Annotated in this window: 57 protein-coding genes and 3 pseudogenes (2 of these 60 only partly in view); 36 read left to right on the top strand and 24 right to left on the bottom strand. The window is 43.8% G+C overall.

What is annotated here, in order from left to right; all coding sequences use genetic code 11:
- A protein-coding gene (locus tag RAM70_RS15040) for an energy transducer TonB (protein ID WP_045357082.1) crosses the window boundary here: on the bottom strand, positions 1-603 show its beginning. 912 nt of this gene lie to the left of the window's left edge; the window shows 603 of its 1515 coding nt (coding positions 1-603); it begins with the start codon at positions 601-603; the stop codon falls past the left edge of the window.
- A 171-nt stretch (positions 604-774) separates the two neighbouring features.
- Positions 775-1458, bottom strand: a complete 684-nt coding sequence (locus RAM70_RS15035) for a hypothetical protein (RefSeq protein ID WP_312674411.1) — start codon at positions 1456-1458, stop codon at positions 775-777.
- Between the two features lie 714 nt (positions 1459-2172).
- Between RAM70_RS15035 and RAM70_RS15030 the strand changes: the two genes are divergently transcribed.
- On the top strand, positions 2173-2385 hold the full coding sequence (locus RAM70_RS15030; RefSeq protein ID WP_002756687.1) for a CAB/ELIP/HLIP family chlorophyll-binding protein: 213 nt from the start codon (positions 2173-2175) through the stop codon (positions 2383-2385).
- Positions 2386-2443: 58 nt separating this feature from the next.
- Here RAM70_RS15030 and dapF read toward each other — a convergent pair whose 3' ends face one another.
- A complete protein-coding gene (gene dapF, locus RAM70_RS15025) occupies positions 2444-3289 on the bottom strand; it encodes a diaminopimelate epimerase (RefSeq protein ID WP_312674408.1) in 846 nt (281 codons plus the stop codon).
- Positions 3290-3350: 61 nt separating this feature from the next.
- Between dapF and RAM70_RS15020 the strand changes: the two genes are divergently transcribed.
- From RAM70_RS15020 to RAM70_RS14995, 7 genes and pseudogenes are all read left to right on the top strand, one after another.
- Positions 3351-3563, top strand: coding sequence for an Hfq-related RNA-binding protein (locus RAM70_RS15020; RefSeq protein WP_045357091.1), 213 nt, complete (start codon positions 3351-3353; stop codon positions 3561-3563).
- Positions 3564-3900: 337 nt separating this feature from the next.
- Positions 3901-4137 (top strand): annotated as a pseudogene (locus RAM70_RS15015) (glycosyltransferase); the annotation flags it as partial.
- A gap of 124 nt (positions 4138-4261) precedes the next feature.
- A complete protein-coding gene (locus tag RAM70_RS15010; protein ID WP_312674407.1) occupies positions 4262-5902 on the top strand; it encodes a hypothetical protein in 1641 nt (546 codons plus the stop codon).
- Positions 5903-6635: 733 nt separating this feature from the next.
- Positions 6636-7808 carry a glycosyltransferase family 2 protein gene (locus tag RAM70_RS15005; protein ID WP_312674405.1) on the top strand — a complete coding sequence of 391 codons (1173 nt, stop codon included), beginning with the start codon at positions 6636-6638 and terminating at the stop codon, positions 7806-7808.
- A gap of 131 nt (positions 7809-7939) precedes the next feature.
- The gene (locus RAM70_RS15000) at positions 7940-8863 is read left to right on the top strand and encodes a class I SAM-dependent methyltransferase (protein ID WP_149976011.1); all 924 of its coding nucleotides are present in this window, start codon (positions 7940-7942) and stop codon (positions 8861-8863) included.
- A 22-nt stretch (positions 8864-8885) separates the two neighbouring features.
- On the top strand, positions 8886-9290 hold the full coding sequence (locus tag RAM70_RS22995) for a GtrA family protein (protein WP_044034741.1): 405 nt from the start codon (positions 8886-8888) through the stop codon (positions 9288-9290).
- Between the two features lie 5 nt (positions 9291-9295).
- Positions 9296-10468, top strand: coding sequence for a glycosyltransferase family 4 protein (locus RAM70_RS14995; RefSeq protein WP_312674400.1), 1173 nt, complete (start codon positions 9296-9298; stop codon positions 10466-10468).
- Between the two features lie 55 nt (positions 10469-10523).
- Here the strand turns inward: RAM70_RS14995 and RAM70_RS14990 are convergent, their stop codons facing one another.
- Together RAM70_RS14990 and RAM70_RS14985 are read right to left on the bottom strand one after the other, a co-directional pair.
- Positions 10524-10805, bottom strand: a complete 282-nt coding sequence (locus tag RAM70_RS14990) for a hypothetical protein (RefSeq protein ID WP_312674399.1) — start codon at positions 10803-10805, stop codon at positions 10524-10526.
- 77 nt (positions 10806-10882) lie between these two features.
- On the bottom strand, positions 10883-13348 hold the full coding sequence (locus RAM70_RS14985; protein ID WP_002732350.1) for an ATP-dependent Clp protease ATP-binding subunit: 2466 nt from the start codon (positions 13346-13348) through the stop codon (positions 10883-10885).
- Between the two features lie 599 nt (positions 13349-13947).
- Between RAM70_RS14985 and RAM70_RS14980 the strand changes: the two genes are divergently transcribed.
- The 6 genes from RAM70_RS14980 to RAM70_RS14955 all read left to right on the top strand — a co-directional run bounded on the left by RAM70_RS14980 (position 13948) and on the right by RAM70_RS14955 (position 17488).
- Entirely contained in the window at positions 13948-14616 is a 669-nt protein-coding gene (locus RAM70_RS14980; protein WP_242017305.1) for a class I SAM-dependent methyltransferase, read from the top strand.
- Positions 14617-14942: 326 nt separating this feature from the next.
- Positions 14943-15167 (top strand): type II toxin-antitoxin system MazE family antitoxin, encoded by a 225-nt coding sequence (gene mazE / locus RAM70_RS14975; RefSeq protein ID WP_004158853.1) that lies wholly within the window; start codon positions 14943-14945, stop codon positions 15165-15167.
- Complete coding sequence (locus RAM70_RS14970) at positions 15160-15534, top strand: type II toxin-antitoxin system PemK/MazF family toxin (RefSeq protein WP_016515140.1); 375 nt, start codon at positions 15160-15162, stop codon at positions 15532-15534. The genes mazE and RAM70_RS14970 overlap by 8 nt, the downstream gene beginning before the upstream one ends.
- A gap of 437 nt (positions 15535-15971) precedes the next feature.
- Positions 15972-16634: a hypothetical protein gene (locus tag RAM70_RS14965; RefSeq protein WP_045357062.1), complete on the top strand. Its 663-nt coding sequence runs from the start codon at positions 15972-15974 to the stop codon at positions 16632-16634.
- A 424-nt stretch (positions 16635-17058) separates the two neighbouring features.
- Positions 17059-17268, top strand: a complete 210-nt coding sequence (locus RAM70_RS14960) for a type II toxin-antitoxin system HicB family antitoxin (protein WP_002734849.1) — start codon at positions 17059-17061, stop codon at positions 17266-17268.
- Entirely contained in the window at positions 17261-17488 is a 228-nt protein-coding gene (locus tag RAM70_RS14955) for a type II toxin-antitoxin system HicA family toxin (protein WP_016514648.1), read from the top strand. Before RAM70_RS14960 ends, RAM70_RS14955 begins: the two co-directional genes overlap by 8 nt.
- Positions 17489-17635: 147 nt before the next feature.
- Here RAM70_RS14955 and RAM70_RS14950 read toward each other — a convergent pair whose 3' ends face one another.
- The 4 genes from RAM70_RS14950 to RAM70_RS14935 form a co-directional block, all read right to left on the bottom strand.
- Complete coding sequence (locus tag RAM70_RS14950) at positions 17636-18583, bottom strand: PRC-barrel domain-containing protein (RefSeq protein ID WP_045357055.1); 948 nt, start codon at positions 18581-18583, stop codon at positions 17636-17638.
- A gap of 264 nt (positions 18584-18847) precedes the next feature.
- Positions 18848-20107, bottom strand: coding sequence for a dihydrolipoamide acetyltransferase family protein (locus RAM70_RS14945; RefSeq protein ID WP_312674397.1), 1260 nt, complete (start codon positions 20105-20107; stop codon positions 18848-18850).
- Between the two features lie 341 nt (positions 20108-20448).
- On the bottom strand, positions 20449-21192 hold the full coding sequence (locus tag RAM70_RS14940) for a DUF561 domain-containing protein (protein WP_045357051.1): 744 nt from the start codon (positions 21190-21192) through the stop codon (positions 20449-20451).
- 92 nt (positions 21193-21284) lie between these two features.
- Positions 21285-21452: a hypothetical protein gene (locus tag RAM70_RS14935; RefSeq protein WP_002756735.1), complete on the bottom strand. Its 168-nt coding sequence runs from the start codon at positions 21450-21452 to the stop codon at positions 21285-21287.
- 191 nt (positions 21453-21643) lie between these two features.
- Here RAM70_RS14935 and glmU point away from each other — a divergent pair, with 191 nt between their 5' ends.
- The gene (gene glmU / locus RAM70_RS14930; protein WP_312675942.1) at positions 21644-22996 is read left to right on the top strand and encodes a bifunctional UDP-N-acetylglucosamine diphosphorylase/glucosamine-1-phosphate N-acetyltransferase GlmU; all 1353 of its coding nucleotides are present in this window, start codon (positions 21644-21646) and stop codon (positions 22994-22996) included.
- A 302-nt stretch (positions 22997-23298) separates the two neighbouring features.
- Here the strand turns inward: glmU and RAM70_RS14925 are convergent, their stop codons facing one another.
- Together RAM70_RS14925 and RAM70_RS14920 are read right to left on the bottom strand one after the other, a co-directional pair.
- Entirely contained in the window at positions 23299-24744 is a 1446-nt protein-coding gene (locus RAM70_RS14925) for a DUF3370 domain-containing protein (RefSeq protein ID WP_045357038.1), read from the bottom strand.
- A gap of 148 nt (positions 24745-24892) precedes the next feature.
- Complete coding sequence (locus tag RAM70_RS14920; protein ID WP_376750920.1) at positions 24893-25102, bottom strand: ISAs1 family transposase; 210 nt, start codon at positions 25100-25102, stop codon at positions 24893-24895.
- Between the two features lie 157 nt (positions 25103-25259).
- Between RAM70_RS14920 and RAM70_RS14915 the strand changes: the two genes are divergently transcribed.
- Positions 25260-25841 carry a thioredoxin family protein gene (locus RAM70_RS14915; protein WP_312674394.1) on the top strand — a complete coding sequence of 194 codons (582 nt, stop codon included), beginning with the start codon at positions 25260-25262 and terminating at the stop codon, positions 25839-25841.
- A gap of 139 nt (positions 25842-25980) precedes the next feature.
- Here the strand turns inward: RAM70_RS14915 and RAM70_RS14910 are convergent, their stop codons facing one another.
- Positions 25981-27231: an FGGY-family carbohydrate kinase gene (locus RAM70_RS14910; protein ID WP_312675940.1), complete on the bottom strand. Its 1251-nt coding sequence runs from the start codon at positions 27229-27231 to the stop codon at positions 25981-25983.
- Positions 27232-27233: 2 nt separating this feature from the next.
- Here RAM70_RS14910 and RAM70_RS14905 point away from each other — a divergent pair, with 2 nt between their 5' ends.
- Positions 27234-28292 (top strand): tocopherol cyclase family protein, encoded by a 1059-nt coding sequence (locus RAM70_RS14905; RefSeq protein ID WP_312674392.1) that lies wholly within the window; start codon positions 27234-27236, stop codon positions 28290-28292.
- Between the two features lie 179 nt (positions 28293-28471).
- Here the strand turns inward: RAM70_RS14905 and RAM70_RS14900 are convergent, their stop codons facing one another.
- Both RAM70_RS14900 and crtH read right to left on the bottom strand, forming a co-directional pair.
- Positions 28472-30151 carry an ABC1 kinase family protein gene (locus RAM70_RS14900; protein ID WP_312674390.1) on the bottom strand — a complete coding sequence of 560 codons (1680 nt, stop codon included), beginning with the start codon at positions 30149-30151 and terminating at the stop codon, positions 28472-28474.
- A 280-nt stretch (positions 30152-30431) separates the two neighbouring features.
- Positions 30432-31943, bottom strand: coding sequence for a carotenoid isomerase (crtH, locus tag RAM70_RS14895; RefSeq protein WP_045357023.1), 1512 nt, complete (start codon positions 31941-31943; stop codon positions 30432-30434).
- A gap of 224 nt (positions 31944-32167) precedes the next feature.
- Between crtH and RAM70_RS14890 the strand changes: the two genes are divergently transcribed.
- Genes RAM70_RS14890 through RAM70_RS14880 form a run of 4 tightly spaced genes read left to right on the top strand, consistent with a single transcriptional unit; the run spans position 32168 to position 33753 of the window.
- Positions 32168-32539, top strand: a complete 372-nt coding sequence (locus tag RAM70_RS14890) for a nucleotidyltransferase family protein (protein WP_045357019.1) — start codon at positions 32168-32170, stop codon at positions 32537-32539.
- Entirely contained in the window at positions 32517-32897 is a 381-nt protein-coding gene (locus RAM70_RS14885; protein WP_312674387.1) for a ribonuclease toxin HepT-like protein, read from the top strand. Before RAM70_RS14890 ends, RAM70_RS14885 begins: the two co-directional genes overlap by 23 nt.
- A 1-nt stretch (position 32898) precedes the next feature.
- Positions 32899-33018 carry a hypothetical protein gene (locus tag RAM70_RS22990; protein WP_341853586.1) on the top strand — a complete coding sequence of 40 codons (120 nt, stop codon included), beginning with the start codon at positions 32899-32901 and terminating at the stop codon, positions 33016-33018.
- Between the two features lie 6 nt (positions 33019-33024).
- Positions 33025-33753, top strand: a complete 729-nt coding sequence (locus RAM70_RS14880; protein ID WP_312674385.1) for a glycosyltransferase — start codon at positions 33025-33027, stop codon at positions 33751-33753.
- Here RAM70_RS14880 and RAM70_RS14875 read toward each other — a convergent pair whose 3' ends face one another.
- The 3 genes and pseudogenes from RAM70_RS14875 to RAM70_RS14865 form a co-directional block, all read right to left on the bottom strand.
- Positions 33754-33972 (bottom strand): transposase, encoded by a 219-nt coding sequence (locus RAM70_RS14875; protein WP_376750919.1) that lies wholly within the window; start codon positions 33970-33972, stop codon positions 33754-33756.
- Between the two features lie 44 nt (positions 33973-34016).
- Positions 34017-34502, bottom strand: a pseudogene (locus RAM70_RS14870) (IS630 family transposase); the annotation flags it as partial.
- On the bottom strand, positions 34448-34888 hold the full coding sequence (locus RAM70_RS14865; RefSeq protein WP_312673834.1) for a helix-turn-helix domain-containing protein: 441 nt from the start codon (positions 34886-34888) through the stop codon (positions 34448-34450). The gene RAM70_RS14865 and the pseudogene RAM70_RS14870, both read right to left, overlap by 55 nt.
- Between RAM70_RS14865 and RAM70_RS14860 the strand changes: the two genes are divergently transcribed.
- Complete coding sequence (locus RAM70_RS14860; RefSeq protein ID WP_312675939.1) at positions 34865-35422, top strand: glycosyltransferase family 4 protein; 558 nt, start codon at positions 34865-34867, stop codon at positions 35420-35422. The genes RAM70_RS14865 and RAM70_RS14860 overlap by 24 nt on opposite strands.
- Positions 35423-35760: 338 nt before the next feature.
- On the opposite strand, the gene plsY is transcribed toward RAM70_RS14860, so the two are convergent.
- The 4 genes from plsY to RAM70_RS14840 form a co-directional block, all read right to left on the bottom strand.
- On the bottom strand, positions 35761-36417 hold the full coding sequence (gene plsY, locus RAM70_RS14855) for a glycerol-3-phosphate 1-O-acyltransferase PlsY (protein ID WP_045357015.1): 657 nt from the start codon (positions 36415-36417) through the stop codon (positions 35761-35763).
- A gap of 69 nt (positions 36418-36486) precedes the next feature.
- Positions 36487-37182 carry a 3-oxoacyl-ACP reductase FabG gene (fabG, locus tag RAM70_RS14850; protein ID WP_002798601.1) on the bottom strand — a complete coding sequence of 232 codons (696 nt, stop codon included), beginning with the start codon at positions 37180-37182 and terminating at the stop codon, positions 36487-36489.
- Positions 37183-37264: 82 nt separating this feature from the next.
- Positions 37265-38290: an ABC transporter ATP-binding protein gene (locus RAM70_RS14845; protein ID WP_312674382.1), complete on the bottom strand. Its 1026-nt coding sequence runs from the start codon at positions 38288-38290 to the stop codon at positions 37265-37267.
- A 385-nt stretch (positions 38291-38675) separates the two neighbouring features.
- Positions 38676-38855: a hypothetical protein gene (locus RAM70_RS14840; protein ID WP_002798263.1), complete on the bottom strand. Its 180-nt coding sequence runs from the start codon at positions 38853-38855 to the stop codon at positions 38676-38678.
- Positions 38856-39148: 293 nt separating this feature from the next.
- Here RAM70_RS14840 and RAM70_RS14835 point away from each other — a divergent pair, with 293 nt between their 5' ends.
- The 4 genes from RAM70_RS14835 to RAM70_RS14820 all read left to right on the top strand — a co-directional run bounded on the left by RAM70_RS14835 (position 39149) and on the right by RAM70_RS14820 (position 46662).
- Complete coding sequence (locus RAM70_RS14835) at positions 39149-40282, top strand: glycosyltransferase (protein ID WP_287999234.1); 1134 nt, start codon at positions 39149-39151, stop codon at positions 40280-40282.
- A gap of 248 nt (positions 40283-40530) precedes the next feature.
- Positions 40531-41730, top strand: a complete 1200-nt coding sequence (locus RAM70_RS14830; protein ID WP_045357006.1) for a membrane protein — start codon at positions 40531-40533, stop codon at positions 41728-41730.
- A 6-nt stretch (positions 41731-41736) separates the two neighbouring features.
- Positions 41737-45039 (top strand): efflux RND transporter permease subunit, encoded by a 3303-nt coding sequence (locus RAM70_RS14825; protein ID WP_312674377.1) that lies wholly within the window; start codon positions 41737-41739, stop codon positions 45037-45039.
- Positions 45040-45096: 57 nt separating this feature from the next.
- Positions 45097-46662, top strand: a complete 1566-nt coding sequence (locus tag RAM70_RS14820; RefSeq protein WP_312674375.1) for a cation:proton antiporter — start codon at positions 45097-45099, stop codon at positions 46660-46662.
- An 18-nt stretch (positions 46663-46680) separates the two neighbouring features.
- Here RAM70_RS14820 and RAM70_RS14815 read toward each other — a convergent pair whose 3' ends face one another.
- The gene (locus tag RAM70_RS14815) at positions 46681-47430 is read right to left on the bottom strand and encodes an amino acid ABC transporter ATP-binding protein (RefSeq protein WP_190381608.1); all 750 of its coding nucleotides are present in this window, start codon (positions 47428-47430) and stop codon (positions 46681-46683) included.
- 12 nt (positions 47431-47442) lie between these two features.
- Entirely contained in the window at positions 47443-47892 is a 450-nt protein-coding gene (locus tag RAM70_RS14810; RefSeq protein WP_045356997.1) for a DUF29 domain-containing protein, read from the bottom strand.
- Positions 47893-48096: 204 nt separating this feature from the next.
- Between RAM70_RS14810 and RAM70_RS14805 the strand changes: the two genes are divergently transcribed.
- The 10 genes and pseudogenes from RAM70_RS14805 to RAM70_RS14760 all read left to right on the top strand — a co-directional run bounded on the left by RAM70_RS14805 (position 48097) and on the right by RAM70_RS14760 (position 57058).
- A complete protein-coding gene (locus RAM70_RS14805; RefSeq protein WP_045356994.1) occupies positions 48097-49221 on the top strand; it encodes a type I restriction endonuclease in 1125 nt (374 codons plus the stop codon).
- 43 nt (positions 49222-49264) lie between these two features.
- Positions 49265-49474, top strand: a complete 210-nt coding sequence (locus tag RAM70_RS14800; protein ID WP_072024758.1) for a hypothetical protein — start codon at positions 49265-49267, stop codon at positions 49472-49474.
- Between the two features lie 531 nt (positions 49475-50005).
- Positions 50006-50986, top strand: coding sequence for a cysteine synthase A (gene cysK / locus RAM70_RS14795; protein WP_045356962.1), 981 nt, complete (start codon positions 50006-50008; stop codon positions 50984-50986).
- Complete coding sequence (gene epsC / locus RAM70_RS14790; protein ID WP_045356959.1) at positions 50983-51942, top strand: serine O-acetyltransferase EpsC; 960 nt, start codon at positions 50983-50985, stop codon at positions 51940-51942. Before cysK ends, epsC begins: the two co-directional genes overlap by 4 nt.
- 359 nt (positions 51943-52301) lie before the next feature.
- Positions 52302-53000: a hypothetical protein gene (locus RAM70_RS14785; RefSeq protein WP_312674368.1), complete on the top strand. Its 699-nt coding sequence runs from the start codon at positions 52302-52304 to the stop codon at positions 52998-53000.
- Positions 52993-53526, top strand: a pseudogene (locus tag RAM70_RS14780) (cysteine desulfurase); the annotation flags it as partial. The gene RAM70_RS14785 and the pseudogene RAM70_RS14780, both read left to right, overlap by 8 nt.
- Before the next feature lie 513 nt (positions 53527-54039).
- Complete coding sequence (locus tag RAM70_RS14775; RefSeq protein WP_287999807.1) at positions 54040-54540, top strand: L,D-transpeptidase; 501 nt, start codon at positions 54040-54042, stop codon at positions 54538-54540.
- A gap of 125 nt (positions 54541-54665) precedes the next feature.
- Positions 54666-54920 (top strand): SemiSWEET transporter, encoded by a 255-nt coding sequence (locus RAM70_RS14770; RefSeq protein ID WP_002743903.1) that lies wholly within the window; start codon positions 54666-54668, stop codon positions 54918-54920.
- Between the two features lie 153 nt (positions 54921-55073).
- Complete coding sequence (locus RAM70_RS14765; RefSeq protein ID WP_312674363.1) at positions 55074-56327, top strand: FIST signal transduction protein; 1254 nt, start codon at positions 55074-55076, stop codon at positions 56325-56327.
- Between the two features lie 38 nt (positions 56328-56365).
- Entirely contained in the window at positions 56366-57058 is a 693-nt protein-coding gene (locus tag RAM70_RS14760; protein WP_312674362.1) for a Uma2 family endonuclease, read from the top strand.
- Here RAM70_RS14760 and RAM70_RS14755 read toward each other — a convergent pair.
- Positions 57055-57317, bottom strand: the final stretch of a protein-coding gene (locus RAM70_RS14755; RefSeq protein WP_045356950.1) for a DUF1350 family protein. Its footprint extends 517 nt past the window's final position; only the last 263 of its 780 coding nucleotides appear in the window; the start codon falls outside the window, past its right edge; it ends in the stop codon at positions 57055-57057. The two genes, RAM70_RS14760 and RAM70_RS14755, sit on opposite strands and share 4 nt — an antisense overlap.

Here is a 57317-nt window from a genome sequence, read left to right as displayed (position 1 = left end):
TCTATCTAAAGTTAGATTATCTTGGTAGGGATCGAAGTCAGGCGGTATCCGGTTGTTATTAGTCTCCCTAGGCAGATTATTATTGTCCAGCAGCGTGGGAACAGAAGGAGGACTAGGTAAACTGGGGGTAGAAGTGGGAAAATTGCGAGGAATCGGTAATCTACCCAGAGAGGGAATAGATGCCACGGGAGGAGAATAGATATTGACGGAGGGTAAAGAGGAGAGGGGAGGTAAAGCAGGTAAGGAAGGTAAGGGGGGAAGGGAAGAAACCGAGGGTAAAGGAGGTAAGGTGCTGTTATGGATGCCATCCATGGGGGGGAGAGGAGGCAAAGAGGAAGAAGACAAATTGGGGTTAGGCAGTTCCGGTAAGCTGGACAGGGAGGAGTCAAGACTGGGAAGACGTGACTGCTCTAGAGGGTTCAATTCAATCAGATTGACGTTGCGTAAATCCTTTTTTGACTCCTGCACTGGATTATTGAGGAAATTAGGTAAGATAATCGCCAAAAGCAGGCCATGAATACCAAGAGAAGCGGCGAACGAGAGATTATTAGAGTTAATTAGTTTATTTTCTTCGGTTTCTAGACCAAAATAGGAGGATGTCATAATCTAGTTAATTGAGCAGAGCCTGGAGGGGGAAAGTTAACTCTATTCTAATCGTCAGGGCGATTTTTTTTCTTGAGGGCGGGGAATTAATTGGTGTCAGTACCCCACCACCCCACACCCCACACCCCACACCCCACACCCTGCCCCTAGGAAAAACTTTTTCAGCCAACCCTACTTATACTGCGATCGAGCCACAGCTTTTAATTTGGGATATAATTCCGAAGGGTCTAACAAAGGGGTAAACTCATCGATTGCCGGTTTAAAATTAGCTGGAAAATTCTCCCCAGTTCCAGTACCCTTAGGCGATTTAGGCACTGATTCTAATTCAGGGAATTTGGGCGTTTCCGTGGTTAACTGTGACAATAATTGCTCCACATTACTCATCCCTTTACGAGGATCATCAAAAAGAGAAGTTTCTAAGTTTAGTAAAGAGTCTTTACTCGTGGCTACTGTGCCATTACTATCGGTTTTTCCCGCTGCTGGCTCTGGATAAGGCTGCTCAAGGGTGGTAGAAAGTATATTGACCTTTTCCTGTTTAGGGATAACTACCGTTTTTTTGCCATTTAACTGGGAATCTAGCAAGTTTTTACAAACCAAGCGCTCGAATTCCCCCGTAAAATGAAAGGTAGGATGGCCGCGACGGTGCCAAATTTTGAGGATTTCCTCCACCGAAATGACTTTGTAACGTCCCTGATAGAGTGCCTCTAAAATCGCCATGCGAATCCAATTTAGCGAATAGGTGGGCAACCAGCACTCGATTAATTCTTGCGCTTTATATCCTCTCATTTCAAATCGATATTGGTTGAGTATAGTCGCTATCTGCATGAGGTTGATCTCTGGGCTAATCTCTGCCATAGAATTTACAAAAACAGTGAGCGCAATCGTTACGGCTACTAGGCACTCTATATATTAAGATTCTATTCAGGTTTTTCCTAGTGGTTTTTCCCTATTCTCCCCACACTTAACCCATTCGGCACATCTTCGCTCAAGGTCAGTTGACTCCCTAGAGTCGGGTTCGCTTTTGGCGGCAATTTATCCCCCGCTAACTCCTGTACGGTTTAACGGGACTCCTCTGGCGACCTTAAGATAGGGTTTGCGGCAAAAAGTTTTTCGTGGGGGCAGGGTGTGGGGTGTGGGGTGTAGGGTTTTACCGATTTTGAGGTAGTCAGTTACCTAATTTTCAGGGAAAAAGTCCAGGAATTTTACCCCCGATCACTCCAATGGTCAGCACTTTTTGAGGGAAAAAAAGTCTAAAAGCCTTATCTAACAAGGTTTTTAGATTTGTTCAGCAAACCTTAAGATAGTTTTTGTCTTTTCCTTGATCGGGTGATCAAGTTTACACTTCTTTACTACCACAACCCGAGTAATTTGTCAAGAAAAAAGCAAAATTTCCTCAATAAACCCAGAGGAGATAGAACTACAGCACTACCCTGACAGTTTAGAGCCTTGCCGTTGAGTGACCACCCGATCGAGTTTTTCTGAGTCTCCAGAAATTTTTTGTTAAAATTTGCAATATAACTTAACAATGTGTTACACTTCTTAACATAAGCATACAAAAGGAGCCTCCCCATGACTGCCCGCGGCTACACCACCGAAGAACAAGGAAGACTGAATAATTTTGCTGTTGAACCAAAAATGTACGTTGATAGTTCTAGCAGTCTCGGTTTTACCAAAAACGCTGAAAAATTGAATGGCAGACTAGCCATGATTGGCTTTGTCTCTCTTTTAGCCATTGAATTGTTAACCGGTAAAGGAATTATTGCTTGGATTACCAGTCTCTAAGAATCAACAATCCCGTCGCACTGTTCGGGGAGTTCAGTCCCCGTCCTAGCGGGTTGGTTTAGACCAAGTAAATGCCCTCAAAAACAGCTTTAGCAGGACCTGTCATGTAAACCCGGTTATCGGTGTCCGACCAGTGAATCTGAAGACAACCACCGGGGAGTTCCACGGTACAACGGCGATCGCATTTGCCCGTCAACAGGGCCGCCACCACCACAGCACAAGCACCGGTACCGCAAGCGAGAGTAATTCCCGCGCCTCTTTCCCAGACACGCATCTTCATATAATCCGGCGCGACTACTTCCACAAACTCCACATTAGTCCGTTGGGGAAAAACCGGGTGATGCTCAAATTTTGGCCCGATAGTTTCTAGGGGAATAGAGGCCAGATCATCCACAAAAGTGACACAGTGGGGATTACCCATACTAACGCAAGTAACTAACCAATCTTTGCCCTCCACCTCTAGGGGAACCGCGAGGACTTTTTCTGACCCCTTGACTAAAGTGGTGGGGATTTCACTGCCTAAAAGTTGCGGCGGTCCCATATCAACCGTTACCTGTTCATTGGCTTCTAAACGGGGAATGATCGTTCCTGCTAGAGTATGAATGCGATAGGTGCGGCCAATGGTGTTGTTAGCCTCTAAACGGGCGATAAATTGGGCTAGACAGCGAATACCGTTACCACACATTTCCGGTTCCGAACCATCAGAGTTGAAAATTCTCATGGTATAGTCGGTTGCTGCTTGGCCGGGAAGCGCAAAAATCACGCCATCGGCGCCGATGCCAAAATGTCGATCGCACATAGCCACGGCCATTTCCGCTGTGATCAGGGGTTCGGGACTGTGACGGTTATCTATCAAAATAAAATCATTGCCCAGGCCTTGATATTTGGTAAAGGGGATTTTCATGGTCAATAAAAGCTGCTCAACAGGAATAATAGAGGATGAACACCTCATCGATAAACTCATTATGTCTCAATTTGATCCTGGTCTGCCGAGTGTTAAACAAGTACAGAGCTATATTCAAGAGAAACGGGAAGTAGAAATTAAGTTAAGCACCGATGATCTGCTCGTTGGTCGCATCCTTTGGCAAGATGTTAACTGTCTATACCTGGTTGATCACTACGATAAACCCACTTTAATTTGGCAACAGTCTCTAGTTTATTTAAGACCTAAAGCCTAGGGGGAAATCGGCAATATTTGGCCGTGGGATGCGTCCTGGACGCATCAAAAATTCAGTGCCAAGCAGATAGCTTTTGAGTAAATGTAACTTCAGTTCGGGTTAAGGAGATTTGGCCATGACTTCTAGGAAATAATCAGGTGGGATGGCGAGGATAGCATCAGAATTTCAGTTGCTCGAAAATTTGGGTTAAATTGCCCAATCAAGAAAGTCAGAGAGTCCAGCAGAGCGATCGCCATCTAATTTCAGATATGGATTGCCGCTTGTCTGCTAACAATTCAGGCCACTGCTGTACATAACCTGTTATACTCTTGGGCAAAACGAATCCACCGCCATTGTTATGCTGGAAAATCAGGTCGGGGCAGATGCCGTCGCCAATGAGCAGATACCTACTCTAGAATTATCGATCATCATGCCCTGTCTCAACGAGGCGGAAACCCTGGCCACCTGTATCGGCAAAGCACGAGATTATCTGGAAAGACAGCAAATTGCGGGAGAGGTGCTAATCGCCGATAATGGCAGTAGCGATGGTTCCCAAGAAATTGCCACTAATTCAGGGGCGCGGGTGGTTCCTGTCCTATAAAGGGGACTATTATCATGAGGGATTTAAATGTATGAGGACAGTTTATCTCTATTCGATATAGTAGTTACTATCCTGTACCCCCATTTATTGGCAAAGCAATCTAAATTCGGTAAATCTTATGCTAAAAAAACAATTATTAATGAGAATATTTTGCGAAGATATAAACAAATTATTCTTTGCTTGTGGAATTTTATCAATTATCGTTGTCAAGTTTTTTTTAATCAGAAACAGTGAAGTTGTTGGCCATCCAAGAGATTCCTTGCTCTATACGTTAATGGCGGATCAGAATATTTGGTTTCCTACTAATAAAGCTAAGGCAATAATCGATTATATGCCAGGATATCCGATATTTATAATGGTTTCTAATTTTCTGAATTTTTCTCTAAGAATTAGTCATGAGATTTTTTACACTATCTCTAATATTTTATTAGTTTTTAGTTTTAGATTACTAAAAATACCTCGATATATCTGCTTAGTTATTTTTGCAATTTTAACTTTTCATATAACAACTTTTATGTTTTTCAATACCATTTTAACTGAAACAATAGCCATTAGCTTATATCATATTCTTTTGGCTTTAATCATCATAACTGTTATGTCAGAAAATTTAGCGAAGAAACTAATATTTTCTGTCCTTGGTGGATTGTGCTTAGGAATAATATTCATTACCCGTCCAGAGCAGATAGTGTTCTTGCTGAGTTACCTGGTTGTTTTCGTTATTCTTGTATTAAGAAATAGAATGAATATAGCAAGAGCTATTCGAGAAGCTTTACCGATTTGTATTATTCCCATTGCTATAAGTTTATTAGTTACTACAGTTTTTACTTTATTAAATGCTTTTTTTCTAGAATTACCAGCATTATCCATTAGTAACTCATCGGCTTTCAAAGAAACTTTTTCCCAGATTCAGAGTATAGATGATGGTCAAAATATAGATAATTTTGAGTTTGTCAGTATAAATCGCAAACAATTAAAAATGGCTTATCAAGTGAGTCCAACATTGAATCAATTCAACCCTCTAATCGAAGAAGAATTAGCTAGGAGAATTACTAGACTCGGTGGAAAAGATACTAATATAGAAGTAGGAATTGATTGGGTGCACTGGTCAACAATAGAAGCAATTAGAAGAAGCAATTTAACAGAAGACAGGAGTATGTATCAAGTTTTTACTGAAATTAGTTCTGAACTGCAAGAGGCATTCAATGATAAAAGAATTAACCAGAAAAACTTCTCTTTTAATGATATAGATATAAGATTTTGGCTAAACAAATTTCCTCATTCATTAACTAAAATAAGTGGATATTTATTCTTGCCACGAGTCAGTAATAGATTCTTACAAAATACGGATGATCCTCGAGTAAACCCTGAAATGAGATCAACATTTAATCGAGTGGCACATCGTCGAACTTATCTAGTTAATCAACGAGATTTAAATAAAGACCTTATTTTCTATTTAAACCGGATCAGTCCTTTAATTCAGATCATCAATATTATTGGAATTATATCTTTTGTAATATTATTTGTCTATTACTTGGTTAAACCTATTCACTCCCAACTTCTTAATCAATACATATTGATTATTTCTTTTGCATTATCTATAATTTTACTGCGCTTATTTTTGTATGTTGCAGTCGATATGGCATTTTTCCCTGCACCTTCACGTTATTTATTTCCCAGTAATCCATTGCTATCGGCACTGTCAATTCTAAACTTATATGTTACAACTAAACTTTTAAGGTCATTTCGATTTTCAGCTTGATATAGCTAAGGTTTATTGATCTGAAACCAAGATACGGCGGATTTAGGCTCAGTCTGGTAGATATTCTGAGTGGAAGGGCTTATCCAATGAGGATTTGTCTGTGCCAGATGGATAAATGAACGAATCCGCGTCAGTCCCCACCCTCAGCAACGCGGGGTGGGGAAGGAAAGCGCGGCAATTGAGGTGAGGGGTTCGATGCCCCGAAAATTGCCAAACTATCCTATACTAATTAGTGCGAGGCATAACATAAAGTACCCGCTTTGCCGTGGAGACGACTACCCGTAGCATCGAAGCACCTGGGCAACTGGGCGGCAATAGTCCACCCTCGATAGATACAGCTAACGGCAGTATCCTGATACCAGAATCAGCGTCTAACAGTAGGTTTTGTCCCCTTAGATATTTCTGGCTAAAACTAAATATTTAGCCACGGCGTTAGGAACTAGCGTCGTTAGATGCAGATGGTAGAACCGCTACCTAGTAGAGCCGTCAGGACTCGAATGGCAAGTTTACCGCGAGAAGCGTCAGAAGCGCAAAATCTGTGAGATTAGTCTTGGAAACGCTAATCGAGCGCGAAGCGGATTAGCGTAGTTCATCAGCCCAATCATTATAGGTTATTGGGGACAAAGACAAGCCAATCAATTAAGGCAGCACTATTGAGCAATCAAAAATCTGTTGTCACAAATTTCAATAATCCTGTTATACTCTTGAGCAAAACGAATCCACCGCCATTGTTATGCTGGAAAATCAGGTCATGGCAGATGCTGCCTCTAAGGAGCAGATACCTACTCTAGAATTATCGATCATCATGCCCTGTCTCAACGAGGCGGAAACCCTGGCCACCTGTATCGGCAAAGCACGAGATTATCTGGAACGACACAAAATTGCGGGAGAGGTGCTAATCGCCGATAATGGCAGTAGCGATGGTTCCCAAGAAATTGCCACTAATTCAGGGGCGCGGGTGGTTCCTATCCCGGAAAGGGGTTATGGTAGCGCCCTGCGGGGAGGTATCGCCGCCGCCAAAGGTCAATACATTATCATGGGGGATGCCGATGATAGCTATGACTTTACCAATCTCTCCCCTTTCCTAGAAAAATTGCGACAGGGTTACGATTTGGTGATGGGCAATCGTTTTCAGGGGGGAATTAAACCAGGGGCGATGCCGGTATTGCATAAGTATCTGGGCAATCCTGTCTTGACTTGGTTAGGACGGTTATTTTTTGGCAGCCCCTGTGGTGATTTTCACTGTGGATTGCGCGGGTTTAGTAAACAGGCGATCGAACAATTGAACCTACGCACCACTGGCATGGAATTCGCCAGCGAGATGGTGGTGAAAGCATCCCTCTACGGTCTGAAAATTACCGAAGTACCAACCACTTTATCCCCTGACGGTCGTAGTCGTCCCCCCCACCTAAAAACTTGGCGCGATGGCTGGCGACATCTCCGATTTCTCTTAATGTATAGTCCTCGCTGGTTGTTTCTCTACCCCGGACTGGCTTTAATGTTTCTGGGATTTGTGGCGACCATTTGGTTTATGACCCAACCCAGAGTTCATACCCTTCTCTATTCAGCCACAGCTTTGATTATTGGCTTTCAAATCGTCAGTTTTGCCATCTTTACAAAAGCTTTTGCTATCAGCGAAGGTTTATTACCAGAAGACCGAAAATTAAGACGATTTTTACGTTATATTAATCTGGAGGTGGGATTGATCATTGGCGTAATTTTATTTTTAGTAGGTATAGGCGGTTCGGTGTATGCTTTATATACTTGGAATGCACAACTTTATGGGGCTTTAGATCCAGCCGTGACCATGCGGATTGTCATTCCTTCCGTAACCGCTCTAGGGTTGGGAGTACAGGTGGTTTTTTCCAGTTTCTTTTTAAGTGTTTTGGGACTGAAACGAAGATGAAACAACCCATTAATAATATTGAGTTTGTAATCGACAATATTTTTCCCATTGATTAATTGCTAATTTGTATCGCCCAAACCTTTTAGTTCTCAAGAATTTGACTCCCTATATGAGCTTTTAAAATATCTAAGATGAACAATAAACTCAACGAATCTATTCATTGTCCCCTTTGTCGTAACTCAAGCATCAAGCCAGCTTTTGGTAAATTTAATTACTCTTTTTTAGAATGTCAATCCTGCAGCTCCTTATTTGTTTATCCAATTCCCTCTTCATCGGAACTGGAAGCATTTTACACATCGCCCGATGTGCAGAAACTTTCTCAAGTCTGTTGGAATGAGACAGCAGAATCTCATCGCCATGTCTGGGGAGTTTGGCAAGAAGCCCTCAATTTAATTGAGAAACTAGCTGGAAAAGGAGTTCTTTTAGATGTGGGCTGTGGAACGGGTCAATTTCTGCAATTTGCTCGTAGAAAAGGTTGGCAGAGATTAGAAGGCATTGAGTTAGTTCCAGAAATAGCTGAACGAGCGAGAAGTTTGTCTGATGCCAAGATTTATACCTCCACACTACTGAAAGCCGATTTACCAAGTCATTATTATTCTGGAATTGTGCTTTGGGATATAGTAGAACACCTCAATGATGTAGAATCAATTCTCCAAGAAGTTTATAGACTGCTTAAACCGGGTGGTATTTTGTTAATTGGAACTGTTAATCGACATGGATTATCTTTGCGTTATCTGGGAGTTAATGCCCTAACAGTCAACCCACCTGAACATATTTTGTTTTTTTCGGCAAGAGGGATGAAATCTATTCTAGAATTGACAGGATTTAGAGTTTATAAACTCTCGTCTTTTTCTATTTACCTACTGGAATGGATAACTATTTTGTCGGAAATTTTACCCAAACAGAAAAAAGAAAAATCTCCAGCTAAAGTAAATAAAGCCAGTTTGACTGATTCTTCAGTTTTTTTGATAATCATGAAAATTGCTAACGCAATATTAAGTCTGACAAATTTGGGAGATGAATTAGTCGCTATTGCCCAAAAGCCTGAGAATTAAAATAGTTTAGTTAATCTGAGTTATGAGAAAGTTGAAGTCAATAATGGTTATTGTTTATGAAAAACAGTTTTCCAAGTTTTTTAGTGTGGGTTTAGTATGTACTGTTTTCAACTATGTTGGACTATATCTTCTCACCAGCATCTTAGGTATTTATTATTTAGTATCCTTTTGTATAGTTTGGTTATTGGGCAATTTGTTAGGTTATTGGCTCAACAAGAAATACACCTTTAAAAGTCCTAAGAGTATAGTTGGTGAAATACATAAGTATTATCTAGTGATGTTAAGCAGTCTATTGATCAATTTGATGATTATCTATATTTTAGTCAAGTATTTTCAGGTTTGGTATCTAATTGCTAGTGTTTTAACGACAATACTAGGGATTTTCTATAATTTCATCTTACATAAGAAATGGAGTTTTAAAGGTTAAAGCCTATGAAAAATAAGCAATTGAAAATTTTAATTTTGTATGATTGTATCTATCCAAAATCTTTAGGTGGTGTAGAACATCGCAATTACTGTGTTGCTAAAGCTCTAGCAGAAAAAGGTCACAAAATTACCTTGGCGGGTTGGTGTGAGAAAACCAATTTTCCCTTTCCCAATGTCCGAGTTATTCCTCTCCCTTTCCAAACATCCCTTTATAACCAGTCGGGCAAAAGAAACGTCCTGACATCAATTAAATTTGCCCTTGCTACCCTAAGCTTAAGGCTGAAAGACTACGACATCATAGAAACAGCAAGTATTCCTTATATTCATTTATTTCCTTTAGCTATTCGCTGTCTTTTAGCCAGAAAACCTTTAGTAATTACTTGGATCGAATACTGGGGAGATTACTGGCGAGATTATGTAGGTAAATGGCAAGCCCCTTTATTCAAAACTATTGAGTGGATTAGCGCCCAATTAGGAGATAAAGCCCATGCAATCAGTCAGTTAACAGCCGAGCGGGTGCAAGAAAACCAATTGCAAAAACGCAAAATACCAGTAATTCCCTGCGGTGTTTACTTAGAACAAATTGAATTGGCTAGTCGAGGAACTCAGCCTGATGCCCCCCCTCTTGTCTATGCGGGGAGATTGATGAAAGAAAAGCAAGTTGATTTGTTATTAGAGGCTATCTCTTTTCTTGATTTATCGCCTGAACAGGTTATTTTAACTATTATTGGTGACGGTCCAGATCGTTCTCGTTTGGAAAGTTTAGCCCTAGAGTTAGGAATCCAGAATCAAGTTAAATTTTTGGGTCGTTTGCCAACAATTGAAGATGTATGGAGAGAGGTGTCCAAAGCTAAAATTGCTGTGCAACCTTCCTCAAGGGAAGGATTCGGTTTATTTCCTTTAGAATCTATGGCCTTAGGATTACCAGTTGTTTACTGTCAATCCTCGGAAAGTGCCGTGTCTTTTCTAGTTCGTGATCAAATAGAAGGGTTATCTGCAAAAGCAGAATCTGTGTCTTTAGCTAATGCTATTGAAAATTTATTAACTGATAATGAACTAACCAAAAAAATGAGTGAGAATGCTCTTGCTAGAGCCAGGTTATACGATTGGTCGAATATAGCTGAACAATTAGAAAACCTATTTTATTTAACGATTAATAAACAATCAAACCAACAATAATTAATAACTATAGCGATCCCACTTAGGTTGTCAACTTACCGGTGGGGATAGGCGCTCATGCAAAAGGCTTTTTACTATCCTCCGATGCTGCCGCTTCTAGGCTGGTAATTGCGGTTTCTGCCGTCAAAATAGGAGGAACATCACTTAAACTAGCAGTTTGATAAACCTGTTCATTTCTAGCAAATAAATTGCTCATATCTTGAGAATAATTAGAAGCGATCGATAGCAAAGCTCCGGCAAAAATATAGAGAGGTAACGGTAAAATAAACCCCTTCGCCCACTGATAAAATTCCACCAACAAAAATAACAAAACACAACCCACAATCCAGACTTTCATCGCACTTTTTCCCCCTATTTTTACGAGAAAAGGTGAGCAAAAAGCCCACCTTTTATTTAACTAATTCCAGTGAGAATTTATTCGATCACGGGAGCGATTAACTCGCGTCTTTCCCCCGAAATAACTTTCACCTTACCTTCCTCATCGATATCGACCATGGCCGTATCCCCATCGGAAACCCGTCCGGAGAGAATTTCCTCAGCCAGAACATCTTCCAACAGACGCATAATCGCACGACGTAAGGGACGAGCGCCGTAGGCCGGATTATAACCTTCCTCGATCAAGCGTTCTTTAAACTTATCGGTGACAGACAAAGTAATATTTTGTTCTGTCAGACGTTTAAACACATCCTTGAGCAGGATTTCGGCGATTTCCTTCACTTCTTCCTTATTGAGTTGACGGAAGACAATAATCTCATCGAGACGGTTGAGGAATTCCGGGCGGAAATATTGTTTTAATTCCTCATTAACCAGCGATCGAATGCGATTATACTGGGCCTCGGCCTGATTATCGGCAAACTCGAAACCTAAACCACCGCCACCCTTCTCGATCACTTTAGAACCGATGTTCGAGGTCATGATCAACAGGGTATTTTTAAAGTCCACCGTGCGACCTTTGGCATCGGTCAAACGTCCATCTTCAAGGATTTGCAGAAGCATATTGAAGACATCGGGGTGAGCTTTTTCGATTTCGTCGAATAGCACCACCGTATAAGGACGACGACGCACCGCTTCCGTTAATTGTCCCCCTTCGTTGTAACCAACATAACCCGGAGGTGAACCGATTAACTTAGAAACCGTGTGCCGTTCCATGTATTCCGACATATCGAGACGGATCATCGCATCTTCCGAACCAAAGAAATAAGCGGCCAGAGCTTTAGTTAACTCGGTTTTACCTACCCCCGTTGGACCGGAGAAGATAAAGGAAGCAATGGGACGGTTGGGATTTTTCAGACCGACGCGAGCGCGACGAATGGCGCGGGACACCGCTTTAACCGCGTCCTCTTGACCGATGAGACGCTGATGTAGGGTATCTTCCATGTGCAGCAGTTTCTCGGATTCGGTTTCGGTCAGTTTATTGACGGGAACCCCAGTCCAAGAAGCGACGATGTGAGCGATTTCCTCGGCATCCACAAAGGGTTCATCGTTGCCATCTTCGCCTTTTTTGGTAGAAGCGAGATTCCGGATCTGGGTTTTGATTTCCATTTCCCGATCGCGCAATTCCCCGGCTTTCTCGAAGTCTTGACCGCGCACCGCGTCATCTTTTTGTTTGAGAATTTGCCGCAGTTCCTTGTCTAATTCCTTGGCTGCCGGTGGCAATTGGGAATTAATCAAGCGCACTCTCGAACCAGCCTCATCGATTAAATCGATCGCCTTGTCCGGTAAGAAGCGATCGCTAATGTAGCGATCGGACAATTTCGCCGCCGCTTCCAGGGCCTCATCTAAGATTTTTAATTTATGGTGCTGTTCGTAGCGTTCCCGGAGACCGTAGAGAATTTCGATCGTTTCTTCTACGGAGGGTTCACCGACCATAACCGGTTGAAAACGTCTTTCTAGAGCCGCATCCCGTTCGATATGTTTGCGATACTCATCCAAGGTCGTCGCCCCGATACATTGCAGTTCTCCCCGGGCTAAAGCTGGTTTGAGAATATTGGCTGCATCGATCGCCCCTTCGGCTGCCCCGGCACCGATGAGAGTATGAACTTCATCGATAACAAGGACGACGTTACCCGCTTGGCGAATTTCGTCCATGATTTTTTTGAGGCGTTCCTCAAATTCGCCGCGATATTTGGTTCCCGCCACTAACAAGCCGATATCGAGGGTGACAACCCGTTTTTCTTCGAGAATGTCGGGAATATCCTTGTTAGCGATGCGTTGGGCCAATCCTTCTGCGATCGCTGTCTTACCTACCCCCGGTTCCCCGATTAGGACTGGGTTATTTTTGGTACGACGACCGAGAATTTGGATAACGCGCTCGATTTCTTTTTGTCGGCCGACTACGGGATCGAGTTTACCCTCGCTGGCCATTTGGGTGAGATTGGAACCAAATTCATCAAGAGTGGGGGTTTTAGTGCGACCTTGGGAAGATGAACCAGCGGCCACTTCGGCGGTTTCCCCTAACATTCTGATCACTTGGGTGCGAACTTTCGAGAGATCCACGCCGAGATTTTCCAGAACCCTAGCGGCCACACCTTCCCCTTCGCGAATTAGTCCTAAAAGGAGGTGTTCTGTGCCAATATAGTTATGGCCCAGTTGACGGGCTTCTTCGAGGGAGAGTTCTAAAACTCGTTTGGCTCTGGGGGTGAAGGGAATTTCCACGGCTACGAATCCGGAACCGCGACCGATGATTTTCTCCACCTCCACGCGCGCATCTTTGAGATTGACACCCATGGACTTGAGGACTTTGGCGGCAACTCCCGTTCCCTCTCCAATTAGTCCTAGTAAAATCTGCTCTGTTCCCACGAAGTTATGGCCAAGGCGGCGGGCTTCTTCTTGGGCGAGCATGATTACTTTAATGGCTTTTTCCGTAAATCTTTCAAACATAGCCTATCCATCACCTACACAAGCGACCCTAGATATGCTGATTTTAGCACGGCTTTTTAGTTTAGCCCTCTTTCAGTGATCAGTTATTGGGGAGCGGCTATTAGTTATAGTGGTTGTAGCTCTGAAGATTTTTTCTGGGGTCAATCGGTCTTAGCTGACTTGCGGAAATGCCCGGAATCTCCCGGATTATGGTTTTGTCCCCCCGGAAACCTGCGGATAAGTTGTTCACCGTTGCATAATCCCCCAGGCTCGTGGTCATCCCCATCTCTCGATCGCTTGACTATCGATCGCCCATTTTCAGGTCAAAACTCGAAGTATAAGCAGATTAAATATTACTACCTATTGACAAATGAGTATATATGTTGTAATAAGGGGTGATATACAGGAAGTTGACCCATATCGTTACTCTGGAGAGTGTTGTGCCGAAAGTTGACCTATATCGTTGCTCTGGAGAGTGTTATGCAGAAAGTTTCCGTCTAATAATATAGAGTAGTTAGGCGCTTAAACGGCTTGCCTTTTTCTTCGATTGGGAAAGGTGGCGTGTTTCAAAGTAGCCTTGGCTGCTTAAATTTAAGGTTAACTTATCAAGAGTCACCGTGATGAGCCTAATCAAGGAAATTCCCAAAGCCCTACTCAAGCATTTTGGCTACGAAGCCTGCCGTTTAAGCGACGCGGAACGCCGATGGCAAGCGCGGCATGGGCTGGAGTTCGACTATAAATGTTACCAGAGCGTCCGCGCCTTGGCGGCCACCAGCCAGTTAAGCCTGTCCGAGTCAAAATTTTTGGCCGAACTGGTGCAGGCCAGCGATCCTTCCAGGCCCATAATCGAAATTGGCACGCTGTACGGCTGGTCAACCTTGGTCATCACCTTGTTCAAGCACCCCGGGCAGAAATTGATTACCGTGGACAATTATTCGTGGAATTCCTTAGGCATTGCGCCGGAAGCCCACTATACGGCCACCCGGCTGCGCTTGGCGGAGGCGGTTGAAAAATTCAACGTCCAGCAAGTCAAAATGGACAAAGACGAGTTTTACCGCCAATATCAAGGCACCAGGCCAAGCTTGTTTTTTTGTGACGCAGACCATGGCTATGAAGCCACGAAGGCGGACTTGGAATGGGCCAATAAAATCGGCGCCGATATTATTTGCGGCGATGATTACTCGGCGGAAAAATTTCCAGGCGTCGTGCGTGCCGTCGAAGAAATGGGCGGGGCTGCGAAAGTCGTAGACGGGCTGTTCTTGCTGCGCAGCCCTGCATCGGCTCAATAGTGCGATGCCAAAGGCACTGCGTAGCAGAGCGCATCGCCTCGTGGGTTGGGTTGAGCGAAACAAGACTGGGGCGAAAATAGCTCAATTCGCTTGAAAAAGCGCAACCCAACCACCCCAAAGGTTACTCTTTGTTGGGTTTCCTTGAGTCAACCCAACCTAAAATAATTGCTAAACTACTGCTATCATCCAAAGTTAGTGACGGCGGGTGAGTTCAACCGTTAGACATTCAATCTACTTACAGATCAGAGGCAGGCATTGACAATTAATGTAGGATTAGTTAGTATGATGCTCTAATCCTACTGGGCTGTCGTGGGCAGTTTAGGGCAATGAGTAAGAAAGTTAGCATAACCTTAGACGACGAAGTTTTGGACTTTGTAGATCGACTAGCAAGCAATCGTAGCCGCTTTATCAATGATGTTCTCTGGCAAGAGAAGAAAAGGGTTTTTATGAAAGAGCTAGAAGATGCTTATAAAGATCAGGCCAATGATCCAGAGATGCAAGCAGAAATTTCTGTCTGGGATATTGCAGTGGGCGATGGTCTAAATGCCTAATGGAAGACTAACCTATAAGCGAGGAGAGATATGGTGGGTCGATCTGAAACCCGTTGTTGGTTATGAAACCGATAAAGAACGCCCTTGCCTGATTTTACAAAACGATATTGGCAATCAAAATGGAACAACGACAATAGTTGCTCCATTGTTGCCTGGGAAAAGGACTTATCCTTTTGTTGTCAATATTACCCCGACAGTGCAGAATGGACTAGACGGAGATCGACACATCAACTTAAGTCAAATGAGGGCTGTAGATTCTCAAAGAATTAAGAATAAACAGGGTGTTTTAGAAGACGTTTATTGGCAAGAAATAGAGAAAGCAGTCTGTATTCAACTCGGTTTCAGTTTAGCTTTTAAGCCTTCATAGTGCGATGCCGAAGGCACTGCGTAGCAGTACGCATCGCCTCGTGGGTTGGGTTGGGCGAAACAATACTGGGGCGAAAATAGCTCAATTCGCTTGAAAAAGCGCAACCCAACCACCCCAAAGGTTACTCTTTGTTGGGTTTACTTGGGTCAACCCAACTACAATAATTGCTGCTCTATTGATCGCCCATTTTCAGGTCAAAACTCGAAGTATAAGCAGATTAAATATTGCTAACTATTGACAAATGAGTATATATGTTGTAAGAAGGGGTAATATGCCGAAAGTTGACCCATATCGTTACTCTGGAGAGTATTGTGCAGAAAGTTGACCTATAATATGTAGTTAGGCAGCAACATCATCTGAGAACAACGATAGTTTTATTATTGTTCTAGTAATATATGTATGTAAGTACCATCCATGTAAGCTGAGACTTGATTGCTATGTCATTATTTGAGCTATTTCAAAGATTCACTTCCAATACCCATAATCCTCAATTAGATGAGTCTCGTCGAAAGCACGATCAGTTGCCTAAGACAGAGTATGGAAAGGGGGAAAGACTTACAAAAAGTGAAATTGACAGAGACAAAAAGACAACTTTTCAAAGAGGTAAAGAATTAGGGCAACTATTCCGGGCAGCAATTGAAGAACATTATTCTCCATCAGAACAAGAAAGAGTAAAAGATAGCCTGTTAAAGGCGATTAACTATCTTGCAATCAAGGCTAGAATATTTCCTGATATGGATCATGAAAATATCTGGTATACAGATTATTATGATCTTATTGAGCTAGCAAAAGATATGAGTTTTGGAGATGATACCTTACCCCACTGGCCTGAAGAGCCAAATCACTCCAATCGTTATCTGGAGCTTACTGCTTCTGATCTGATTCAAATTTTTCTTGGCTTCTCAGAAGAAGCTTTATTAGATGAGTATCAGTTTGGAGCAGATGTAGATAAGTGGGTTAAGTATCTATTGAGGGAAACCTTAAAGTCTAGGCAACGTTTCGCGCGAGAACGCCAAAAACAGAACGATGCTCTACGCTTTTCACCTGACATTTATAAAGTAATCGAGCGAGAGAAAAATCAACAAAATATTGATCAGTGAAATTCAACCTAACCAACCTAACAAGCGGCTGCACTCGGAACGGATCGTTACTCTGTTGTTATTGATACAAACATTACTACCGTCCGGTGATCCGCATGCCGTTAGACAGAATTTTCGGACAAATTGAGGATAAAAGATGTTAATTAGACCATCAAAGTTAAAGTTCAAGATAGAAAAACTTTATTTTGCTTTAATATTTTCCATTCTCTATATCGACTCTACGCCTGTTTTTGCACAATCTTCTCACTCAATTCTAGGAAGGTGGGACAATATTAGATTAAGTACTAATAACTTAATATCTTATAGAGTTTTTCAAAAAGCTTGAGTTGGGTCAATGATCGGGAAACATAACTATTTTCTAACCAAACGATTAGGAAACAGTTATGTTATGATTTTCAGAGTAAGCCTGAGATGATAAAACACCATGAAAAATCGCATCTTTACTGTTATTTTGTACAAAGAAGATAATATGTACATTGCTGAATGTCCAGAAGTTGGCACAGTAGATCAAGGAGAAACAATTGAGCAGGCGATTGCTGGATTGAAAGAAGCCACACGGCTTTACCTAGAGGAATTTACCTTACCAGAAACATCCCCTAGATTTGTGACCAGTATTGAGGTTAGTTATGCCTAAGCTGCCACGAATCTCTAGTGGGGAGGCAATTAGATCTCTTGAACGCTTAGGCTTCGAGCAAGTTCGTCAAACAGGTAGCCATGTTGTGATGAAGAAAGAAACCGAAGAGGGCAAAATTGGTTGTGTTGTCCCTTTACATCGGGAATTGAAGGTTGGTACATTAAGTGGAATTCTGAAACAAGCCCAAGTCACAGTTGAAGAGTTCATTGAAAATCTGTAAAGTCTGACAAATCACTGCACTCGACGTGATCCCCAAAATATTTAGTCCCCCCAGAGAACCCCCTTTGTCCACATAGCACACTTTTCTTTTTTTGTCAAATTTTATGTTAAGAAAGATGTAACTAATGGATAGGGGGACTGTCAAAGATTAACCGTCTTCGTATTCGGGGATTCTCTCTTTTTTCTTCTCGGTGATATTGATGCGGGGGGGATTGTAATCTGGTTCCACGTCATCATCCCACATATCATCCTCGGCCTTATCTTCGTAATCGTCGTACTGAGGACGAGAAAAGCTTTCTGTGCGTTCTGAGCGAGCTTCTCCCCAATTATCTTCTTCTTCCTCGTATTCTTCCTCATAATAACGAGCTTCGGCCCGTTTTTGCGGTGGGGGAGTGGCGCGCAGGGGTTCTTTTTCCCATTCGTCTTCACTCCAGCGTTCTTCAACGGGTTTAGCGGCCTCCACGGGGGTGCGGAGGGGAATACCCGTACCTAACTGATTTTCTGGACGAGCAGCGGGAGTATAATAAGCTTCTTCCTCTTCTCTTTCCCAGGGGGGACGACCAATACCCAAACGTTCCAACACTCCCACACTAACTTGGGTGAGACGTTCTTCAGCCCCTTCAAAGACAATTAAGCGATTGGGACCGCTGCTAACCACTTCTTCAATGGAAATTTCGTAGGTACTGATCAATTGTTCGGGGATAAGAGGCAATCCCAGGGAAGCGATGATAATGGAATGTAATTGACCACTAAGGGGATTAAATTGATAATCGCGGACTTTGCCTAAAGGTTCGCCGGTTTCCGTGATCACTTCACTACCGATTAAGGGAGTATAAGCATCGATATCGACGGATTCCAAGACGTTATCATCTTCAACGAGAACCACGTCTCCCGTCTGACTGATGCTCGATAAATACATATATTGAGGCATTCCCGACAGGGAGAGGATATTATCGCGGAGTCCCAGGGCAACCACTTCTCGTTGATCGATATCTACTAGGATATCTTTAACAACGCCGAGTTTTTTGCCTGTATTGCGAGTGATAACCTGTGTATTTAAAAATTCTGAACGTAAGCGACTATTCTCTGTGATCATTTTTTCCTATGGGTAGGCGTTAGGTCGTGGGAATACGAATTAGTGTAGGCTTAATATATAGGGCGAGATTGAGGGTTAATTTACCGATATTAGCTTATATCTTAAAGTTCCCTGAGATTAACACTTTTTTTGGCCTTGTTTGGGCGATAGTTTCGGGTGATAGATAAGGTTAAACCCATTTTAGCTAATTCTTTACATTTTTTTAGTAACAACAAAGCAGGAGCTAGAGAGAAACTCCCTTGGCTCCTGCTGTCTAGATTCTGATTACATAGTTAAGGACTGCACCTCAGTTTCGATCAGTTTAGCCAAGTCTTGCAGAAAGGAGGCAGCATCGGCCCCGTAGATGACTCGGTGGTCACTGGTGAGATTAACCGTCATCTGTTTTTGCACTCCGAATAAACCATCTTTATTGACGACGATTTGGGGACGGGAAGCACCCACGGCCAGGATTGCGCCTTGGTTGGGGGGTAAGATAGCGGTAAAGCGATCGACTCCGAACATTCCCAGATTAGAAATGGTAAAAGTACCGCTATTATATTCTTCCGGTTGCAGTTGTTTACTGCGGGCGCGATCGACTAAATCTTTCCAACTGCGGGAGAGGGAATAGATATCCATCTGGTTAGCAGAGCGCAAAACCGGCGTAATTAAGCCACCATCGGGCATAGCTACGGCTACGGCCACGTTAATCGCCCCGTGGTATTGAATTCCTGCATCGCTATAGCTGGCATTAACGATCGGATGTTTAGCGAGGGTATTAGCTACCGCTTTTGCTAACAGGGCCGTCATGGTGACACCCTTAGATTTTAGCTGTTGATAGAGTTGATCCAGTGGGTCGGTGGTGATAGTGTAGCCCACTTGGAAGGTGGGAACCTGTAGGCTAACCGACATATTCTGGGCGACGGCTTTTTGCAGAGTGGTGAGGGGAACAGTCCGTCCGACTGGGGCGCTGGTTGGAATCGGGGCTTTAGGAGCCGCTACAGGCACGCTGACGGGTTGCGGGGGAGTAATGACGGGAGCGGGGGCGGTGCTGACTTTTCCTGTCGCTTTTTCTACGTCTTCGGCGGTAATTCGTCCGTGGGGGCCGCTACCCACTAGGGTTTTCAGATCTACCTTTAATTCTTTAGCCAGTTTTTTGGCCCTGGGAGAGGCGACTAAACGGCCATTCTCTTTAACGGCGGCAACGGGGATCGAAACGGGAGGCGGAGCGATTTCTGGGGTCTCTACGGGCTTGCTAGGGGCAGCTGCGGCGGTTTTTCCCTGAGCTTTGGCCAGTTCAATTTCCGCTTCAGTTTCGGCGATATAGGCGATCGCTTCCCCCACGGGTGCTTCCTGGCCAGCTTCGACTAAAATTACAGCGAGATAGCCATCATAAAACGATTCCACGTCCATGTCGGCTTTGTCGGATTCGACCACTAACACCGTTTCCCCTTTGCTGACTTTTTCCCCGGGGGACTTCACCCAAGAAACTATTTTTCCTTCGGTCATGGTGGAACTGAGCGCGGGCATGAAGATATCTCGAATCATGGTGGAGTGCTTCTATCTCTAATGTTTTGAGCCATAGGGCATTTTACCACAGTTGATGGGGATGGGGGAGTGGGGAAGTGGGAAGTGGGAAGTGGGGTGTGGGGTGTGGGGAAGTGGGGAAGTGGGGTGTGGGGAAGTGGGAAGAATAAATAAAATAATCTACTGAATCCTGAATCCTGCCTCCTGACTCCTGAATCCTGCCTCCTGCCTCCTGACGACCGCCTCCTGCCTCCTGACGACCGACTCCTGACGACCGACTCCTGACTCCTGATAACTGATAACAGAGGGAAAAAGAGAAGGGAAAACAGCCCCTTCTCCGTCGTATCTAGACAAAAATTGTTCTAGTTGCCAATATGGATTGGTTGTGCTTGCAGAGATTCGACTAAACCGCGCACGGCTGCCACCATAGCCACTTCATTATCCAATTGATTGATCGCCGAACCCACACCGATGCCGGCCGCTCCAGCAGCGATCGCCATCGGTGCGGTAACGCTGGATAAACCGGAAGCGCAGAGGACGGGAACTTTAACCGCATGGGAAATAGCGTGGGCTGCCGCTAAAGTCGGGGCAGCTTTTTCAATCAGTCCCAAAATACCGGCGTGACGGGGTTGACTGCTAGTGCCGCCTTCGGTTTGAATAATGTCGGCACCCTGACTAACTAAAGCTTCCGCTAGTCTCACCTGTTCATCGAGGGGCAGCCGATGGGGAACTGTCACAGACAGGGTAATTTCGGGCAGTAGGTCGCGAGTTTGACGGGTGAGGGCTAAAACTTCCGCCGCCTCAAAAATGCGTCCTTGGGCATAAAAACTATCGAAATTACCGATCTCAATTAAATCGGCCCCGGCCGCCACTGCCATCACCAACAATTCTGGATCGACGGCCGATACACATACGGGCAAATTTGTCAAGGCTTTTACCGCCCGAATTAGGTCAGCATTGGCGGCAATATCGACAAAAGTTGCTCCTCCGGCTGTAGCGGCTTTAACTACTGAGAGAACCTGCGAGCGATCAAAATTATTTAACCCACTAATCACTTTCAGGGCATGACGACGGGCGAAGGCTTGCTGTAAGGCAAAATTGATCATTAATCTACACCTATCTGGAATTCTCAAAAAACATTTTCCCACCTTCTCGCTGATCAGAGGGTGGGATTTGAGAATTCTTAGGGAAATTTTCTTTAATTTAGGTGTTGATTCTCTTGGTTTTTGCGCTTGAGGTTTTGCAGTTGTTGCAGCAGTACCTCGATTTCCGCTTCTAAATGGAGATATTTAACCTGTTGGTCAGCTTGGTAGGTGGTGCGAATCTGTTTCATGGCGGAGGATTCCTTAGTTAGTACAGTTGTCATAGCGGTATCTATAGAGTGCTGATTATGTTTAATTGTTTCAATTTGTGTATAGTACCTTAACAATGTCTTAAAGAAAACCTTTTTATGGTAGTTTCTCAACTGGCACAGGCTCAAAGAGGGGAAAAATTCTTGCACCCAAAGGGATCGGAGTGCGATATACTCGGTCGCGAACGATATTGGCAAGCATGACCATGGTAGCGGTAGCAATTTTAGCGGCGGGTAAGGGAACCCGAATGAAGTCCAGCCTTCCGAAAGTTTTACATCCCCTCGGCAGTCGATCGCTAGTGGAACGGGTCCTTAATGTCAGCGAATCCTTACATCCCCGGCGAAAACTGGTGATTATCGGTTATCAGGGAGAACAGGTGCGAAATACTCTACAGCATCTTGAGGATATCGAATTTGTCGAACAAAAGGAACAGTTAGGCACTGGCCATGCTATTCAGCAGTTAATCCCCCATTTAGAGGACTTTCAGGGGGATTTGTTGGTCTTAAATGGCGATGTTCCCCTGTTGCGTCCCGAAACCTTGCAAAATCTTCTCCAGATTCATCAAGACCATGGTAACGCTGCCACCCTGTTAACTGCTAACCTTCCTAACCCGAAAGGTTACGGTCGAGTTTTTTGTGATGGCAATAATCTCGTTAAGGAGATTGTGGAAGAAAGAGACTGTACCGATGGCCAACGACAAAACCACCGGATTAATGGGGGTATATACTGCTTTAATTGGTCAAAATTAGCGGCGATACTGCCTAATTTAACGCCCAATAACGATCAGGGTGAATATTACCTCACGGATGTGGTCAATTTTCTCGATCCTGTCATGGCTGTGGATGTGGAGGATTGTTTAGAAATTAGCGGCATCAATGATCGCAAACAATTGGCCGCCGCCTATGATATCCTGCAAACTAGAGTCAAAGATGATTGGATGGCCGCTGGAGTCACCATAATTGACCCCGATAGTGTCACCATTGAGGATACTGTCACCCTCAGTGCCGATGTGATTATTGAACCCCAAACCCATCTGCGCGGTGAGACGATAATCGCTTCTGGTTGTCGTCTCGGTCCGGGGAGTTTAATCGAAAATAGTCGCATAGGCAGCGATGTAACGGTCTTATTTTCGGTTATTTCTGATAGTCAGGTGGATTCCGGTTGTCGTATCGGTCCCTACGCTCATTTGCGCGGAGAAGCGAAAATTGGGGCTAATTGTCGAGTCGGTAATTTTGTTGAAATTAAAAAAAGTGACATCGGCAATAAAACCAATATTGCCCATTTATCCTATCTGGGAGATGCCACTTTAGGGGAAAAAGTTAACGTTGGTGCGGGAACAATTACTGCTAATTACGATGGCGTGAAAAAACACCAAACGATGATCGGCAGTGGTACAAAAACTGGGGCAAATAGTGTTTTAGTGGCTCCTCTAGAGTTAGGAAAAAATGTCACCGTGGCTGCGGGTTCAACTATTACTAAAAATGTCCCCGATAACGCTTTAGTTATTGCTCGCGAAAGTCAGCGTGTGATCGAAAATTGGGCAGTTCAGTTTCAGTAGGTTAATTCCGGGATTTAAGCTAAGAAAACTGTTCCTAAATTCCGAGATTAGAGTCAAGATAAACGGGGAGGGAAAGAAAGAGGGGTTGAGTACCATTCAACCGGCGTTGCTGATTTGAGATATGAATTTTCTTTTGTGGGATTTTTAAAACCTAGACCCAAACTAACTTTTGGATGGGTGCAAGATTGTCATTCATACCTTGATTCAGCAACGCCCTTTTTTTTGCTTACTCTCAGATTAACTCCTGTCAGTTCGCCGTAACAGACAAGGCAGTCAGTGATTTTTGTCTGTTGCAATTTATTTTAATTTTCCAAAGTCTTAATTGTAACCACCTGCGGCGGTGTAGAATCAGGTGGATAAATAACATCTAATTGTACTTTTATTTGAGTTCCTGGTTTTAAATCTAGTTTTAATAAAGGATCTAAAACCTGCCCTGTTCTATGCCATAAATGTACATAACGGGTTTGTTGTTTACCTTGATCATCGCTATATTTTAAACGCACTGTACCACGGAAAAAGGGAAAGTCTAATGATGGTTTTCTAAATTTAATTCCTTTTTCAGATAGTCTATCTTCTTTTAATGGAGTTTCTAAAGTGATGCTAACTGTCTGATTTTTATTAGTGTTATTAGTTAAAGGTATGTTGAGTTGATATTCTACCCCATAGTTACCATGTGCTTCGTAAGCAGTATCAGGATACCGCACTAGCATTTTTGCGGTTTGGCTTTGTTCTGTTCCTAACCTTCCACCCCGTAAGTTGGCTATGGGATAAGAAATAATTTTACCTGGTTCGGGAATAGTCAGGGTTTGGGTTTTGGTGTTGTCTGTGAGGTTTGCTTTCCATGTTGCACCTTCGGATATACCTGCGACTCTGCTGTAAATTAATTGACCTCCTTTTGCATCTGGGGGTGTGGGGGTTTTATCTCTTGGTCCTGCAAAGTTACCGTTATTTAATAAGTCTTGCCATTCTTTTAATGTGGGTGCGCGCTCGCTACCATCAGCATTTTTTTTCGCAAACATGGCTAAACTCGCTGCATAAATTTTACCACTGCTATTTAATCGGAAAAAACTGGATCTGCCATTGACAGGTTTTTCTAAATTTCTGACTGGGATAGGATGGTTTAATAACATTTGACTTCCCCCAGCAGGAATGACTATTCTTGCTGGAAATTCTTTTTGACGTACTCCCCGCAAAACATCCGCTACTGCTCTTGCACCTGGTCCAGAAAATGCTTTACCATCGTTATTTTCTATGTAGGGTTGCAAGGTGACAAACGGTGCTTCTGTCATTAAATAACTCGCACCTTGTAAAATGTTAATAGTGATAGGTTTTTTACTGGGATTATGTAAAATTACTCCTATATATAAGGTTTGTAAATCCTTGGGAGTGTGGGTATAATGATGAGCAAATAAATCAAATCTGCCTTGAATGGGAAAGTTTAAATGTGCGGCTGGAACTTTTTTGTTATTAGGTGTAAAAGTAGAAAGTAGAATACCTTCATTTTTGATCCATTCTGGACTGTTGCTATTAAAAACAGGTATTTTATCTAAACTACCAGGTAAAGGGCGCACTTCTCCAGTTTGTACAATTTCTTGGGGTGCTGGTTTTGCAGGTGTTTGGGCGTTTACTTGATTTTTCTGATGATAGCTATTGAAAGTTGTACAGCCGATAGTTTGAGTAATCGCTAATCCTGATATGATGATGAATACAGGTTTGAGGATGTGGTTTTTTGCTTGCAAAGTTCCCATAATTTGATTTTTCCAGTAAGTTTGCCATTTGCCAGTTTGCCGTTTGCCCGGAGCATCTCATTTATGCAAGTGAGTAATTATACTTGTCCCTAAAACTGGTTTCTAGCAAGGCTTTCAAAATAGCTTGACATAAAACCTAATTTAGGGGTTACAAAGGTGTTTCCGCTCCATACCCCAGAGGAATCCCACTGGCATCTTCATTAAATGTAACATCGAGTACCCAATGGAGACTATTTTCAATACTCAAATGTCTGCGAATCACCTCGGCGTGTTTTTGGGCATCTGCTGCTAAACTACTGATGAAGAAGCGAATTTCTGTAGTAGTTTTATTCCATAATTGGCGGACACTGCGAACTATGACTACTGCAGCTCTAACCAGTAATTTAGATAGGTTAATGGCTTATCAGTTTACTGTTTACTGATTACTGATACTGATTAAGGCGTTAAATTTGCGCGATGAAGCATGAAATGCTATAAAAATCTCAGTCCTCCCTATAGAAAAGAGTAGAAACTTTATGGCACGCACCGAGTCCACAATGTTAGATTTGGGGACAAAAGCTCCCAGTTTTGCCTTACCCGATGTGGTTTCGGGTGAAACTATCTCTCTGGACAGCTTTGCGGCTAAAACCGCTCTGTTAGTCATCTTCCTCTGTGAACATTGTCCCTTTGTTAAACACATTCAAGAAGAACTTACCCGTCTAGGTCGCGATTATGCTAACACCAATCTGGGCATCCTCGCCATTAGTTCTAATGATGTGGAGAAATATCCCGATGATTCGCCAGAAAATTTGAAAAAAATGGCGATAACTCTTGACTTTAAATTCAATTTATGCTATGACGAAAGCCAAGAAGTGGCGAAAGCTTACACGGCAGCCTGTACTCCCGATTTTTTCCTCTTTGATAGTCAGCGCCTTCTAGTCTATCGCGGTCAATTGGATGATAGTCGTCCTAGTAATGGAATACCGGTGACAGGCAAAGATCTCCGCACCGCTATTGACAAGGTTTTAGCCGGTCAACCGGTGCCGACGGAGCAAAAACCGAGTTTAGGCTGTAATATCAAATGGAAACCGGGTAATGAGCCACCCTATTACGGTTAATTAACGAAGGGTGTAGGGTGTGGGGTGTGGGGTGTGGGGAGAATAAATAAAATAATCTCCTAACTCCTATCTCCTGACGACCGACTCCTAACTCCTAACCCCACCAACAAACTTTTTGCCGCAAACCCTACTTATGAGACTATTTCAATAGCGTAACCGATTGCTGTGCTAATAGGGCAGTACCATAGGCCGCTTGCTCCTGTTTAGATAAAAGCACGGGAACCCCTAAATGACGCTGACGAATTATTCTCCAAGTCGAATTTTTTGCCCCACCACCCGCACTATAAACTCGCTGTAATTTATTGGCTCCCAATTCCTGTAAACGCTGATAACCTAAAGCTTCAATGCGGGCAATACTTTCTAGTAAACCATGCAAAAATTCTCGAGGATTATCGGGGCGGGGAGTCAGTTTTGCGGGTAAAAAAGGATCATTAATGGGAAAACGCTCGCCCGCTTTTAGTAGAGGATAATAATCTAAATTACTTTCTTTTTGTCCATCTATTGCTAAACTATAATTTCTCAATTCTTGATTAGAAAAAAACTTCTTTAACACTGCTCCCCCCGTATTAGATGCCCCACCAGTTAACCACAAATTTCCTAAACGATGACTATAGATGCCATAGTTACTATCATCAACTTTCTGGCTACTTAATAATTTTAAAACTAAAGTTGAACCTAAAGATGTCACTGCAGCCCCTAAAGAATTAGCACCACTGGCTAAAAATGCCGCTATACTGTCGGTGGTTCCCGTATAAATTAAACAATCTTTCGGGATAGCAAAACGAGTCACTAAATCCGGTTTAATAGTATCGATCGCTGTACCCGGGGTAAAAATTTCCGGCAGTAAATTAAACATCGGTAAATTCTCTAACCAATGGGGATAACAGAGATTTTCGAGATCATAACCTAACTTTAAGGCATTGTGATAATCACTAATTCCCAGCTTACCGTGCAGCAGAAATGCTAACCAATCAGCTTGCGAGAGAAAATAATGCGCTTGGGAAAAAATTTCTTGCTGACTCCACCAAAATAATTTAGCTAAACTGGAGGTAGCACTAATCACGGGATGGTGAGGAGGTGCTATAGCTTTAATTGCTTCTAAAAAGGCAATTCCTCGCCCATCATTGTATAATATGGCCTCAGAAAGAGGATTACCCCAATTATCACATAATAACACCGTCGAGGAAGTACCGTTAATCGCGATCGATTTAAGTTCTGAACGCACCGAATCCCCTAGATTATCCAATAAATAAAATAGGGCCTTTTGCCAATCCTGAAAATTGGCATTAGTGAAGGGATAATGAACCTCAGCGACGATATTTTTGCTAGAATCAATAGCAATCGCTCGCGCTCCCGATGTGCCAAAATCAATACCTAAAGATAAACCCATAGATGTCTTCACAACCCCCTCATTCTGGCTACCATTGGGATGGTATCACTCCTCGATTCTTTGAAGGTTGGTACTTCCGAGTCATGATTCCGCAATTAGCCGACGGATTCGCCTTTATGTATTCTATTCAAGACCCAAGCGGCGGTCAAGTCAATAGCGGCGGAGCAGTGCAAATTTTAGCCATAGAATCTAATTATCTTTGTCGCACTTTTCCCGATACGGATAAATTTTGGGCAAGTCGTCAGGAATTAGCCATTATCCATTGGGGAAAAACTAACTTAAAAATCCGTCCCTGTCTTCTTTCCCCGTCAGCTTTTTTTGAGTCTATTCAAGAGGGTTATCAAGCAACGGCAAACCAGCAGCAAGGACGAATTTATGATCCTGTCACTGGAGAAATCTGTCAATGGGATTATCGCGTTGAAACTAGGTACAGTTGGGGAGATAACAAGCGTCCACCCCAAGCAACAGCAGGAATATTATCTTATTTACCGATTTTTGACCCAGGTTGGCAGATTTTAACTGCTCATGGTTTAGCAACGGGAATGATTACCTATGGGGGAAAAAATTATCAATTTGAGAATGTACCTTTTTATAGCGAGAAAAATTGGGGTTATTCTTTCCCCGAAAAGTGGTTTTGGATTAATTGTAATGCTTTCCCTGAAAATCCCGATTTAACCTTAACCGCAGTGGGTTCTACCCGAAAAGTTCTCAACTGGACGGAATCGGTGGGAATTATCGGTATTCACTGGCAAAATCGCTTTTATAAGTTTGATATCTGGAATTCTCAACTAACTTGGACAGTGCAACCCTGGGGATATTGGGAAATGAGGGCAACTAACGAGAATTATACCATTGTCTTAATCGGGATCAGTGATCATCCTCCCGATCGCGTGCGTGTACCCACGGAAAAAGGTCTCTGTTTTGCTTGTCAAGATACCCTCAAAGGTAAATTATCGATAAAATTGGCTGATAGTCGTGGTAAAACCATTATAAATGCCTCTAGTCGTCTAGCTGGTCTCGAAATTGGCGGTATTTGGCTATCAGCTTGGATTAAACAGTGATTTAAATCACCATATTGAGATGCAGTCTCTAGATTCTCTAGAAAATGCTAGATTTACCAGCTAATTACTTTAACCGTTTCCTTAAATAAATTTGCTTCTAGGGAATCGGGGGAACTTGTCACCACACCAGCAATTAGATATTTAATTATAACCACTTACTTAATAAAGATGATAATTATTTACTTATCTAACATTTTATCTAATCTTTCCTGAATCAATAAAGCCATAGAAGAACGTAGAAAAAATAAACCAAATAACCCCGCTAAACTGAAGGGAATAATAGCTAGTTTACTATAGTTGGTGTCTAATAAAAATATGGCTGAGACAATGCTAAATCCCAATAGACAGACATTAATTAATACTTTAATTCCCAGATAAATTCTTTTCAGAAGTCGTTCATTTTCCCGTGACTTAACTTGAAAAACTAAATTTCCTCGCTCGATTTTTTCCTCTAATTGACGGAGCATTCTTTCGTTTTTATTACCTTTTTGCCATTGTTGTTGAAGAAAAGTGCGTGCTTGATTAGCTAGGGTAAGCATTGTCTTGGTAGTTCCTCCTGATACCGCTAGACTTTTCACAAAAGGTTGACTAGCTGCTAATAAATTATACTGGGGATCTAAAGAGCGGGCAATCCCATCCAAAGTAGTGACAGATTTAATAATAAAAGTCATTTGGGGAGGTAAGCGAAAAGGTTGCTGTTTAAACATTAAATACACTTGATCGCTTATTTGTTCAAAGGCCCTCACATCTACCGGTTTATCGCGAAATTCATCCAAAAGAAACTGCACGATATTTCGCACAGGTTGCAGGTCTCTAACGGGTTCAATTAACCCCATATACATCAAAGTTTTTAAGACTGTTTCCGTATCCTTTCTCAAGACAGCGAAAAAGGTTTCGATCATTTGATCTTTAGCGACGGATTTTACCTCGAACATCGTGCCGAAATCGTAGAAAATTAACTCCCCTTCCTGACTAACTGCCATATTACCCGGATGGGGATCTGATTGAAAAAAACCATCCTGTAATAATTGTTTGAGATAGGAACAGATCCCCAGTTGAATAATCCCATCTACGTTAATACCATTAGCTAGTAAAGTCTCTCGATCATCGACTTTAATCCCCGGCACATACTCCAAAGTTAAGACCTTGCGGGTGGTATATTGCCAGTAAACTAAAGGGACTTTTACCTGGGGATAATTCTTAAAATTTTCCCGAAAGCGATCGGCATTTTTGCCCTCATGAATATAATCGATTTCTTGAAAGAGTAGCTCAAAGAATTCTTGATAGATAGCTTCTAAATTATATTTTTTCACCCCGGGGAAAATATTCAACCAACGGGTGAGACGATGCAACAATTCAAAATCGAGATTAAATAGTCCTTCTAGATTCGGTCTTTGTACCTTAATAACGACCTCTTCCCCACTTAATAACCGCGCTCGATGCACTTGTCCTAAACTGGCACAAGCGAGGGGAGATACGGTAAAACTTTCAAATAAATTATCTATGGTTTGTCCTAATTCTGTTTCAATAACTCGGATCGCTTCTTGACTATTAAATTCGGGAACTCGATCCTGTAATTTGGTTAATTGTTCGATATATTCGAGCGGAATTAAATCTGCTCGCGTCGATAAAGATTGTCCAATTTTAATAAAAGTTGGTCCCAAATTCATGAGGCGATCAACTAACCATTTCGCTCTCCTTTGCCGTTTTTTGCCCCTATTAGCCCCCGTTAAACGATCCCAGAGCAAAAAAGTCAAAAACTGCATTGTAAAGCTAAATATTTCCAATTGACGAATAATTGGTGATCGCAAGCTTTGCTGCCAATGTAAAGATTTCGAGGAATCAAAGGGAGTAAGCATCAGTTATCAGTTATCAGTGATCAGTTATCAGTGATCAGTTATCAGTGATCAGTTATCAGTGATCGGTTTCTATTGGCTGCATTGGTGAGTAATTCCTCTAAAATAAGTTGCCGAGGCCTTCAGCAAAACCGATCCACAGGGTTTCTCATAAAGATGAAGTATGGATTAAACCTTGCCCAAGTAAGGATTCCAGTCGCCAAAACTCATCTATCTGAGAAACGCTGTCAAGTATTCCCTTCCGGTTTAAGAATTCGCTGGTAAAAATCCTGATTTTCAGCTTTTAATCTCTGGGACGGGGTAAACCCAGATCTACCGCTAGACGATGACCGCAAGCAAAACCGGAAAAGGCCACCGCATTTAATCCTTGACCGGGGAAGGTACTATCTCCCACACAATAAAGATTAGGAATAGCTGTGCGATTAAAGGGCATTCCTAACAAGCCTAACAGCTTTCTTCGCGGTATTGGGCCGTAAGTGCCATCGATTCTATTCAAAAAGCGGCGATGGGTGCGAGCCGTGCCAATTTCGATATAATCTAATCCTGTATCTAGTTTGGGAAAGAGTTTTTTCAGGCGATCGATGAGACGATTAGCGGCGGCCTCTTTTTTCTGTTGATATTCTTGGGGGGGCAGTTTTTGCCATTGATCGATCCAGCTAGGGGTGAAAGTATGAATGATATGATGGTCCCGGGGTGCTAGGGAGGGATCGAGTAAGGTAGGAATAGAAACAAAGATAGTTCCCTGTTCTGCTTCCATATTTTCCCAATCTTCTAGTAAAATATGGTGACATTCGCTTCCTGATGGTAACACATCGGCCTTGACTCCCAGGTGTAAACTTAGGAAACTGGGGGATTTTTGATAGCGTTTTTGCCAATTTTTTTCGCTGCGGGGGAGAGATTCTGGGGGGAGTAGTTTCTCGAAGGTATCCCAACGGGTGGCATTAGAAACAATCTTTTTAGCGCAATATTCCTTACCATTGGTCAATCTTACCCCGATCGCCCGTCCTGCATCTAAAATAATCTCAGCTACTCTCGCTTGATACTGGATTTCACCACCAGCTTTTGCCAATCCCTCGACTAACTTGAGGGCAATCTGTCCCACTCCCCCCCGGGGATAGTTAATTCCCCCGTAATGGCGATCGCTAAAGACCATTCCCGCATTAATCATCGGAGTGCGATCGGCGGGTACTACCGACCAACAATAACACTCCATATCGATAAATTTCAATAATTTCGGGTCTTTAATATATTTTCTGGCCACATCTCCCGCATTTTGGGGTAAATACTTGACCAATCCCAAACAGGATAAAGGATGCTGGAAAAAAACCCTAGTCAGATAGCGGGGTTCTTCCAGCGATAGTAAATCCATACTATTGAGGCAATTAAACACCTGCCAGCATTCATCGTAAAAGCGCCGGATACCGGTTTTTTCTGCGGGAAAATGGCTAATTAATTCCTGTAAAAATTGTTCGTAGTCGCGGTGAACTTTTAGGTCTAATCCGTCCGGGAGATGATAATGAATCTGGACGGGATCGGCAATGGTTTCGATACTCATATCCACCGCTGCCAAAGCCTTGGTTAGGAGGTTAGTCGTCCCCTTTTTGCCAAAACCAAAAATCATCGAAGCGCCCACATCAAAACGATAACCCTCTCGTTCAAAATAACCCGCGCTGCCCCCCGGAATCAGATAACTCTCTAAAACTAGGACTTTTGCCCCTTTTGCCGCTAATTGCGTCGCTGTCACCAATCCCCCGATTCCCGACCCAATCACGATCGCATCGTACTGATTACTCATAACCCAACTTTATAAATTTTTGTTTCAGTCTTCCATTGTAACCCTTGACTAGCGGTCAGTTATCGGCTAATTTTTGGGAGCAAAAAATTTGGCGGACGATATGCCTACGGCACTAATACTGATTATGGACAATTGAAAATTAATTTAGACAGGGCAAGAAAAATCTACAGCAACTTAGAAAAAGAGCTTGAAACTTAAGCTAAATTCTCGATACTATAATGATTATGTCGGCAAGTAACCCCTATCTTGAATACTGGCAAAAACGCCAGAAAGAACAGCAGGAATATAATCAAAAATTAGCCCAAGAAGCCAGGAAAAAGCTTCCGCCAGTTATTGATTATCTAAAAGAAAATTTCCCAATTACCAAAATTATCCTGTTTGGTTCTCTAGTTAAAGGTAAGTTTCAGGAAACTTCTGATATTGATCTAGCAGTGGCTGGCATACCCCCAGAACGTTTTTTTCAAGCTTTAGGAAAAGTTAATTTAATTAGCGATCACCAGATTGATTTAAAGCCTATAGAAGACTTAGAACCTCATTTCCTTAAAAGAGTTTTGCAAACAGGAGAATGTCTTTATGCGTCCGATGAGTGCCAGTGAATTACAAGAAATCGCCCTTGATATTGCCCCGGAAGTTAATAGATTAAATCAGCTAGAAAGCCCAATGCGTTTAGTTCAAGCGGCAATGCTAACCAACCCAGCACTAGCCGATATTTGTGCCGAAAGTTTAGCCCTAAAACTCCATAACTTCTATACAGGATGTGAACGAATTTTTCAAATTATCGCTTCTGAGTTAAATGGTGGTTTACCATCTAGTTATGACTGGCATAGAAGGCTATTAAATCCTATGAGTAAACCTCAAGATTATCGTCCTGCTGTATTACGAGAAGATACGGTGTATAAACTTAATGAAATACCTCAGCTTTCGGCAGGTTGTTTGCAATATATACGGGGTTGAATTGGAAAAACAAAAATTAGAAAATCTGGTTAATAACTATTATAATACATGGCTAGAAGTCCAAGAAGATATTAATAGTTTTATCCTTTGGTTAAAAACCACAGCAGACAGTCTTAATTAAACTGATATGAAACTACTTTACACCTTAACAGCCTACCCCCCTGCCATCGGTGGAGCGCAACTGCATCAACATCTTTTAGCCCAACAACTGCACCAAAAACACCCAATCCAAGTTATTACCCACTGGAACCAAAATCGCACGGATTGGCTCCTAGGAACCACCCTGAAAGCACCCCAAAAAACTCAAAATTATACAATTGATCATATTCCAGTTCATCAAATTGGCATTAGTCTTCAGGATAAACTTAAACTCTTACCTTATCTGCCCATATATTATCCCTTAATGTCTCTTGCTCTGCCCAAAATTGCCGATATTTTAGAGAGTTATTTAACTAATTATGCCCAAGATAAAGATTTAATTCATAACGTCAGAATTGGTCGCGAGGGACTCAGTTACGCTTCCTATAATATCGCTAAAAAACTAGATATTCCCTTCGTTTTTACCCCTGTGCATCATCCCCGGTGGGTGGGGTGGCGCTACCGAGAATATATTAAACTTTATCAATTAGCTGATGCGGTGATTACCCTAACCAATAGCGAAAAACAAATCCTGATTAAATTAGGAGTAAAAGAAGACAAAATTCATACCACTGGAGTCGGTCCAATTCTTGCCGCTAATGCTGATCCCGAAGATTTTAAACAACGTTATCAAATCAATGAACCGATGGTACTTTTTTTGGGGCAACACTATCCCTACAAAGGTTATCAACAACTCCTATGGCATAGAACGAGTTAGTTAGGACAGATGCCTGAAGGCTTTACTCACAGCATCCACAAGGTTTTCACTATCATTGATAATCTGACTAACATAGTTTTTCAATCTAGCCCAGAACTTTTCAATTTTGTTGAGGTCTGGAGAATAGGCGGGTAAAAATAGCACTTCACATCCCGCTTTAGCTAACAATTTTTTGATTCTCTCTTTGGGATGAAAACTGGCGTTATCAATGATGATAATTTGACCGGGTAGTAGTTCGGGTAATATGGCATAGAACGAGTTAGTTAGGACAGATGCCTGAAGGCTTTACTCACAGCATCCACAAGGTTTTCACTATCATTGATAATCTGACTAACATAGTTTTTCAATCTAGCCCAGAACTTTTCAATTTTGTTGAGGTCTGGAGAATAGGCGGGTAAAAATAGCACTTCACATCCCGCTTTAGCTAACAATTTTTTGATTCTCTCTTTGGGATGAAAACTGGCGTTATCAATGATGATAATTTGACCGGGTAGTAGTTCGGGTAATAGCAATTGTTCTATCCACTCACACACCAACTCTGTATTACAGTACCCCTCAAACACCATTGGCGCGATCGTGGAACCACGCCACCAACCGCTGATCACACTAACTCGTTCGCTACAGTGACCTAACTTTAAAGCCTCAAATCTTTCTGATTTGTGACAATATCCATAAGGATAATCGATGGTGTTATCTATTCCAGCTTCATCAATATAGACAAATCTTTCCGGGGCATAACCTCTGATTTTTTGGAGAAACTCTTTTCGGGCTTCTTCATCTCTTTCTCTGTAGCCATAAGTTTTTTTTTTCTAGTAAATCCAATTCTTTTGAGCGCTTGACCAATTCTCATCCTACTGACTGGGTTAGCCCATTTTTGCGCCATTTTTTCTTGGGTCAAATGCCCATATTGTTCGGCCAACTTTTGAAAGGCTTCTAAATCGTCAATTTTGGGCTTCGGCCCTCGACGATAGTTAGTTTTAGCGGCCACCGTCCCAGTTTGTTTCTTCCGTTTCAGCCAGATGTCTAATGTATTACGACTAATATTGAGGGTGCGACAGACATGGCTTTTTTTCTCCCCTCGCTCTACGGCACTCACTGCTTTCTGTCTTAAATCATCACTATAGGGTGCTGCCATGAAAGCTTCTCCTCATTTCTTTTTCTCTATTATGTCCTAACTATCCCGCTCTTTGCTATACAAGCAGCTAGTCAAATTTGGCAAAAAATCCCCGAAACGAAATTTGTTTTTGTCGGTCCAAGTGTGGGCAATTCTGAACAGATTTATGCCCAATATCAAGACCATAGAATCATTCGTTTAGGTAGTGTGGATTTACAGACCAAAACCGACGCTTTGGCTGCTTGTACTCTCCTCTGTGTGCCTTCAACCCAAGAAAGTTTTGGGGGAGTTTATACAGAAGCTTGGAGTTTTGCTAAACCCGTCATCGGTTGTGATATTCCTGCGGTTGCTGAGGTTATTTCTCAAGGGGTTGATGGCTTTTTAGTCCCCCAAGAATCTCAATCCATAGCCGAGACAATTTGTCAAGTATTATTAGCTAATAATTTAGCCGCTAGTCTCGGAATAGCCGGTCAAAGAAAAGTAGAAGAAAAATTCACTTGGCAACGATTAGCAGAAAAAACTGAGCAAATTTATCGAGATTTACTAGCTAAATAAGTTAAGTCAAAAAACACAATCTTTCACTGATAAGTTAACCAATAAATGAACAAGTCTAGAAATTATGGCATCGAACCATGATCTCCTCGCTATCTTTCCGCCTCTCGAATATTGATAAAAGAAATGATCAGCGTTCAGCTTACCACCGACTAAGGGCAAGAGATTTAATCCATTTAAATTGACTTTTTTTTCCGAACCGTCAACTTTATTTGACAGTGGTTATTCTGACTTGAAAAAATTAAGTACCTAAGCAAAATTAATTACACATATCTAACCACCTCTTGCCTCTTGCCTCTTGCCTATCTTCACTAGGAAATTAATTTTGCACGACTACTTATTTAACCTACTTCCGATGATGGCTGTACTTTCTGGCCTATTTTCGGTTCCGTCCCTGCCAACAATCTTTTAATATTACCCTGATGACGAACAATCACATAGATTCCCCCCATCAAACTAAATAAAATATAGGGGAGAGGTTGACCCAAAACAACCATTAAAATATTCACCACCAGCGCCCCGATAATCGAACCTAAAGAAACAATCCGGAAAAGTGCGAGCATAACCAAAAAACTCGCCAAAGTTCCGCAAGCCACTAGGGGATTCATCACTAATAAAACCCCTAAACTGGTGGCGACGGATTTACCCCCGCTAAAATTCAAGAAAATCGATTTACTATGACCGATGACTGCCCCCAATCCTGCCCCAATAATTAACCAGTAATACCAACTTTCTGGGAGAGGATTGATATCAATAAAATATAGTCCTCGTACCAGGGCCACCGCCGCCATTCCTTTTAACATATCAATTAATAACACCGTCGCCCCGGCAGTTTTTCCCAGAGTTCTCAACACATTGGTGGCCCCAGTGGAACCGGAACCATAGTCACGAATATCGATACCTTTGCTGTATTTACCGATTAAATAACCCGTGGGAATCGAACCGAGCAGATAGGATAAAAGTAAGATAGTAAGACTGATAAGAATCGGAATAAGCATAAATTAACCCCAATTTTTAGCAAGAGCGAGCGCCGTTATCAGTGTATCAGCCCGAAGACAAAAAAACACTCACAGGGAACCATAGACGGGAATTGCCGCCCCGCGCAAGTCTTTCGCCCCTTCCCCCGCTAGAAAACAGATCACCTCGGCTAGAGATTGGGGACTTACCCAGTCCTTGGCATTTGCCTCTCCCATCGCTTCCCGGTTGCCCGGAGTGTCAATAATACTGGGCAAAACCACGTTAGCAGTAATATTAGTCTGTTTGGTTTCTTCTGCGATCGCTTGGGTTAAAGCCACTACCGCCGCTTTCGAGGCACAATAGGCGGCCAAATTTGCCCCCGGTTGTACGGCACCACGAGAACCGATAGTGACGATACGACCATAATTATGAAGTTTCATCGAGCGTAAACAGTGTTTACACAGTAAAAAAGTGCTATGGAGGTTTAAATCGAACATTTTTAGCCAATCTTCATAGCTAAACTCCTCCGTCGCCCCCATGGTAAAACCCCCGACTAGATGAATTAAAACATCGACCCGACCGAGATCATCAATTAATCTAGCCACGGCAGTTTCTTGGGTTAAATCCACCCTGACAAAGCGAATACGCTCAAATTCCGCCGCACTCAGCCGAGATTTCAGACGACCCACCTCCCTTTCCTCCCGATAGGTCATGGTCAGATGACCGCCATGGTGTAAAACCGCCGGAGTGACTCCTAAACCCAGTCCTCCCGTACCGCCGGTCAGCAATACCCGTTTATCTTTCATATTGATTGATAGATAGTCGATCGCTCCAATTATAGACGATTTAACCAGTCAATTAGGCAATATTACAGCCTTTCTCCCTGAACTAGGATTCCTTCATCGCTTGTTTTTTCTCCGCCTTCAGGTCGCGACTGCTGGCGGCGGCAATTTCCGCATCCATCAGGGTGCGTCCGGTGGCCGCTAGATAGACATCATCGAGACTAGGACGGGATTGGGCCATGCTGAACACGGGTAATCCCGATTCGGCTAGGGTTTGTTCAATTTTGCTTAAAGGATTGCTATTCGCCGCCACGATGAGATTAAGGGAGTTCCCCTGGGCGGTATTAACTATCACTTCCTCGACAAAAGGCAGACGGGATAATAACTCCTTCGCTTTTAGGGCCTCTTCCTCTGGGGAAAATTCTCGCACTTTTAGGGTAATGCGATCGCCGCCCAGTTGCTCCTTCAGTTGTGAGGGGGTACCGCGAGCGATGACGATACCATTGTCGATAATTGCCAAGTTATCGGCCAAGGCGTCAATTTCTTCGAGATAATGGCTGGTAATTAACACACTGGTTCCGGCCGCCCGCAATTGTCGCAGAAAATCCCAGACAATCAAACGACTTTCGATATCGAGTCCCACAGTCGGTTCATCCAGCACCAAAACTTCCGGCTGATGCAGTAATCCCGCCGCTAAATCCAGCCGTTTTTTGATGCCGCCGGAATAGGTCCCCGTTTTTTTGTCGGCGTATTCCTCTAATCCTAAAAGATTTATTAATTCTTTGATGCGCTCTCTTGACTTTTGAGCGGGAATGTGATACAGAGCCGCTTGTAGTTGCAACAGTTCCCGGCCCGTAAGCATTTTATCGAGGGCGACTTCTTGGGCAACGTAACCCAGGCGTTTACGGGCGGATTTGGGGTTATTCAGGGCATCGACACCCCCCACCTCGATTTTGCCGCCATCGGGTTTAGCAAGGGTACAAAGACAGCGAATCGTGGTGGTTTTCCCCGCACCATTGGGACCGAGTAAACCGAAGATTTCTGCCGCTGCCACGGTAAAGGAGATATCTTTAACCGCTGCCGTCTGACCGTAGGATTTTTTTAACTTTTTGATCGCCACCGCAAGGGTCATAAGCTGATTTTCGCCCACTTGAGCGAGACAATTTTTTTGTTAACTTTCTCGGTCTATTTTAACCCAGATTCCCCACTTCAAGGGGAAACTCTCGGCTAAAATTGGGCGTTACTTGCGATTTTATCATTCAATCCCAGCTTTTGGGGGGTAGAACCCCCACAACCCGGAGCGCATTAGTTTTTCCGTGAGATGCTTACAGCCAGTTGTTAATAAGTACCTAAGCAAAATTAATTACACATATCTAACCACCTCTTGCCTCTTGCATGAGTGCCTTTTGCCTATCTTCACTAGGAAATTTATTTTGCACGACTACTTATATTTGTATAAAACTTTTTCAGCCAGCCCTATTTAATTTCTGTTCTTGTCTCCAGAATCTCTCCCTTAGTTAACTTCTTAAACCAATACCAGGCGCATAGCACTCTAGTACATTTCCCGTCAGACTGCAACTAATTAACAGATAATCACAATGAGAACAGGCGGTGCTAACGAGATGGTGTTCTAAAATATGCTGTCTTTCGGCAAAATTTCCACAATTAGGACAGCGCACTTGTTGCAGGGTGATCATAGCAAACCTCGTTAATTAGTTATCTTCTCTATATAAAGCTAGTTTTTCTTGATCCCAATCGGTTTAAGCCTATTTTTTCCTTGATCCCCATTATGGAGTCGCTAATCTGATCTGGCTAGTAATTTTTACCAAACTTTGCAATTTTTCTTGAAAAATTTAATAATTTCTTTCTAGTGTTTTTTGCCTTGATCAGATAAGTGTCGGTAATTTTAGGGAACGGAAAGCCAGAAAGTAAACTCTTAAACTGCCGATCCCTTACTGCTATAATTACGGCTGAGATTATTGATTATCCTATGAAGTACGCTCTGGTTCACGAGTGGTTAACCCCAAAGGCGACGGGGGGATCAGAATTAGTGGTTAAGGAGATTTTACAATGTCTAGAGGCGGATTTATACGCTTTGATCGATTTTGAGTCCACTAATCCCGATAGTTATCTCTATGGTCGCTCGATCGGGACAACTTTTCTGCAAAATTTCCCGAAAGCGAGAAATGGCGTACAAAAATACTTACCTTTTCTTCCCCTGGCGATCGAGCAGTTAAATTTAGAGGATTACGATGTAATTTTATCCTCCTCCCATTGTGTGGCTAAAGGGGTTTTAATTCGACCGGATCAGGTTCACATTTGTTATTGTCACACTCCGATGCGTTATGCTTGGGATTTAACTTTTGACTATCTGGCTAATAGTAAGTTAGGACGAGGATTACCCGGTATTTTCACCCGTTATCTCTTGCATGGGTTGCGTCAGTGGGATGTGATTTCTGCTAATCGTGTGGACTATTTTCTGGCTAATTCCCACCACACCGCTAGACGAATTTGGCGCTGTTATCGACGGGAGGCAAAAGTTATTTATCCTCCCGTACAAATTGAGCGTTTTCCCTACCAAGAGAAAAAAGAAGATTTTTATTTAGTAGTCTCTCGTTTGGTTAGTTATAAAAAAGTCCCTTTAATTGTGGAAGCATTTAATCAATTGGGATTACCCCTAGTGGTTATTGGAGATGGTCCACAGATGGCTTTAATCCGACAGTTAGCCAAGGATAATATTCAGATTTTAGGGGCAGTGTCCGATCGAATGGTAGCAGAATATATGTCGAAAGCAAAAGCGTTTATTTACGCTGCTTGTGAGGATTTTGGTATTGCTTTAGTGGAAGCGCAAGCTTGTGGTACTCCCGTGATTGCATTTGCTGCCGGAGGTGCTTTAGAAACCGTGCGGGATCTGCGGGAAAATTCTCCCCAGGGAACAGGATTACTTTTTGGGGAACAAAATCCCCAATCCTTGCAGGAAGCGGTTAAATATTTTGTCGATCATGCGGATAAAATTGACCCGGAAGATTGTCGGCAACAGGCTAATAAATTTACTCCTGAAATCTTTCAAAGTAACTATAGTTTATTTGTCGAGGAACATTCAATATCTAAAAATTATTGCTAACTTTAATTAGAGCAGTTATCTTAATGGTGAGCTACGAGGTTTTCGTTTGAGGGAGTCGGTCATCGGTCGTCGATAACAAATTAGGTTACACTTTATCTTGATGAGAAACTCTGTATTTCCCCAATGATGAGGACGCAGCCAATGCGCCCAAAATGTAATATTATGGATATTTCTCTAAAGTTGAGATCTAGCCAACGCTGATAGCTTATCGTGGTGCTTGTGATGACAGAAAAGCGAGGATTATAGCCGTGCCTTGGAATCGAGTTAATCAATGGGTAGAAAAACGCTCTTTAGGGGCCCTAGAATCAGCTTATCAGAGAGCGCTCAAAATTAAAGCGATCGAAGATAAACATTTTGGGGGACAAAAAATTTCCCCGGCTGCCCTGGGAGGAAAAAGTGTTTATGATTACTTTCAAAGTACCCTAGAACGAGAATTATTACAGATACGTCTCGATTTAACTCAAGTGCGTCTGGGTAATTTTATCAATCCGCAAACTAACCCAGAAAATAATAACATCCTAGAGACTTTAAAGGTGATCGAGGATATTATCGGTAAATATCGCCTAGACTTAGAGGAATTGCTGCCCCCATTACCGAATAATCAAACCCCAAATCTGCCTAAAGCGAATCTCACTGGTGATACCTCCAGAGATAAAACTAACCAGACAATTTCTCCTGCAACCGGTAATAAATTTTTTAACTTCCAGCAAGAATTAACCCCAGAATACGAACAAACCGTTATTAAACAACTCCGTACCCTGCGACAACAGCAACGGATTGCCATTCGTTTTATCCTGATTATTATTTTAGTTCCTCTCTTGGTGCAGGTTATTAGTAGAAACTTCGTCTTTAGCCCTATTTTAAACTATTTTGGTGTGGATAGAGCGAAAATATCAGAAGTTTATATTTCTCAGGAAATTGGCGAAAAATATCTCAGGGAATTTGCTAGACTTCAAGAAATTGAAGAAATCAAGCACGTTTTAGGAGTAGTAAAAGCAGGGCATGAATCAGAAGAAAATTTTCGGGAACAGGTGCAGGAATTATTTAAAGAAGCGGGTTATGAAAGTCAAGATGGTTGGAAAAACTTACTATCCGATATCACTGGATTAATAGCCTTTATCGCCATCTTAATTTTTGGTCGTCAACAATTGGCAATTACGCGAGCTTATGTTAGTCGTTATTTTCTCAGCTTAAATGATATAACCAAAGCCTTTATCTTTATTCTCTTTACCGATATATTTGTCGGGTTTCACTCGGCGGAGGGTTGGACGGTAATCTTAGAAACTTTGTTCCGGCACTTTGGTTGGCGCGAGAATATTACATTTATTAGCTTGTTTGTGGCCACGGTTCCCGTTATCCTAGATACCATCTTTAAACTATTAATATTTAATTATCTGACTCGTAAATCTCCCACCGCCGCAACTATCCTAGAAAAGATGAACCAGTAACGCCCTATGATCCTTAGTATTGCCGATACTTTCATTAAAAGACCCGTTCTGACCACAGTTTGCTCGATTTTAATCGTTTTGATCGGAGCGATCGCTGTTCCCTTTTTACCCCTAGAAAAACTGCCCCAGTTGGCATTTATTCAGGTAGCGGTAAATGCCAACTATTTGGGAACCGATGCCAAAACCGTACAGGATAACGTTACCACGGTACTCGATCGCCAGATTAACGGGACAGAACAGATTGTTTATATGCAGTCCCAGAGTACCAACACCGGACAAAGTACGGTGAATGTCTTTTTCCCGGTAGAAATGGATCGTAACATTGCCCAAGTCTTGGTACAAAACCGCGTCAGTACCGCCGCCGCTAGTTTACCGGAAGAAGTGAACCGGCAGGGGGTGACTACCAATACCCAATCCCCCAGCGTTACCCTTGCCTACGGGATTTCCGCCAAACCGGACGAAAAGGGCAATTATCCCTACGATACGGTCTTTTTAAGTAACTTTGTCGATCGGGTCATCGATGCCGAGATTCGTCGGATCGAGGGAGTTGGTAGTACAACAATCATCGGGGAGAGGGAATACGCCCTACGTTTTTGGCTTAATCCCGATGCTTTAGCCGCTAGGGGCGTATCGGCGGAACAAGTAGTACAGGCAATCCGAGAACAGAATATTCAGGTGGGTGCGGGGACAATTGGCGGTGATCCCAGTCCCGAAGAGCAGCAATTCCAGATCGCCATTCGCGCCGTTGGTAGGGTTGCCACCGGGGAGGAAGCAGAAAATATCGTCGTCAAAGTCGGGGAAAATGGCGATTTAATCCGCATTAAAGACGTAGGACGCGCAGAAATCGGAGCCGAAAGCTACAGTACCGCCGCCTATTTCGACAAATCCCCCGCCGTCGTCTATATCGTCTATCAGTTACCCGGTTCCAACGCTTGGAATACCGCCAAACTGGTAAAAGAAAAAATGGCGGAACTAGAACCAAGTTTCCCCCCGGGGTTAAATATCGCCATTACCCTCGATAATACCGCCTTTGTCGCCGCTTCCCTAGAAGAAGCCCTTGGCACTCTGGTGGAGGCGATTTTACTGGTTATTCTAGTGATTTTTATCTTCCTTCAGGATTGGCGCACCACGATCATTCCAGCGATCGCTATTCCCGTATCTTTGATCGGAACCATGGCCGTCGCCCTCGCTTTAGGCTATTCTCTCAATAACCTCTCCTTGTTTGCCGTCATTCTGGCCACCGGGTTAGTGGTGGACGACGGCATCGTGGTTGTAGAGGCGGTATCGGAAAAATTACGACAGGGAATGCGGCCATTTCAAGCTTCCCTCGATGCCATGGGTGAGTTAACCTCGGCGGTAATTGCCAGTTCTCTTGTACTATTTGCGGTTTTTATTCCCGTCACCTTCTTCCCCGGTACGGTGGGGATCGTTTATCGACAATTTGCCGTCATCATCTCCGCTTCAATTCTGATCTCCACCTTTAACGCCCTCAGTTTTTCCCCCACCATGTCTGCGATTATCATGAAACCGCCCCAAGGCACCCGCGGACCCTTGGGACTGTTTTTCGAGGGCTTTAATCGGGGTTTCAACGCAGTTAAAGAGGGCTATCGACGCTCGATCGAATTTCTGATCCGCATCCGGTTTCTGGTTTTACCCTTTTTTATCGCCGCCCTCTTTCTCACAGCTTGGAGTTACAATACCACTCCCCAGGGTTTTATCCCCGAAGAAGACCAAGGTTATGCCTTCGTTTTGGTGCAAGCACCCCCCGGGGTTTCCCTGCGCTACACCGACCAGGTTATCCGTCAGATTAACGAAGAAATTCTCGACGGTATCGAAGAAATCGAACACTTTGTCGGTATGGCGGGCTTTAGTTTTGCCGGAAGTGGCAGCAACCAAGGGCTATTTTTTGTCAAGTTAAAAGAATGGTCGGAACGGCCCGGGGAAGATAAGTCGGTTTTCGGGGTTCTGCGGAAAATTAACCAACAATTAGCCACTAAAGTCCCAGATGCTCGCGCTTTCGCCGTTAATGCGCCCCCCGTGGATGGATTAAGTTCTACCGGCGGTTTCGAGTTATTTATCCAAAACCGCGCTTCTTTCCCCATGGACGCTTTGATTGCCAACGCTAATAAAGTCATGGCCGAGGCCCGAACAAGACCAGAATTATCGGGAATTTTCACCCAATTTACCACCGACACGCCGATGCTGGAACTTTCCATCAATCGCAACCAGCTACAGGCGCAAAACGTCGATATGCAGGCCGTTTTCGGTACCCTGCAAACCTATCTCGGTTCCAACTTCGTCAACCAATTCGTCTTAGGCGATCGCTTGTATCGAGTCTTTGCCCAAGCAGAAGCGGATTATCGTTCTAATCCTGAAGATATTAACCGTCTTTACGTCCGTTCCCGTACCGGGGCCAATATTCCCCTATCGGGTTTAGTTAGCGTCAAACGCTTCACCTATCCACCGATTATCACTAACTTTAACCTCTATCCCTCGATTAACGTTCAGGGTAGTCCCGCCCCCGGTTTTAGTACGGGACAGGCGATCGCAGTGATGGAAGATGTTTGTCGGAAAGTCCTGCAGCCCGGTTTCGGTTACGCTTGGACGGGTACGGCTTTCCAAGAAAAAACTTCCGCCGGGGCTGCCCCAATTATCTTCGGATTAGCCTTTGTCGTGGTTTTCCTCGTACTCGCAGCCCAGTACGAAAGCTATATCGACCCGATTATCATCATGATTACCGTTCCCCTAGCGATCCTAGGTGCCATGGGGGCCTTACTGTTGCGGGCGAATTTCCTACAAGTGGGTAGTCTCTTCCCGACGGTGAATAATAACATCTATGCTCAGGTGGCTTTGGTCATGTTGATCGGTTTAGCGGCTAAAAATGCCATCTTGATCGTGGAATTCGCTAACCAGTCCCGTACTTTGGGTTTAAGTATTCCCGATGCGGCAGCCCGGGCCTCGACGGAACGCTTAAGACCGATTCTGATGACGGCTATTTCCGGTTTAGTCGGTTTCTTGCCCTTGGTTATCGCTTCCGGCGCCGGGGCGATGAGTCGTTGGTCTCTGGGAACTGCAATCCTAGGCGGTTATCTGATTTCCACGGTGTTGAGTTTATTTCTCGTCCCGGTGTTGTATGTGCTGATCAAACAGTTCGAGGCCCGATTCCTCTCCTCGAAACCCCCGAAAAGTGGCGGTTCTGGCGGCAAAAAAACCCCTTCTCTCGATGGGGAAAGGAATACATCAGAAACCCCCATAGAAGAAGGGGCCATTTCCTCTTTGAAAATCTCTCCTCAGTCCCCGAATGACTAGGGTGTTAGGAGACTTTTTCAGTGATAACTGATAACTGATAACTGATAACTGAAAATAATGAGTCTAGAATCCACTGCTAATGAGGCGATCGCTCATAATTTAGAGCAATTCCTGCTGGTTTTGACCATTTCCTTGAGTGTCGCCACTTTATCGAGAACCGTTGCCTTCCTCCGCAAAATTCCCTACACCCTGCTGTTAGTTATTGTCGGTATGGGTTTAGCTTTTTTAGATTTGCGTCTAGTTAATCTTTCCCCAGAATTAATTCTGGAAATTTTTCTGCCTCCCCTCCTTTTTGAAGCCGCTTGGAATATTCCTTGGGCTAAATTAAAGGAATATTGGGTTACTATCGTCCTTTTTGCCGTTATCGGGGTAATTATCTCCGTTTTGGGAGTCGCCTATCCCCTACATATCTTTGCTAATTTACCCCTATCGATCGCGTTTCTCTTGGGTGCTGCCCTAGCTGCCACCGATCCCGTCTCTGTGATTGCCCTATTTAAAGAATTGGGGGCCAGTAAAAAACTGACGATCCTGATGGAAGGGGAAAGTCTCTTTAATGATGGGGTCGCTGTGGTGGCTTTCGTCCTCTTGGTGGGGATTCCCTTGGGAGTCGATACCTTCTCAATTCCCGTGACGATCGCTCGTTTCTGCACCTTTGTGGGGATTGGCATCGGTGTCGGTTGCGTGATCGGTTTCGGCATTTCCTACCTTACCCAACGCTTCGATCTGCCTTTCGTGGAACAGTCTCTCACCCTAGTTTCTGCATACGGAACCTATCTCGTCACGGAAAAATTAGGCGGATCTGGTGTGATTGGGGTGGTGATTGTCGGGATTATTCTCGGTAATCTCGGTTCGCGCATTGGTATGAGTCCCCGCACGCGCCTAGTAGTTAGCGAATTTTGGGAATTTATCGCCTTTTTTGTCAATTCCATCATCTTTTTACTGATCGGTGATCAAACCCGTTTTGAGAGTCTTGGTAGTCACTTAACCGGGATTTTAATAGCGATCGCTGCTATGGTGGTTTCCCGTCTGTTCTCAATTTTTGGACTAGGGGGAATTAGTAACCTAATTACGGGTAATAGGATCAGTTTCAAGGAAAGAACGGTGTTATGGTGGGGAGGATTGCGCGGTTCGGTTTCGATCGCCCTAGCGTTAAGTGTTCCTACGTCTATCCCCTACCGTCAAGAAATTATTGACGTGGTTTTTGGGGTGGTTTTATTTACTTTATTGGTGCAAGGATTATCTATACAATGGCTGTTAAATGCCCTCAATCTTATCGGTGATCAACCGATTCGGAGCGAATATTCGGCCTTAATTGCTCGTCAAATTGCCTTAACTAGGGTTGCCAATTATCTGCAACAACCAGAACGTTTTCCCGATATCGATCCCGAATTTTATCGCTATAAAAAAACTCTGGTGGAAGGACAATTAAAGTCCTTGGCAGATCAGTTGCAAAAATTACTACAGGAACATCCACAATTAAAAGATGTGGTGGCCGAACAATTTCAAGATACTTTACTCGATATAGAAGCTAATACCTACGCAGAATTAATTCGAGCCGGTCGTTTAAATGAAAATCTCGTTCCCCTTTTAGTCGAGGTAGAAGAAGAAAAAGAGATGGTTTAATGATCAAGTCATGGGAAATCAAAGAATTTTTGCTAAAAATTGCTGAGTTCGATCGGATTGAGGATTATTAAAAAATTCTGCTGGGGGGGCAATTTCCAAAATTACACCCTGATCCATAAATACCACTCGATCGGCCACTTCTCGCGCAAATCCTACCTCGTGGGTGACACAAACCATGGTCATCCCCGATTTGGCTAAACTTTGCATCGTTTCCAAGACTTCTCGCACCATTTCTGGGTCTAAAGCTGAGGTGGGTTCATCGAATAACATCACCTTCGGCTGCATGGCTAAAGCGCGAACAATTGCCACCCGCTGCTGTTGTCCTCCCGATAACTGAGGGGGATATTTAAGCGCTTGTTCGAGAATACCAACTTTTTCGAGGAGTTTTGTCGCTATTTCCTCCGCTTGCGCTTTTTTCCAACCGCGCACCCACATCGGACCAAGGGTGACATTATCTAATACCGTCAGATGGGGAAATAGGTTAAATTGTTGAAAAACCATGCCAACTTCCTGACGGATTGCCTCGATATTTTTCAGGTTGTGGGAAACAGTTATCCCGTCAATAATAATGCGGCCTTTTTGATAGGATTCTAACCCGTTAAAAGTGCGGATAAAGGTGGATTTTCCCGAACCAGACGGACCCATAATCACGACAACTTCCTGTTTATTAACGGTGAGATTGACTCCCCGTAAAGCATGAAAGCGGTTATCGTACCATTTTTCCACCGCTTCGGCAATTATAATCGGTTCACTGTTGTGAGATTCCATATTTTTGAGAGTTTATTGATTATCTGTATCGGGAAACCACTGTTTCTCAAGAATTTGTGTCAGAGAGTAGGGACAAATTATCGGTAAATTTTTTAATCCTGTCTTTTTTTCGGCAATTAAGCGGGCGTTTTCATAGATATTTTCCAACTCTAGTTCTAGAAATTTGCTTAAATTGGTGGTGAACTTATCTTCTAATTGTACTCGAACAGTGATCATCTCTGCCGCCCAATGATTACTATTTCTTTTTCTTTCTGTTGTCCAAAATTGATAGATTAGGAGATGGATTATTATTTGTAAACTTAAACTTTTAACAGCAGTTTTTTCGCTTCGTCCCAAAGCTGCCAACTCCTCGATTAAATGTTCGTAATCTACCCAATCAAACTGGCGATTTTTTAATAACTCGATCGTCTCGATTAACCAGCGATCATACTCCCGTTCATAAAGCTGTTCTAAAGCAAGCATTGTCTTTGACAAAATGGCGACAGAAGAAAAATAACCCGTTCCTAGAAATGATAGCACAAAATATCCGGATGGCACTGTATTAGTGTAAATATTTGTGAATCAATGATGATGACAGTAAAAAATGCTTGACCCTGAGGTAAAAAAAAGGTTAAATTATGGTTAGGCTGAGAAGATAACCCACACATCCTAGATAATGAGGCTATCATGGAAATCGATAAACTCAAAGAAATTGCTCAAAAAGTTGAAACCTCTCGTTCTCAAATCCAAAACGAACAGGCAACCAAAACAGCTTTTATTATGCCTTTTTTGCAAGCATGGGGTTACGATGTGTTCAATCCCATGGAAGTTCACCCCGAATATAGTGCCGATTTAACTGGATTAAAAGGGGAAAAAGTAGATTATGCTATTTGTTTGGACAATCAACCGATTATTTTGATGGAATGTAAAAGCTGTCATCAAAATCTTGAGCATCCTAAACATAGTTCCCAACTGCATCGATATTTTAACGCAACTGGAGCTAACTTTGGAGTTTTAACTAATGGGATTATCTATCGGTTTTATACGGATATCGTCAAGGATAATATCATGGACGATAAGCCATTTTTTGAGTTTAACATCCTCGACTTTGACGACTCTTCCGTTAACGAATTAAAACGATTTTCTAAATCTAGCTTTAATTCTGACGAAATAGGAGAGGTTGCTCGCAATTTATTGTACACCAAAGAAGTTAAAAAAGTGATTGCCCAGCAATTAAGTGATCCTTCCCCCGAATTTGTTAAGTTTTTTGTTAGTCATGTATATTCTGGGGTGAAAACTGCATCGGTTGTCGAAAAATTCAAAGAAATTATTAAGCGTTCTCTCAAAGAGTATATCAATGATATCATCAAAGAAAAATTTGAGGAAGTCTTAGGAAAAGAACCTGAACCAAATCCTCCTGATACACCAGCAGCAGAAGATACTCCACCAGAAGAAACAGGGGAAGATAAAATTAATACGACCCCCGAAGAATTGGAAGGATTTTACATTATTAAATCAATTCTACGGGAAGAAATCAATACCGCACGCATTCAATTCAAAGACACTAAAAGTTATTTTGGTATCAACTTAGATGGAAAAGTAACTAAAACAGTCTGTCGTCTGCGCTTCCATGAAAGAACTGGCAAGAAATCAATCAGTATTCCCGATAACGTCGAAACTGGTAGAGAAGCAACCACTAATATAAACAGTCTTGATGAAATTTATGGAGTCGCTGAATTTCTGAAATCTCGTATCCGCTATCTGACTCAAGATACTTATAGAAGCAAGTCAGAAAAAACAGAAAGTATCTAAAATAATTATCCCCTATCTCTTTAATGACCGATAGGGGTTTTTAATGATATCATTTTTAGTAATCGCTGATTATGGTTGTAAAATTTTATCTAGGGATAGGGGTGCATCTCATTTTTGTCAATCTACTAAGTTGGGATTTTTAAGGGAAAACTCTCGGCTAAAATTGGGCGTTACTGCCGATTTTATCACTCAATCTTTCCTCTGGAGCGGCGTACTGCTAGGCAGTCCCTTCGCCATGGCACTGATAACCTAGGCCGCATAAGTAGGGAGGCACAATTATTTGTAGGATGGGTTAGCGGTAGCGTAAACTATGCGGGCGTTGGGTTTCATGCTTCAACCGTTCGGACCTCGGCGTGAGCTTTTGTCGAACGCAAAAGCTCACGGCCGAAGCCCAACCTACGTTCATCTTATATTTAATTCCACCCACCCACTTAACGCCAAAGTTATGCCCAGATCCCTCATAGCCTGTATTATTCATGAAAATTTGGGAAAATACTCAAAAGCCTTGCTAGGAAAATCATTCAGGGCTCTAGCTAAAAAACAGACTGTTTTTTGAGACCCTCTCATAATCAGGGTTTTGGCAATTGGTGAATAATTCAGGATAGATTCTTCCACCTCAGCGATCGCCTACACCCCTTAATTATAAAGATTTGTTTAGCTTGACCAGAGGTTGATAGTGCATCGGCTAGGATAAATTACAAATAAATTCAGAATGAATTACAAATGAATTCAAGATGAGCCAATCTGGTGAACTGTCGTATTTTAATCATGGAGTTGCCATTTTGTGAGTAAGAAATGGTTCGCAGATAACAGTTTGTCGATCGGGCGGACTCCTCTAGTGCGCCTTAATCGAGTCGTTGGCAACAGTCACGCCACGGTTCTGGCCAAGATTGAAGGTCGCAATCCGGCCTATTCGGTCAAATGTCGTATTGGTGCGGCCATGATCTGGGATGCGGAACAACGGGGATTATTGGGGCCGGGCAAAGAACTGGTCGAACCCACCAGTGGCAATACAGGCATCGCCCTAGCCTTTGTAGCCGCCGCCAAGGGGATTCCCCTGACCCTAACCATGCCTGAAACCATGAGCTTGGAGCGGCGCAAACTATTGCTCGCCTATGGAGCCAATCTGGTGTTAACAGAAGGGACCAAGGGCATGACCGGAGCGGTGGCAAAGGCAGAAGAAATTGCCGCGTCTAATCCCGATCGCTATGTGTTGTTGCAACAGTTCCGCAATGCTGCCAATCCCCGCATCCATGAGGAAACCACCGGCCCCGAAATTTGGCAGGACACAGATGGGGCGATCGATATTCTCGTGTCGGGTGTGGGAACGGGCGGAACCATTACGGGAGTTTCGCGCTACATCAAAAAGACCCAAGGAAAACCGATTTTATCGGTAGCGGTGGAGCCAGAGGCCAGCCCGGTACTATCCCAAGCCCGGGCAGGTCAGCCCTTAAAGTCCGGCCCTCACAAAATTCAGGGCATTGGGGCGGGGTTTATTCCCGAAGTTCTGGATTTATCCCTCGTGGATGGGATTGAAACCGTTTCCAACGAAGATGCCATTCTTTATGCCCAACGATTGGCCAAGGAAGAAGGGATTATCTCCGGCATTTCCTGCGGTGCCGCCGCCGCCGTCGCCGCTCGCTTGGCACAACAACCCGAACACCAAGGCAAAACCATTGTCGTAATTTTGCCAGATTCCGGAGAACGGTACTTGAGTTCCATCCTGTTCCAAGGGGTATTTAATGAGCAAGGGTTAGTGGCATGACGAGCGAGCATCCGAGCAGTTCTGGCGCTCTCTCCCAACCGCCCCTGTCCTTGGCTCTCGATGAGATTATCACTCAATTGTCTCAACCTCGTGGCGAGTCGTTCCACAGTTGGTCTCAATCACGAAGCCATTTCCCCTTGCCCTCCCGTGAGGCCTTATTTAGGATTGTCGATCGACTGCGCGCCGTTCTCTTTCCCTATCACTTTGGTAATCCCGATTTAGGCGAAACATCCAGCCGCTATTTTATCGGTCATACCCTCAATGAAGTCCTACAACTGCTGCATCACCAAGTTTGTCGTGAACAGTGGTTGCTGGGGTCGCAGTTGCACTGGTCGTCAGACCAGATTGAGAAGCACGCCCAAGGAACGGTACAAGCCTTTGCCACTCAATTACCCCATCTGAAGGCTCTGCTGGAAACCGATATCACCGCGGCCTATCGAGGTGATCCGGCGGCCAGAAATTTAGATGAAGTATTGTTTTGTTACCCCGGGGTAACGGCCATCACTTATCACCGCATTGCCCATGCCCTGTATCGGTTGGACTCGCCCCTGTTGGCGCGGATTATCAGTGAAATTGGTCATTCCTTAACGGGGATTGACATTCACCCCGGTGCGTCGATTGGCAATAGCTTCTTTATCGATCATGGGACGGGGGTGGTGATTGGGGCAACCACGGTGATTGGCGACCGCGTGCGCCTTTACCAAGCGGTCACGCTCGGGGCAAAAAGCTTTCCCCGGGACGAATCGGGCAGTTTAATCAAAGGTCAACCCCGTCATCCGATTATTGAAGATGATGTGGTGATTTACTCAGGTGCAACGATTCTCGGTCGGGTAACTATCGGTCGGGGCGCAACCATTGGTGGAAATGTTTGGTTAACCCGCAGTGTGCCGCCGGGGGGTTTTGTCTCCCAGGCTCAACTACGACAGGAAATGTTTGATGACGGCTCTGGAATTTGAGGTGCTGTCCTGACTGTGAATGTTCGGCCATGAGAGTCGCTTTGTTACTTTTTTTTGAATTGGAGGGTTTAACTCGATGACGTATAGCCAAGATCATGAATTGCAACTGGCTTTGGGAGATGCTGCCGCTCGGCAGTTAGCCAATGCCACGAAGACCGTTCCTCAGTTATTGACCATTTCGCCCCGGTGGTTCGTTCGCCTCTTGCATTGGCTACCCGTTGAAGCGGGGATTTATCGTCTGAACAAAGTCAGGGATGCCTCCCGCGTTGAGGTGGCCTGCTCTGAACGTTTCGGAGCGGGAGCTGCCCGAAACGTTTGTGGATTACGAAGAGACCCCCCGGTAGTATTTCTTGAGTGCGGTGAATACGGTACTGGATGTTCACACTCGCGTGTCCGATCTCTACAGCAGTCCCCACGATCAGATCCATGAACAATTGCGGCTGACGGTCGCAACGCGCTCGCTACGCGAGACCGAAACCCTGAAGGAACGTCAAGAAAATGAGTTGATCAACAACCATGAGTACGGATTGCTGAACAATATTGTTGATTCTCAGAAAGTGCAACCTCGCAATGGTGCGCCCACGCCAGACGATTTGGATGAGTTGCTGGTGAAGGTGTGGAAGGAACCGGCATTTTTCCTCGCCCATCCTAAAGCGGTCGCAACGCGCTCGCTACGCGAGACCGCGGCCTTTGGCCGAGAAGCAACCCGACGGGGTGTACCCCCTGCCACGGTGTCATTATTCGGGTCTCAGTTTATTACCTGGCGGGGCGTGCCTTTGATTCCTTCCGATAAGTTGGCCGTGAATGAACAAGGCAAAACCAATATTTTGTTATTGCGGGTAGGAGAAAGCCGTCAAGGGGGGGTCGGTCTCTATCAGCCCAATTTACCCGGTCAACAGGGAGTTGGCTTGTCGGTGCGATTTATGGGGATTAGTCGCAAGGCGATCTCCTCTTACCTAGTCTCCCTCTACTGTTCGTTGGCAGTGTTGACCGACGATGCGGCGGCCGTACTGGAGAACGTTGATGTCAACCAATACCACATCTACGACTATGACTAACCCCGAACTGATCCCTGAAAAGGCGGGGGGGAATCTACCCTCTGTATCCCCGCCCACGACTGCCCTAACTGAGGTCGAGAACATTTCTCTTAACCCCTTATTTCAACCTGACCTTCTTGAGCATCTCGCCCAGACGATAATTCAAGAACTACAACGGCACGACCTTAAGGCCGAGGTGGCGAAGGGGTTGAGTACGGATCGGGATTATCTGGTGCCATCCGCCGCAGCAACCTCCCCGGCTGCTGTGGGCGAACGGCCCACAGTTCCCTTCGACGTAGCTCCCTTCGACGAAGCTCAGGGCAAGCAGGGTAAACCCTTGGCTGTACCCTTAGCCACCTCCTCTTTCTACTTCATTGAAGAGTTAGAAACAAAAATCCCCGACCTTCCGGCCGTAGTGGCCAAGCCTGAACAGCTTGTTCAGGTCGCGGCGTTCTCGCGTAGCGAGCGCTTTGCGATCGATCCCCTTTTTGTCCCCCATGCCAGCGGGCGAAGCGTTCAACGACCTAGCTTCTTTGATGTTCATACTAAATCCTGTTTAAAAGGTATAGGAGAGTGGGAAGTGGGAAGTGGGAAGTGGGAGGTGGGGGAAAACAATCCATAACTTGTGAGTTAATCACACTATTAAAAACGGATTTGGTAAGTAGTCGTGCAAAATAAATTTCCTAGTGAAGATAGGCAAAAGGCACTCATGCAAGAGGCAAGAGGTGGTTAGATATGTGTAATTAATTTTGCTTAGGTACTTATTACATCGTCACAATCAGATTAGAATGCAGATAAAAAATAGAGTTCTTGCATAATTAATTTTTGAGAGTTCAAAAATGAGAAAAAATAGGCATAAAATTGCATAAAATCCCTGAATAGAGCATTTAATTGATTAATGCTCATTCTTAATTCTCCTGACTCTGAGACTACTGGCTCCGTTCGGACCTCGGCGTGAGCTTTTGTCGAACGCTGATCTCACGGCCGAAGCCTTACTCCTCACCTAACGGAAGATTTTTGATTTTTGCCAGAGGTCTAATTTTGACTTTGCTGGTATCAGATGCGAGTTTTGCTGCCGATTCTCTGTTTATGTCTAGGAATGGGGGAATTTTTGCTCAATCCCCCAGTTAGTCCCGTCAATTCCCTTCCCGCAACCACGGCAACCCGAACGGAAACCCGTTTGCTGCTGAATTTAAAAAAAAGACGGGTTTTTGTTTACCAAGTACAGAAAATAATTGCTTCTTACCCAGGGGCGATCGGTCGTCCGGGTTGGGAAACCCCGACGGGACAATTTCGGATGATTCAGATGGTGCGGGAACCGGTCTGGGAACATCCTTTCACCGGTCAACTGGTGCCATCGAGAAAAAACAACCCTTTAGGGGTGCTTTGGCTCGGATTTTGGACTAATGGCGAGAATTTTATCGGTTTTCACGGTACAACCCCAGAAAATCTCATCGGCAGCGCCGTCTGCCACGGTTGCGTCAGGATGCGCGATCGAGATATAAAGGCTTTATTTGAAAAGGTACAAATCGGCACTTCAGTGATAGTAATCGCTCAATAGAAACAATGGGAAAAAATGTCACATTTACCAACACTTTACCCGATGATGTCGGGAGAGCCGTCTTCAGGAGTAATTTAGATAGTCAACAGTTTAAAATGAGAGAAACTAAGCAAAGAGGATAATCGGTGAATATTATCGAACTAATCGGGATCGTGGCGGGAATATTAACAACTGTCTCCTTTTTACCCCAAGTGATTAAAACTTGGCGTTATCGTTCGGCTAAGGACTTGTCCCTAACTATGTTTATTTGCTTTTGTCTGGGGGTTTTTCTTTGGCTAATCTACGGGATTTATATGAGCAGCAAACCGATTATTGTCGCTAATTTTGTTACTTTTATCTTAGCGGGGACAATTCTCTATTTTAAGATTAAATATGATTAAAATAACTGGCAATCCCTTGCGGCTGTATTTGCTCACGTCATGACAATTTTATAATTTATCCCCACCTCCAGCCACGAAGAGCGGATTTTTAGGTTAATTTATTGTTAAGATGATCATTTTTGACCATTTAGACCAAATTTGGGGTCAAGAAACATGAGCGATCGCATCGAGTGGATTAATGCCCTATCAACCCGTCCCTCCCTAGAAGCGGCGGTGACGGAGGTAGTAGAAAAAGTGCAAGATAAATTAGTCGGATCGGCAGATCTAGCCATAATTTTTATTTCTTCTGCCTATGCCAGCGACTATCCCCGTTTAGTTCCCTTAATCTTGGATAAACTCCCCGTTACTGTGCTGATCGGCTGCGGTGGGGCGGGGATTGTCGGCATGGGTGAGAGGGAAAAAGCGCGAGAAATCGAAGCGAGTCCGGCTTTAAGTCTCACCGTCGCCCATTTGCCCGGTGTGGAAGTGCAGCCCTTCTATATCGAAGCGGCGGAAATGCCCGATCTCGACAGTTCCCCCTCTAGTTGGACAGAATTATTAGGGGTAGAAGCGGCCAAAAATCCCCAATTTATCCTTTTAGCCGATCCTTTTTCCAGTCGCGTCAATGATCTGTTAGAGGGTTTGGATTTTGCCTACCCCGGTTCGGCCAAAATCGGCGGTTTAGTCAGTGGTGGCATGATCGAACGTTCTGGGGGTCTATTCTATCACGATCAACAAAAACCCCGTAATACCTATCTCTATCGTCAGGGAACCGTAGGAATCGCCCTTTCTGGCAATATTATCGTCGAAACTATCGTCGCCCAAGGTTGTCGTCCCATCGGACCGATTTATCAGGTGAGTGAGGGAGAACGCAATATTATCATCTCCATGACCGGTAAAGGGGCCGATGGGACTTCGCAACCACCTTTAAATCTACTGCGGGATTTAATTGCCTCCTTGAGCGAAAAAGACCGAGAATTAGCGCAACACTCCCTTTTTATCGGTATTGCTAGGGATGAGTTTAAAATGCAGTTGCGGGCCGGGGATTTCTTAATTCGCAATGTTTTGGGAGTAGATCCTCGTCAAGGTGCGATCGCAATTGGCGATCGAGTTCGTCCGGGGCAGCGGGTACAATTTCACCTCCGCGATGCCGACACTTCCGCCCTAGATTTAGAATTACTTCTGCAAGCTTTTCCCCAAGAAAAACCCGACAGTTCGGAGGTACTAGGTGCTTTAATCTTTTCCTGTCTCGGCCGCGGGGAAAATCTCTACGAAAAACCGGACTTTGATTCGGGTCTTTTTCAGCGTTATTTCGCCAATGTTCCCCTCGCTGGTTTCTTTTGCAATGGAGAAATCGGGCCTGTGGCTGGTCGCACTTTTTTACACGGTTATACCTCGGCCTTTGCCCTCTTTCGTCAGGGGATTTAATGCTATACTAAATAGCTAGTACACTAGGGAGTAGAACGATGGTAAAAGCCCAATCTTTCTCTGAGTCGGAGATTATCTATGCCGATAGTGATGGTAAACCGATGGCCGATAATACCAAACAGTTTCGCTGGATCGTGATGATCAAGGAAAATCTCGAATGTTTATTCGCAGAGAATGACCATGTGTTTATCGCCGGCGATCTGTTGTGGTATCCGGTCGAGGGAGATAATAAAACTTGTCAAGCACCGGATGCTATGGTGGTGTTTGGCAGACCCAAGGGCGATCGAGGTTCCTATAAGCAATGGTTAGAAAACCAGATTGCGCCGCAGGTGGTCTTTGAAATTCTCTCTCCGGGCAACACTAAAGCTGAAATGCGCCGAAAATGGCAATTTTATCAGCGTTTTGGCGTAGAAGAATATTATCTCTACGATCCCGATGCTAATTATCTACAGGGTTGGTGGCGAAGGGGTGATCAATTGGAGATGATTCCCGCGATCGATAATTGGCTGAGTCCGCGGCTACAGATTCGTTTTCAACTGGAGAGTCCCCAGTTAGCTATTTTTTATCCCGATGGCTCCCGGTTTTTGACCACCCTAGAAATCAAGCAAAAAGCGGAATTAGCCGAACAGCAAGCCCAACAGGAACGTCAACGGGCCGAATTGGCTGAGGCAAAATTAGCCCGCATAGAGGCGCAATTACGGGCAATGGGGATTAATCTAGAGGAAAGCTAACGAGAGGCCGGAAGGACGGGATTTAACCAGTGGAGAATCTCATCTTTGAGACGGGAATTATCCCGGGCAAGTCCCTGTTTTAACCATTGGCCGATCGCATCGAGGGGAGTGAATACTTCTCCGGTTTGCCAACTGACATCTTGACTCAAGGGAGTGAGATGATTGCCCGGGAGAGTTCGCAGGGTAATTAAATCATTAAAGCGTTTTTTTAGCAGGGGATTTAATACCAGAGATTGATCGATCGTGTCGTCTTGAAAAC

Origin of the sequence: Microcystis wesenbergii NRERC-220, from assembly GCF_032027425.1 — a bacterium.
GTDB classification, from domain to species: domain Bacteria; phylum Cyanobacteriota; class Cyanobacteriia; order Cyanobacteriales; family Microcystaceae; genus Microcystis; species Microcystis wesenbergii_A.
This window is presented reverse-complemented; position numbering and strand designations above follow the sequence as displayed.

Bases quoted from the DNA above. Each gene is read 5' to 3' on its own strand.
- RAM70_RS14820 (WP_312674375.1), top strand. From the start codon at position 45,097: ATGAGTCTAGAATCCACTGCTAATGAGGCGATCGCTCATAATTTAGAG.
- RAM70_RS15010 (WP_312674407.1), top strand. From the start codon at position 4,262: ATGCTAAAAAAACAATTATTAATGAGAATATTTTGCGAAGATATAAAC.
- RAM70_RS14880 (WP_312674385.1), top strand. From the start codon at position 33,025: ATGAAACTACTTTACACCTTAACAGCCTACCCCCCTGCCATCGGTGGA.
- RAM70_RS14980 (WP_242017305.1), top strand. From the start codon at position 13,948: ATGAGCCTAATCAAGGAAATTCCCAAAGCCCTACTCAAGCATTTTGGC.
- RAM70_RS14910 (WP_312675940.1), bottom strand. From the start codon at position 27,231: ATGGGTTTATCTTTAGGTATTGATTTTGGCACATCGGGAGCGCGAGCG.
- RAM70_RS14885 (WP_312674387.1), top strand. From the start codon at position 32,517: ATGCGTCCGATGAGTGCCAGTGAATTACAAGAAATCGCCCTTGATATT.
- epsC (WP_045356959.1), top strand. From the start codon at position 50,983: ATGACGAGCGAGCATCCGAGCAGTTCTGGCGCTCTCTCCCAACCGCCC.
- RAM70_RS15020 (WP_045357091.1), top strand. From the start codon at position 3,351: ATGTCTCAATTTGATCCTGGTCTGCCGAGTGTTAAACAAGTACAGAGC.
- plsY (WP_045357015.1), bottom strand. From the start codon at position 36,417: ATGCTTATTCCGATTCTTATCAGTCTTACTATCTTACTTTTATCCTAT.
- RAM70_RS14955 (WP_016514648.1), top strand. From the start codon at position 17,261: ATGCCTAAGCTGCCACGAATCTCTAGTGGGGAGGCAATTAGATCTCTT.
- crtH (WP_045357023.1), bottom strand. From the start codon at position 31,943: ATGAGTAATCAGTACGATGCGATCGTGATTGGGTCGGGAATCGGGGGA.
- RAM70_RS14925 (WP_045357038.1), bottom strand. From the start codon at position 24,744: ATGGGAACTTTGCAAGCAAAAAACCACATCCTCAAACCTGTATTCATC.
- RAM70_RS14865 (WP_312673834.1), bottom strand. From the start codon at position 34,888: ATGGCAGCACCCTATAGTGATGATTTAAGACAGAAAGCAGTGAGTGCC.
- RAM70_RS14840 (WP_002798263.1), bottom strand. From the start codon at position 38,855: ATGATCACCCTGCAACAAGTGCGCTGTCCTAATTGTGGAAATTTTGCC.
- RAM70_RS14965 (WP_045357062.1), top strand. From the start codon at position 15,972: ATGTCATTATTTGAGCTATTTCAAAGATTCACTTCCAATACCCATAAT.
- RAM70_RS14950 (WP_045357055.1), bottom strand. From the start codon at position 18,583: ATGATCACAGAGAATAGTCGCTTACGTTCAGAATTTTTAAATACACAG.
- RAM70_RS14970 (WP_016515140.1), top strand. From the start codon at position 15,160: ATGCCTAATGGAAGACTAACCTATAAGCGAGGAGAGATATGGTGGGTC.
- RAM70_RS14765 (WP_312674363.1), top strand. From the start codon at position 55,074: ATGAGCGATCGCATCGAGTGGATTAATGCCCTATCAACCCGTCCCTCC.
- RAM70_RS14940 (WP_045357051.1), bottom strand. From the start codon at position 21,192: ATGATCAATTTTGCCTTACAGCAAGCCTTCGCCCGTCGTCATGCCCTG.
- RAM70_RS14760 (WP_312674362.1), top strand. From the start codon at position 56,366: ATGGTAAAAGCCCAATCTTTCTCTGAGTCGGAGATTATCTATGCCGAT.
- RAM70_RS14805 (WP_045356994.1), top strand. From the start codon at position 48,097: ATGGAAATCGATAAACTCAAAGAAATTGCTCAAAAAGTTGAAACCTCT.
- RAM70_RS14915 (WP_312674394.1), top strand. From the start codon at position 25,260: ATGGCACGCACCGAGTCCACAATGTTAGATTTGGGGACAAAAGCTCCC.
- RAM70_RS14990 (WP_312674399.1), bottom strand. From the start codon at position 10,805: ATGAAAGTCTGGATTGTGGGTTGTGTTTTGTTATTTTTGTTGGTGGAA.
- RAM70_RS22995 (WP_044034741.1), top strand. From the start codon at position 8,886: ATGAGAAAGTTGAAGTCAATAATGGTTATTGTTTATGAAAAACAGTTT.
- glmU (WP_312675942.1), top strand. From the start codon at position 21,644: ATGGTAGCGGTAGCAATTTTAGCGGCGGGTAAGGGAACCCGAATGAAG.
- RAM70_RS14985 (WP_002732350.1), bottom strand. From the start codon at position 13,348: ATGTTTGAAAGATTTACGGAAAAAGCCATTAAAGTAATCATGCTCGCC.
- fabG (WP_002798601.1), bottom strand. From the start codon at position 37,182: ATGAAAGATAAACGGGTATTGCTGACCGGCGGTACGGGAGGACTGGGT.
- dapF (WP_312674408.1), bottom strand. From the start codon at position 3,289: ATGAAAATCCCCTTTACCAAATATCAAGGCCTGGGCAATGATTTTATT.
- RAM70_RS14775 (WP_287999807.1), top strand. From the start codon at position 54,040: ATGCGAGTTTTGCTGCCGATTCTCTGTTTATGTCTAGGAATGGGGGAA.
- RAM70_RS14900 (WP_312674390.1), bottom strand. From the start codon at position 30,151: ATGCTTACTCCCTTTGATTCCTCGAAATCTTTACATTGGCAGCAAAGC.
- RAM70_RS14825 (WP_312674377.1), top strand. From the start codon at position 41,737: ATGATCCTTAGTATTGCCGATACTTTCATTAAAAGACCCGTTCTGACC.
- RAM70_RS14960 (WP_002734849.1), top strand. From the start codon at position 17,059: ATGAAAAATCGCATCTTTACTGTTATTTTGTACAAAGAAGATAATATG.
- RAM70_RS14890 (WP_045357019.1), top strand. From the start codon at position 32,168: ATGTCGGCAAGTAACCCCTATCTTGAATACTGGCAAAAACGCCAGAAA.
- RAM70_RS15005 (WP_312674405.1), top strand. From the start codon at position 6,636: ATGCTGGAAAATCAGGTCATGGCAGATGCTGCCTCTAAGGAGCAGATA.
- RAM70_RS15030 (WP_002756687.1), top strand. From the start codon at position 2,173: ATGACTGCCCGCGGCTACACCACCGAAGAACAAGGAAGACTGAATAAT.
- RAM70_RS14845 (WP_312674382.1), bottom strand. From the start codon at position 38,290: ATGACCCTTGCGGTGGCGATCAAAAAGTTAAAAAAATCCTACGGTCAG.
- RAM70_RS14945 (WP_312674397.1), bottom strand. From the start codon at position 20,107: ATGATTCGAGATATCTTCATGCCCGCGCTCAGTTCCACCATGACCGAA.
- RAM70_RS15035 (WP_312674411.1), bottom strand. From the start codon at position 1,458: ATGGCAGAGATTAGCCCAGAGATCAACCTCATGCAGATAGCGACTATA.
- RAM70_RS14995 (WP_312674400.1), top strand. From the start codon at position 9,296: ATGAAAAATAAGCAATTGAAAATTTTAATTTTGTATGATTGTATCTAT.
- RAM70_RS14815 (WP_190381608.1), bottom strand. From the start codon at position 47,430: ATGGAATCTCACAACAGTGAACCGATTATAATTGCCGAAGCGGTGGAA.
- RAM70_RS15000 (WP_149976011.1), top strand. From the start codon at position 7,940: ATGAACAATAAACTCAACGAATCTATTCATTGTCCCCTTTGTCGTAAC.
- RAM70_RS14800 (WP_072024758.1), top strand. From the start codon at position 49,265: ATGATATCATTTTTAGTAATCGCTGATTATGGTTGTAAAATTTTATCT.
- mazE (WP_004158853.1), top strand. From the start codon at position 14,943: ATGAGTAAGAAAGTTAGCATAACCTTAGACGACGAAGTTTTGGACTTT.
- RAM70_RS14835 (WP_287999234.1), top strand. From the start codon at position 39,149: ATGAAGTACGCTCTGGTTCACGAGTGGTTAACCCCAAAGGCGACGGGG.
- RAM70_RS14905 (WP_312674392.1), top strand. From the start codon at position 27,234: ATGTCTTCACAACCCCCTCATTCTGGCTACCATTGGGATGGTATCACT.
- RAM70_RS14810 (WP_045356997.1), bottom strand. From the start codon at position 47,892: ATGCTTGCTTTAGAACAGCTTTATGAACGGGAGTATGATCGCTGGTTA.
- RAM70_RS14935 (WP_002756735.1), bottom strand. From the start codon at position 21,452: ATGACAACTGTACTAACTAAGGAATCCTCCGCCATGAAACAGATTCGC.